54 protein-coding genes, 1 other RNA gene and 1 pseudogene (2 of these 56 cut by a window edge) are annotated in these 55452 nt (G+C 69.5%); 21 read left to right on the plus strand and 35 right to left on the minus strand.

Translation table 11 applies throughout. From position 1 onward, the window contains the following. From RAMLITH_RS03655 to dnaX, 5 genes are all read right to left on the minus strand, one after another. Nucleotides 1-801, minus strand: partial view of an ABC transporter substrate-binding protein gene (locus RAMLITH_RS03655; RefSeq protein ID WP_168105947.1) — the 5' portion only. Its footprint begins 246 nt before the window's first position; only the first 801 of its 1047 coding nucleotides appear in the window; it begins with the start codon at nucleotides 799-801; the stop codon falls past the left edge of the window. 122 nt (nucleotides 802-923) lie between these two features. Beyond that, a complete protein-coding gene (locus tag RAMLITH_RS03660; RefSeq protein ID WP_168106445.1) occupies nucleotides 924-1337 on the minus strand; it encodes an MAPEG family protein in 414 nt (137 codons plus the stop codon). Nucleotides 1338-1369: 32 nt separating this feature from the next. Beyond that, complete coding sequence (gene recR / locus RAMLITH_RS03665; protein WP_181017741.1) at nucleotides 1370-1957, minus strand: recombination mediator RecR; 588 nt, start codon at nucleotides 1955-1957, stop codon at nucleotides 1370-1372. Continuing rightward, nucleotides 1954-2286 (minus strand): YbaB/EbfC family nucleoid-associated protein, encoded by a 333-nt coding sequence (locus RAMLITH_RS03670; protein ID WP_168105948.1) that lies wholly within the window; start codon nucleotides 2284-2286, stop codon nucleotides 1954-1956. The genes recR and RAMLITH_RS03670 overlap by 4 nt, the downstream gene beginning before the upstream one ends. Nucleotides 2287-2332: 46 nt before the next feature. Continuing rightward, a complete protein-coding gene (gene dnaX / locus RAMLITH_RS03675; RefSeq protein WP_168105949.1) occupies nucleotides 2333-4126 on the minus strand; it encodes a DNA polymerase III subunit gamma/tau in 1794 nt (597 codons plus the stop codon). Between the two features lie 75 nt (nucleotides 4127-4201). Between dnaX and ffs the strand changes: the two genes are divergently transcribed. The 3 genes from ffs to RAMLITH_RS03690 all read left to right on the plus strand — a co-directional run bounded on the left by ffs (nucleotide 4202) and on the right by RAMLITH_RS03690 (nucleotide 6180). Continuing rightward, nucleotides 4202-4298: signal recognition particle sRNA small type (gene ffs, locus RAMLITH_RS03680), an RNA gene on the plus strand. A 326-nt stretch (nucleotides 4299-4624) separates the two neighbouring features. Further along, entirely contained in the window at nucleotides 4625-5059 is a 435-nt protein-coding gene (locus RAMLITH_RS03685; RefSeq protein WP_168105950.1) for a hypothetical protein, read from the plus strand. 497 nt (nucleotides 5060-5556) lie between these two features. Continuing rightward, a complete protein-coding gene (locus RAMLITH_RS03690) occupies nucleotides 5557-6180 on the plus strand; it encodes a hypothetical protein (RefSeq protein ID WP_168105951.1) in 624 nt (207 codons plus the stop codon). Here the strand turns inward: RAMLITH_RS03690 and RAMLITH_RS03695 are convergent. Beyond that, entirely contained in the window at nucleotides 6162-7388 is a 1227-nt protein-coding gene (locus RAMLITH_RS03695) for a TIGR03862 family flavoprotein (RefSeq protein ID WP_238343989.1), read from the minus strand. The genes RAMLITH_RS03690 and RAMLITH_RS03695 overlap by 19 nt on opposite strands. 169 nt (nucleotides 7389-7557) lie before the next feature. Between RAMLITH_RS03695 and trxA the strand changes: the two genes are divergently transcribed. The 10 genes and pseudogenes from trxA (at nucleotide 7558) to RAMLITH_RS03745 (ending at nucleotide 17708) form a co-directional block, all read left to right on the plus strand. After that, entirely contained in the window at nucleotides 7558-7890 is a 333-nt protein-coding gene (gene trxA, locus RAMLITH_RS03700) for a thioredoxin TrxA (protein WP_168105953.1), read from the plus strand. 187 nt (nucleotides 7891-8077) lie between these two features. Continuing rightward, a complete protein-coding gene (gene rho, locus RAMLITH_RS03705; protein WP_168105954.1) occupies nucleotides 8078-9343 on the plus strand; it encodes a transcription termination factor Rho in 1266 nt (421 codons plus the stop codon). 93 nt (nucleotides 9344-9436) lie between these two features. Continuing rightward, a complete protein-coding gene (locus RAMLITH_RS03710) occupies nucleotides 9437-9697 on the plus strand; it encodes a type B 50S ribosomal protein L31 (protein ID WP_168105955.1) in 261 nt (86 codons plus the stop codon). 147 nt (nucleotides 9698-9844) lie between these two features. Then, nucleotides 9845-10768, plus strand: a complete 924-nt coding sequence (locus RAMLITH_RS03715; RefSeq protein WP_168105956.1) for a ketopantoate reductase family protein — start codon at nucleotides 9845-9847, stop codon at nucleotides 10766-10768. Between the two features lie 161 nt (nucleotides 10769-10929). Next, nucleotides 10930-12609: a hypothetical protein gene (locus RAMLITH_RS03720; RefSeq protein ID WP_168105957.1), complete on the plus strand. Its 1680-nt coding sequence runs from the start codon at nucleotides 10930-10932 to the stop codon at nucleotides 12607-12609. Then, nucleotides 12606-13952, plus strand: coding sequence for an MATE family efflux transporter (locus tag RAMLITH_RS03725; protein WP_168105958.1), 1347 nt, complete (start codon nucleotides 12606-12608; stop codon nucleotides 13950-13952). The genes RAMLITH_RS03720 and RAMLITH_RS03725 overlap by 4 nt, the downstream gene beginning before the upstream one ends. Before the next feature lie 45 nt (nucleotides 13953-13997). After that, nucleotides 13998-14168, plus strand: a pseudogene (locus RAMLITH_RS25655) (exopolyphosphatase); the annotation flags it as partial. Between the two features lie 83 nt (nucleotides 14169-14251). Beyond that, nucleotides 14252-14611: a hypothetical protein gene (locus RAMLITH_RS03735; RefSeq protein WP_168105304.1), complete on the plus strand. Its 360-nt coding sequence runs from the start codon at nucleotides 14252-14254 to the stop codon at nucleotides 14609-14611. A gap of 98 nt (nucleotides 14612-14709) precedes the next feature. Next, a complete protein-coding gene (gene pap, locus RAMLITH_RS03740; protein ID WP_168105959.1) occupies nucleotides 14710-16212 on the plus strand; it encodes a polyphosphate:AMP phosphotransferase in 1503 nt (500 codons plus the stop codon). Further along, nucleotides 16209-17708 carry a cyclic nucleotide-binding domain-containing protein gene (locus RAMLITH_RS03745; RefSeq protein ID WP_168105960.1) on the plus strand — a complete coding sequence of 500 codons (1500 nt, stop codon included), beginning with the start codon at nucleotides 16209-16211 and terminating at the stop codon, nucleotides 17706-17708. The genes pap and RAMLITH_RS03745 overlap by 4 nt, the downstream gene beginning before the upstream one ends. 10 nt (nucleotides 17709-17718) lie before the next feature. Here RAMLITH_RS03745 and RAMLITH_RS03750 read toward each other — a convergent pair whose 3' ends face one another. Then, on the minus strand, nucleotides 17719-19224 hold the full coding sequence (locus RAMLITH_RS03750; protein ID WP_168105961.1) for a CYTH and CHAD domain-containing protein: 1506 nt from the start codon (nucleotides 19222-19224) through the stop codon (nucleotides 17719-17721). 119 nt (nucleotides 19225-19343) lie between these two features. Between RAMLITH_RS03750 and RAMLITH_RS03755 the strand changes: the two genes are divergently transcribed. After that, nucleotides 19344-19697 (plus strand): hypothetical protein, encoded by a 354-nt coding sequence (locus tag RAMLITH_RS03755; RefSeq protein ID WP_168105962.1) that lies wholly within the window; start codon nucleotides 19344-19346, stop codon nucleotides 19695-19697. 43 nt (nucleotides 19698-19740) lie between these two features. Here RAMLITH_RS03755 and RAMLITH_RS03760 read toward each other — a convergent pair whose 3' ends face one another. Further along, nucleotides 19741-20202: a SixA phosphatase family protein gene (locus RAMLITH_RS03760; RefSeq protein WP_168106447.1), complete on the minus strand. Its 462-nt coding sequence runs from the start codon at nucleotides 20200-20202 to the stop codon at nucleotides 19741-19743. A 145-nt stretch (nucleotides 20203-20347) separates the two neighbouring features. On the opposite strand from RAMLITH_RS03760, the gene RAMLITH_RS03765 reads away from it, so the two are divergent. Next, a complete protein-coding gene (locus tag RAMLITH_RS03765) occupies nucleotides 20348-20686 on the plus strand; it encodes an ArsR/SmtB family transcription factor (protein WP_168105963.1) in 339 nt (112 codons plus the stop codon). A 10-nt stretch (nucleotides 20687-20696) separates the two neighbouring features. Continuing rightward, nucleotides 20697-22049, plus strand: a complete 1353-nt coding sequence (locus tag RAMLITH_RS03770) for a hypothetical protein (protein WP_202883230.1) — start codon at nucleotides 20697-20699, stop codon at nucleotides 22047-22049. A gap of 7 nt (nucleotides 22050-22056) precedes the next feature. On the opposite strand, the gene RAMLITH_RS03775 is transcribed toward RAMLITH_RS03770, so the two are convergent. The 5 genes from RAMLITH_RS03775 to RAMLITH_RS03795 form a co-directional block, all read right to left on the minus strand. Further along, entirely contained in the window at nucleotides 22057-22602 is a 546-nt protein-coding gene (locus RAMLITH_RS03775; RefSeq protein WP_181017742.1) for an MOSC domain-containing protein, read from the minus strand. Between the two features lie 2 nt (nucleotides 22603-22604). Then, complete coding sequence (gene glmM, locus RAMLITH_RS03780) at nucleotides 22605-23942, minus strand: phosphoglucosamine mutase (protein ID WP_168105964.1); 1338 nt, start codon at nucleotides 23940-23942, stop codon at nucleotides 22605-22607. Then, nucleotides 23939-24793: a dihydropteroate synthase gene (folP, locus tag RAMLITH_RS03785; RefSeq protein ID WP_168105965.1), complete on the minus strand. Its 855-nt coding sequence runs from the start codon at nucleotides 24791-24793 to the stop codon at nucleotides 23939-23941. Before folP ends, glmM begins: the two co-directional genes overlap by 4 nt. Nucleotides 24794-24864: 71 nt before the next feature. Continuing rightward, a complete protein-coding gene (gene ftsH / locus RAMLITH_RS03790) occupies nucleotides 24865-26775 on the minus strand; it encodes an ATP-dependent zinc metalloprotease FtsH (protein WP_168105966.1) in 1911 nt (636 codons plus the stop codon). Between the two features lie 112 nt (nucleotides 26776-26887). Further along, nucleotides 26888-27559, minus strand: coding sequence for an RlmE family RNA methyltransferase (locus tag RAMLITH_RS03795; RefSeq protein WP_168105967.1), 672 nt, complete (start codon nucleotides 27557-27559; stop codon nucleotides 26888-26890). Nucleotides 27560-27642: 83 nt separating this feature from the next. On the opposite strand from RAMLITH_RS03795, the gene RAMLITH_RS03800 reads away from it, so the two are divergent. Continuing rightward, a complete protein-coding gene (locus tag RAMLITH_RS03800) occupies nucleotides 27643-28116 on the plus strand; it encodes a YhbY family RNA-binding protein (protein WP_168105968.1) in 474 nt (157 codons plus the stop codon). Between the two features lie 19 nt (nucleotides 28117-28135). Here RAMLITH_RS03800 and RAMLITH_RS03805 read toward each other — a convergent pair whose 3' ends face one another. The 21 genes from RAMLITH_RS03805 to rpsB all read right to left on the minus strand — a co-directional run bounded on the left by RAMLITH_RS03805 (nucleotide 28136) and on the right by rpsB (nucleotide 49295). Next, nucleotides 28136-28588, minus strand: a complete 453-nt coding sequence (locus tag RAMLITH_RS03805; protein WP_168105969.1) for a DUF4149 domain-containing protein — start codon at nucleotides 28586-28588, stop codon at nucleotides 28136-28138. Nucleotides 28589-28595: 7 nt separating this feature from the next. Continuing rightward, complete coding sequence (gene greA, locus RAMLITH_RS03810) at nucleotides 28596-29072, minus strand: transcription elongation factor GreA (protein ID WP_168105970.1); 477 nt, start codon at nucleotides 29070-29072, stop codon at nucleotides 28596-28598. Nucleotides 29073-29197: 125 nt separating this feature from the next. After that, nucleotides 29198-32452: a carbamoyl-phosphate synthase large subunit gene (gene carB, locus RAMLITH_RS03815; RefSeq protein ID WP_168105971.1), complete on the minus strand. Its 3255-nt coding sequence runs from the start codon at nucleotides 32450-32452 to the stop codon at nucleotides 29198-29200. 34 nt (nucleotides 32453-32486) lie between these two features. Further along, complete coding sequence (locus tag RAMLITH_RS03820; RefSeq protein ID WP_202883231.1) at nucleotides 32487-32858, minus strand: four helix bundle protein; 372 nt, start codon at nucleotides 32856-32858, stop codon at nucleotides 32487-32489. A 22-nt stretch (nucleotides 32859-32880) separates the two neighbouring features. After that, nucleotides 32881-34053 carry a glutamine-hydrolyzing carbamoyl-phosphate synthase small subunit gene (gene carA / locus RAMLITH_RS03825; RefSeq protein WP_168105972.1) on the minus strand — a complete coding sequence of 391 codons (1173 nt, stop codon included), beginning with the start codon at nucleotides 34051-34053 and terminating at the stop codon, nucleotides 32881-32883. Nucleotides 34054-34239: 186 nt separating this feature from the next. Further along, nucleotides 34240-35019, minus strand: coding sequence for a TrmH family RNA methyltransferase (locus RAMLITH_RS03830; RefSeq protein ID WP_168105973.1), 780 nt, complete (start codon nucleotides 35017-35019; stop codon nucleotides 34240-34242). Continuing rightward, a complete protein-coding gene (gene rnhB, locus RAMLITH_RS03835; RefSeq protein WP_168105974.1) occupies nucleotides 35016-35711 on the minus strand; it encodes a ribonuclease HII in 696 nt (231 codons plus the stop codon). Before rnhB ends, RAMLITH_RS03830 begins: the two co-directional genes overlap by 4 nt. Beyond that, nucleotides 35683-36801, minus strand: coding sequence for a lipid-A-disaccharide synthase (lpxB, locus tag RAMLITH_RS03840; RefSeq protein ID WP_168106450.1), 1119 nt, complete (start codon nucleotides 36799-36801; stop codon nucleotides 35683-35685). Before lpxB ends, rnhB begins: the two co-directional genes overlap by 29 nt. A 25-nt stretch (nucleotides 36802-36826) precedes the next feature. Continuing rightward, nucleotides 36827-37621: an acyl-ACP--UDP-N-acetylglucosamine O-acyltransferase gene (lpxA, locus tag RAMLITH_RS03845; RefSeq protein ID WP_168106451.1), complete on the minus strand. Its 795-nt coding sequence runs from the start codon at nucleotides 37619-37621 to the stop codon at nucleotides 36827-36829. Between the two features lie 13 nt (nucleotides 37622-37634). Continuing rightward, nucleotides 37635-38075, minus strand: a complete 441-nt coding sequence (gene fabZ, locus RAMLITH_RS03850; protein ID WP_168105975.1) for a 3-hydroxyacyl-ACP dehydratase FabZ — start codon at nucleotides 38073-38075, stop codon at nucleotides 37635-37637. Next, nucleotides 38072-39046, minus strand: a complete 975-nt coding sequence (gene lpxD / locus RAMLITH_RS03855; RefSeq protein WP_168106452.1) for a UDP-3-O-(3-hydroxymyristoyl)glucosamine N-acyltransferase — start codon at nucleotides 39044-39046, stop codon at nucleotides 38072-38074. Before lpxD ends, fabZ begins: the two co-directional genes overlap by 4 nt. Before the next feature lie 2 nt (nucleotides 39047-39048). Then, on the minus strand, nucleotides 39049-39552 hold the full coding sequence (locus RAMLITH_RS03860) for an OmpH/Skp family outer membrane protein (protein WP_168105976.1): 504 nt from the start codon (nucleotides 39550-39552) through the stop codon (nucleotides 39049-39051). Continuing rightward, a complete protein-coding gene (gene bamA, locus RAMLITH_RS03865; RefSeq protein ID WP_168105977.1) occupies nucleotides 39552-41846 on the minus strand; it encodes an outer membrane protein assembly factor BamA in 2295 nt (764 codons plus the stop codon). The genes RAMLITH_RS03860 and bamA overlap by 1 nt, the downstream gene beginning before the upstream one ends. Before the next feature lie 54 nt (nucleotides 41847-41900). Beyond that, entirely contained in the window at nucleotides 41901-43274 is a 1374-nt protein-coding gene (rseP, locus tag RAMLITH_RS03870; RefSeq protein WP_168105978.1) for an RIP metalloprotease RseP, read from the minus strand. Nucleotides 43275-43286: 12 nt separating this feature from the next. Beyond that, a complete protein-coding gene (ispC, locus tag RAMLITH_RS03875; RefSeq protein WP_168105979.1) occupies nucleotides 43287-44477 on the minus strand; it encodes a 1-deoxy-D-xylulose-5-phosphate reductoisomerase in 1191 nt (396 codons plus the stop codon). Then, nucleotides 44474-45325 (minus strand): phosphatidate cytidylyltransferase, encoded by an 852-nt coding sequence (locus RAMLITH_RS03880; RefSeq protein ID WP_168105980.1) that lies wholly within the window; start codon nucleotides 45323-45325, stop codon nucleotides 44474-44476. Before RAMLITH_RS03880 ends, ispC begins: the two co-directional genes overlap by 4 nt. Nucleotides 45326-45338: 13 nt before the next feature. Next, on the minus strand, nucleotides 45339-46058 hold the full coding sequence (gene uppS / locus RAMLITH_RS03885) for a polyprenyl diphosphate synthase (RefSeq protein ID WP_168105981.1): 720 nt from the start codon (nucleotides 46056-46058) through the stop codon (nucleotides 45339-45341). Nucleotides 46059-46117: 59 nt separating this feature from the next. Continuing rightward, nucleotides 46118-46681 (minus strand): ribosome recycling factor, encoded by a 564-nt coding sequence (gene frr / locus RAMLITH_RS03890; RefSeq protein ID WP_168105982.1) that lies wholly within the window; start codon nucleotides 46679-46681, stop codon nucleotides 46118-46120. 23 nt (nucleotides 46682-46704) lie between these two features. Continuing rightward, nucleotides 46705-47427 carry a UMP kinase gene (pyrH, locus tag RAMLITH_RS03895; RefSeq protein ID WP_168105983.1) on the minus strand — a complete coding sequence of 241 codons (723 nt, stop codon included), beginning with the start codon at nucleotides 47425-47427 and terminating at the stop codon, nucleotides 46705-46707. A 109-nt stretch (nucleotides 47428-47536) separates the two neighbouring features. Further along, nucleotides 47537-48460, minus strand: coding sequence for a translation elongation factor Ts (gene tsf, locus RAMLITH_RS03900; RefSeq protein ID WP_168105984.1), 924 nt, complete (start codon nucleotides 48458-48460; stop codon nucleotides 47537-47539). An 82-nt stretch (nucleotides 48461-48542) separates the two neighbouring features. Beyond that, entirely contained in the window at nucleotides 48543-49295 is a 753-nt protein-coding gene (gene rpsB, locus RAMLITH_RS03905; RefSeq protein ID WP_168105985.1) for a 30S ribosomal protein S2, read from the minus strand. 173 nt (nucleotides 49296-49468) lie between these two features. Here rpsB and RAMLITH_RS03910 point away from each other — a divergent pair, with 173 nt between their 5' ends. Genes RAMLITH_RS03910 through RAMLITH_RS03920 form a run of 3 tightly spaced genes read left to right on the plus strand, consistent with a single transcriptional unit; the run spans nucleotide 49469 to nucleotide 53631 of the window. Beyond that, nucleotides 49469-50836: an amidase gene (locus tag RAMLITH_RS03910; RefSeq protein ID WP_168105986.1), complete on the plus strand. Its 1368-nt coding sequence runs from the start codon at nucleotides 49469-49471 to the stop codon at nucleotides 50834-50836. A gap of 28 nt (nucleotides 50837-50864) precedes the next feature. After that, nucleotides 50865-52139 carry a D-amino acid dehydrogenase gene (locus RAMLITH_RS03915; RefSeq protein WP_168105987.1) on the plus strand — a complete coding sequence of 425 codons (1275 nt, stop codon included), beginning with the start codon at nucleotides 50865-50867 and terminating at the stop codon, nucleotides 52137-52139. Between the two features lie 31 nt (nucleotides 52140-52170). Then, nucleotides 52171-53631 (plus strand): NAD(P)H-hydrate dehydratase, encoded by a 1461-nt coding sequence (locus tag RAMLITH_RS03920; protein ID WP_168105988.1) that lies wholly within the window; start codon nucleotides 52171-52173, stop codon nucleotides 53629-53631. Between the two features lie 7 nt (nucleotides 53632-53638). Here the strand turns inward: RAMLITH_RS03920 and RAMLITH_RS03925 are convergent, their stop codons facing one another. Beyond that, nucleotides 53639-54403, minus strand: coding sequence for an SDR family oxidoreductase (locus RAMLITH_RS03925; protein ID WP_168105989.1), 765 nt, complete (start codon nucleotides 54401-54403; stop codon nucleotides 53639-53641). Between the two features lie 376 nt (nucleotides 54404-54779). Between RAMLITH_RS03925 and RAMLITH_RS03930 the strand changes: the two genes are divergently transcribed. Further along, nucleotides 54780-55452, plus strand: partial view of a hypothetical protein gene (locus RAMLITH_RS03930; RefSeq protein WP_168105990.1) — the 5' portion only. It continues 116 nt past the right edge of the window; the window shows 673 of its 789 coding nt (coding positions 1-673); its start codon is at nucleotides 54780-54782; its stop codon lies off the right edge, out of view.

Genomic DNA, 55452 nt, shown 5'->3' on the forward strand with positions numbered 1-55452 from the left:
GCCGGCCGTCTGCAGCCACTTCAGGCTGTGGACGATGGCATTGGCCAGGGCCTGGCAGGTGTTGGGGTTCTTCTGGACGAAATCAACGTGGGTGTAGAAGCACGCGGCCGGCATCGGGCCGCCGAAGACGTCCTGCGTCCCCTTGAGCGTGCGCGTGTCGCTGACGATCTTCACCTCGCCCTTCTGCTCGAGCATCGTCATCACGGGATCGGTGTTGCTCATCGCATCGATCTGGCCCGAGCGCAGCGCCGACAGGGCGCCGGCCGACGTGCCGACCCCGACGTAGCTCACCTCGTTGGCCTTGACGCCGGCGCGCGAAAGCAGCAGGTTCGCGACCATGTTGGTCGACGATCCGGGGGCGGACACGCCGATCTTCTTGCCGCGCAGGTCGGCCAGGGTCTTGTAGTTGGGCACGGTCTTGGTCGACACGCCCACCGAGATCTGCGGCGCCCGGCCCATCAGCACGATCGACTGGATGAACTGGTTCTTCGACTGCATGTTGATCGTGTGCTCGTAAGCACCGCTCACGACGTCGGCCGAGCCCCCGATGAGTGCCTGCAGCGCCTTCGCGCCGCCGGCGAAGTCGGAGATCTCCACGTCCAGGCCTTCGGCCTTGAAGTAGCCCAGCTGTTCCGCGATCGTCAGCGGCAGGTAGTAGAAAGCCGCCTTGCCGCCAACGGCGATGGCGACCTTGCTCTTTTCCGGCTTGCCCTGCGCGAGCACGCTCGGCGCGGCGACACCGGCCACCGCCAGCGCGGCGGCAGAGGCGAATGTTCTGCGGTTCAGGACGATGCGATTCATGATGTGGTGAGGCCCCGTTTTGGGATCGAGGGTACGGGGACGCCCCCGGCCACGCATCGGGAACATCCCCTGAGGGTTTTCACGTAAGGTGAAAGTGCAGGCCGCGCGGCCAGGCTCGCACGTCAGCGATAGCCGAGAAAAAGGATGGCGACGTTGGCGACCAGCGCGGCCGTCCAGACCGCGGAGCGCATCGCTGGCAGGCCCGCGACGTACATCGCGATGTAGATGATGCGCAGCGTGACGAACAGCACGGCGAGGATGTCCAGCGCGGTCTGGGGCGCGCCGAGCTGGTGCGCGATGATGACGGCGCCGATGAAGAACGGCAGCGCCTCGAAGCTGTTGGCCTGCGCCGCGTTGGCGCGGGCGTGCCAGTCGGTCTGGCGCGCGAGCCAGCCCCGAGGGTCGTTGTTGTCGTAACCGCCCTGGGAGCGCGGCTTGCCGAACCCGCCCGACTTCGCGAGCGTCGCGCAAACGTAAGGCAGCACTGCCGCCAGCAGCACGCACCAGTAGGCGATCGTGAAGCGAGCCATCTGCATCGTCATGTCCGGTCTTCCTTTCTGCGCCGCCTTCAGCGGCGATCCACCAGGGCGTGCGCGATGGTGCCGAGGTCGACGTACTCGAGCTCGCTGCCGGCGGGCACGCCGCGCGCCAGGCGCGTGACCTTGAGTCCGCGCGCCTTCAGCGCCTCGGCGATCACGTGCGCCGTGGCTTCGCCTTCGGCCGTGAAGTTGGTGGCGAGGATCACCTCCTGCACCACGCCGTCGGTGGCCCGGTCGAACAACTTGGAAAGCCCGATGTCCTTCGGCCCGATGCCGTCGAGCGGGCTGAGCTTGCCCATCAGCACGAAGTAGAGGCCCTTGAACGCGGCGGTGCGCTCGACCGCGGCCTGGTCGGCCGGAGTCTCCACCACGCACAGCTTGGAGCGGTCACGCTGCGGGTCGCGGCAGGTCGCGCAGACCTCGTCCTCCGTGAACGTGTGGCACAGGCTGCAATGCCGCACCTGGGTGGCGGCCTGCTGCAGCGCCTGCGCCAGCAACTGCGCGCCCTGGCGGTCGTGCTGGAGCAGGTGGAACGCCATGCGCGACGCCGACTTCACGCCCACGCCGGGCAGCCGGCGCAGCGCCTCGATCAGTGCGTTGAGTGCGTTGGCGTTCAAAAGGGGAATTTCATCCCGCCGGGCAGCCCCGGCATGCCGGCGGTGAGCTTGCCCAGCTTTTCCTGGGACGTTTCCTCCGCCTTGCGCACGGCGGCGTTGAAGGCGGCGGCCACGAGGTCCTCCAGCATGTCCTTGTCGTCCGCCAGCAGGCTGGGGTCGATCGCGACCCGCTTGACGTCGTGCTTGCAGGTCATGGTGACCTTCACCAGGCCGGCGCCGGACTCGCCCGTCACTTCGATGTGCGCCAGCTCCTCCTGCGCCTTCTTCAGGTTGTCCTGCATGGCCTGGGCCTGCTTCATCAGGCCGGCGAGTTGTCCCTTGTTGAACATGATCGATCCTTGTGTTTGCGGCCGCGCCTGCGGCGCGACCCTGGGTTTAGTGTGAGACCGGCTTGATGCTGCCCGGCACGATTCTCGCGCCGAAGTCGCGCATCATCGCCTGCACGAACGGGTCGTTGCAGATGACTTCCTCCGCGGCGCGCTGCCTGAGCGCCTGCGCCGCCGCGGTCCGCCGGGCCGGGCTGTCCGTCACCGGCCCCACCTCGACGCTGATGTTCACCGCATGGCCGGCACCGTGCAGCGCCTGCCGCAGCCGCTCGCGGCTGCCGGGCTGGTTCAGGGACTCGCGCTCGACCCGCAGCATCCAGTGGCCCTCGTCCCGCGCGACCAGCTGCGACTGCAGCGCCAGTTCGCGCACGAGGGCCGTCACCGCCTCGCGCGCCACCAGGTCGGCGACGGTGGCCTGCCAGAAGTCGCCGTCCTCCGTGGGCACCACGTGCGACACCGCGACCGCCGCGTCGCGCGGCGACTCGGGCGCCACGTGCACGGGAACACCGACCACTTCGCCGGCCGGCTGGGCGTCCGCAGGCGGTGCTGCCGCCGGCCGCGGCGGCAGCCGCTCGGCGCGCGACTCGACCACCGGCAGCACGCGCCCGGGGGGCGCCGTGCCGCGAATCGATTCGGGGGCGCGGGTGGACGCCGCCGCGGGCTGCTCGCGCACAGGCGGCGCCGCCACGGCCGCCACGTCATTCAGAGTTTTTTTTTCCGCCGCGCCCGCCACGGCGCCGGTGCGCGGCGCCTGGAACGCGAGCAGGCGCAGCAGCACCATCGTCAGGGCGGAGTATTCGTCGGGGGCCAGACCCAGTTCGGCACGCCCGTGCAGGCACAGGCCGTACAGCAGCTGCGTCTCGTCGGCGGGCATGAGGCTCGCCAGCCGCGCGATCGCGGCCGCATCGGAATCGCCGGCGGCGGCCGCCTCCGGCACCGCCTGGATCACCGCCATCCGCTGCAGCACCGAGCACATTTCCTCGAGGGTGGCCGCCGCATTCAGGGCGTGCGTGCGCAAGGTGTCGGCGATCTCGACCACCCCGCGGCCGTCGCCGCGCGCCAGCGCCTCGATCAGGCGCAGGACATGCCCGAGGTCGGCGCTGCCCAGCATCTGGCGGACGGCGGATTCCTCCAGCGCGCCGTCGCCGAATGCGATCGCCTGGTCGGTCAGCGACAGCGCGTCGCGCATCGAGCCGCGCGCGGCACGCGCGAGCAGGCGCAGCGCCGGCTCGCTCGCCGGCACGCCCTCGGCGCGCAGCACCTGCACCAGGTGTTCCTGCACCGTCTCCGGCGCCATCGGCCGCAGGTTGAACTGCAGGCACCGGGACAGCACCGTGACCGGCACCTTCTGGGGGTCGGTCGTGGCCAGCACGAACTTGAGGTATTCCGGGGGCTCCTCCAGCGTCTTGAGCATCGCGTTGAACGCATGCCCGGTGAGCATGTGCACCTCGTCGATCATGAACACCTTGAAGCGGCCCTGTACCGGCTTGTACACCGCCTGCTCCAGCAGCGCCTGCACCTCGTCGACGCCGCGATTGGAAGCGGCGTCGAGTTCCACGTAGTCGACGAAGCGGCCCGAGTCGATGTCGCGGCACGCCTCGCACACGCCGCACGGCGTGGCCGTGATGCCGCCCTGCCCGTCCGGTCCCTGGCAATTGAGGGATTTCGCCAGGATGCGCGAGACGGTCGTCTTGCCGACGCCGCGGGTGCCGGTGAACAGGTACGCGTGGTGCAGCCGCTGCTGCGTCAGCGCGTTGCCGAGCGCGCGCACCACGTGCTCCTGGCCGACCATTTCAGCGAAGGTCTTCGGCCGGTACTTGCGGGCGAGCACGAGGTAGGACATCCGCGCGATTCTACGAGGTGGGGCTTTTTCACCCGCGCCCGACGACGGCGCTCGCGCCCCACTACAATGGCGTCTGGCGGGCCTCCCCGCATGGTGAAGCAGCCAACCGGGTCAGGTGGGGAACCAAGCAGCCCTAACTGTGGAGCCAGTGCCGGGGGTAAGGCTCGTCAACCCTCTTCGATGGATCCGTTCGGAGTAGAGGACTTGGCGCAAGCGCCCTCGATTCCAACGCGATTCGTGTCACCTGCCCTGTCACCTCGGGTGCGCATCGGGGTAACCGATGGCATCCGTACCGGGTCTTTTCCGCCGCGTCGCCACCTGCTACCTGAAGGTGGTCCTGCCGATCGATCACCCCGCCCGGAAGTCCCTGTTCGTGGCAGCCGCGTCGCCCGCGGGTTTACCCTGCGGGGCAATTCCCCGAAGTCTGATTGACGTCAATTCGTCGCCCCCGCACGGACCTCGGCCCGTACTACTGTCTCGCTCGTCAGCCGTTGCCGCATGGCTGACCGCGAAGAGAAACGGGCTTGTGGGCATGGCAAGCCCGATCCCGCCAGCGGCTTGAGGCGGGCCATGAAAGGCTCACACCAGGAGATTGCGATGAAGAAACGATTTCTCGTAACGGGCCCGGGGCTGAAAATGAGCTGCACGACGCTGGTCGCGCTGACGGTCTTCGCAGGACTGGTTGGATGCACTGCACCCCCAACCAGCCCTCTTTCAACCAGCCCGGTCGCCGGACCCGATGGTGCTTTCACGATAACGCGCAAGGGCGAAAGCTACTACGCCCAGCCATCCCAGTTGACGGCAATGGCAACTCAGGACGCCCAGGCTCATTGCCTGAAGATGGGGAAGAAATTCAAGGAAATCCGGTCCAGGGAACTTCCTACGAGAGCGGGTTACGTGCCCCAGAGCGAACTCCTCTATCGGTGCGACTGACGGGTACAGGCGTCATGACAAGACTTCACGTGATTGGAACAGCGCTCGCGACGGCAGTCTGGGTTGCGGGTTGTGCCACCTCCGGACCAATGTCGGCTGAACCCGTTGCCAGAGCTGACGGGACGTTCACATTGACGCGTCAAGGTCACACGCAAATGACGCACGTGACGGCAACGGCGGCGAAGGATGCCGAAGCTCATTGCCTCAAGATGGGCAAGAAGTTCAGGGCGCTTCGTACCAAGGAAGACATCACGAGGGGCAGTCCCACAAGCGAAGTACTCTTCGCTTGCGACTGAAGGCAGAGCAGACCGCTGCTCAGGTTGCGCACCGCACCGCCGCAGCACTGTCCCGGCGAGTTCGTCCGCGCTCCGCGCGGCATCGAAACGAGCAGCCCGCCGCGCAATGTCGCGCCCGCTGACCTCCAGGCTCGGCCGCGTCCGACAAACTTCCCCAAGCTGTGCGCTGAAACTTGGTTTCATCGCGTCGGGAGGTGTGCCATGGAGGTACTTGCTGGGTGCAGAGTGCAGTCGCCGGACCTCGCGGCGCCGTGGCCGGCCTTGGGGGCGGCGCTGCTCGGACTGTGGATCGCCACCGGTGCGTCGGCGCAGGAGGTGCCGGCGGTGCCGACCGACCTTGTCGACGCCGCACCGGCCGGCGCGCGCGGCCGCATCGAAATGGCCGCCACGTCCCTGCCCCTCTTCGAGAACCTGGACGGTGCATCGCACTCGTCGCGCCTGGACATGATCTGGCTGCCGCCGCGGCGGCCCAACCTGGGCCTGGCGCTCGGGCTCACCAGCAAGGAGGGCGCCGGCCTGCGGCTTCCCGGCAGCGGCGCCGCGCCGGCCGTCGATCTCGGCCTGCACTGGCGCTACACGCTCGACACCCAGTACCGCATCGACGTCACGGCATGGCGGCGGATGACGCCGCCGGATGCGGCGATGCTCGCTCATGAGCGGCAGGCAGCCTACGGTGCGCGATTCGAGATGCAGATCAAGTCATTGCCCAGCCGGCGGCTGGTCGCCGACCGCGGCTTCCTCGGCCTGCAGCTGGAAAGCGGCGCCCGCATCACGGTGAAGCGCCGCCACGGCGGCCCGATGTTCTACTACCGCGCCAAGTTCTGACTCGGGCGCAGGAACTCGAGCGCGCCGAGCCCCGCCACGCGGCCGCTGGCCAGGCACGCCGTCAGCAGGTAGCCGCCGGTCGGCGCTTCCCAGTCCAGCATTTCGCCAGCGCAGAAGACGCCCGGCAGCGCGCGCAGCATCAGCCGCCCGTCGAGCGACTCCAGCCGCACGCCACCGGCCGTGCTGATCGCCTCGTCGATGGGACGCGCGGCGGCGACGACCAGCGGCACCGCCTTGATGGCCAACGCCAGCCGAACCGGATCGTGCAGCGCGTCGCGCGGCAGCACCTCGTGCAGCAACGCAAGCTTGATGCCCTCCAGCCCAAGCCGGCTCTTGAGATGGCTCGCGAGCGACCGCGAGCCGCGCGGATGCGCCACCTCGCGCAGGACGTGCTCGCGGCTGCGGCCGGGCAGCAGGTCGATCTCGAACCGCGCGCTGCCGCGCAGGCGGATCTCGTCGCGCAGGATGGCCGATGCCGCATAGATCAGGCTGCCTTCCACGCCGGTCGCGGTCGCGACGAATTCGCCCAGGCGATGGAAGTCGCCGGCGGTGATCGCCACCGACTTGAAGGGCTGGCCGGCAAAGCGCGAGCAGAAATAGGCGGACCAGCCGCCACGCACGTCGAAGCCGCAGTTGGCCGGCAGCAGTTCGGCGATCGCCACGCCGCGCTGCGCCAGCAGCGGTACCCAGGCGCCGTCCGATCCGAGGCGGCTCCAGCTCGCCCCGCCGAGTGCCAGCACGACCGCGCCGGCCGATGCGACCTGCTCGCCGGCCGGCGTGTGCAGGCGCAATCCGCCCGCCTCCGTCCAGCCGGCGAAGCGATGCCGCATGTGGAACTGCACGCCCTGCGCCCGCAGCCGGTGCAGCCAGGCCCGCAGCAGCGGCGCGGCCTTCATCTCCTGCGGAAAGACGCGCCCGGACGTGCCGACGAAGGTGGCTATGCCGAGCCCTTGCGCCCATTCGCGCACGGCCTGCGGCCCGAAGGCCTGCAGCCAGCGCGCCACGGCCTCGCGGCGCTCGCCGTAGCGCGAGACGAACGACTCGAAGTCCTCCGAGTGCGTGAGGTTCAGCCCGCCCCGCCCGGCCAGCAGGAACTTGCGCCCGGCGGAAGGCATGCCGTCGTAGACATGCACGGTCTGGCCCGCCGCGGACAGCACTTCGGCCGCCATCAGGCCGGCGGGGCCCGCGCCGATGATTGCGAAGGTCATGCGGGCACCTTTCGAACGCGGGGCAGGAGACGGCTCTGTCGATAACGCAGGGGAAGCGGGCATGGGAGGCTGGATTGTCCCCGTTCCAGCGCGCGGCCTCCGCGTTTCTGTCACAATTTTCGGCAACACCGCCGCGCGGTGCCGCCAACAGCAGACCAAAGGAACACACATGGCCAGCGACCTGATCAAGCACGTTACCGACGCGAGCTTCGAAGCCGACGTCATCAAATCCGGCAAGCCGGTGCTGGTGGACTACTGGGCCGAATGGTGCGGCCCGTGCAAGATGATCGCGCCGATCCTGGACGAAGTCTCGGCCGCGTACCAGGACAAGCTGCAGATCGCCAAGATGAACGTCGACGAGAACCAGCAGGTCCCGGCGAAGTACGGCATCCGCGGCATCCCGACGCTGATGCTGTTCAAGGACGGACAGCTCGCCGCGACCAAGGTCGGCGCCATGAGCAAGGCGCAGCTCACGGCCTTCATCGACCAGCAACTGGGCTGATGCCGTCGGCCCGCGCCGCCGGGCCACAGCGCGGCTTTTTCCTGTCATAATCCCTTCGTTCGCTGATCCGCCGGCTCCCGGCGGCACAGTCCGAAATTCCCGGTGCGGGGCACTCGTCCCGCAGCAAACCTCCCCCAGTCCGACCACAAGAGCTCCGCAAGGGGTCTACCTCCGCAGGGTTTCAGCCATGCATCTCAACGAACTCAAGGCACTCCACGTGTCGGAAGTCCTCAGGCAAGCCGAGGAGCTTGAAATCGAGAACACCGGCCGGATGCGCAAGCAGGAGCTGATGTTCGCGATCATCAAGAAGCGCGCCCGCGCCGGCGAGCAGGTCTTCGCGGACGGCGTGCTGGAGATCCTGCCCGACGGCTTCGGCTTCCTGCGCAGCCCCGACACGAGCTACACGGCCAGCACCGACGACATCTACATCTCGCCCAGCCAGGTGCGCCGCTTCAACCTGCACACCGGCGACATGATCGAAGGCGAAGTGCGCACGCCCAAGGACGGCGAGCGCTACTTCGCGCTGACGAAGCTGGACAAGGTGAACGGGGGGCCGCCGGAGCAGAACAAGCACAAGGTGATGTTCGAGAACCTCACCCCGCTGTTCCCGAAGGAGCAGATGAAGCTCGAACGCGACGGCTTCAAGGGCGAGGAGAACATCACCGGCCGCATCATCGACATCATCGCGCCGATCGGCAAGGGCCAGCGCGCGCTGCTGGTCGCCCCGCCCAAGAGCGGCAAGACCGTGATGATGCAGCACATGGCCCACGCCATCGCTGCCAACTACCCCGACAGCTACATGATGGTGCTGCTGGTGGACGAGCGGCCCGAGGAAGTGACCGAGATGCAGCGCTCGGTCAAGGGCGAGGTGATCGCCTCCACCTTCGATGAGCCCGCGGCCCGCCACGTGCACGTGGCCGAGATGGTGATCGAGCGCGCCAAGCGCCTCGTGGAGCTGAAGAAGGACGTGGTGATCCTGCTGGATTCGATCACCCGCCTGGCCCGCGCCTACAACAACGTCGTTCCCTCTTCCGGCAAGGTGCTCACGGGCGGCGTCGACGCCAACGCCCTGCAGCGTCCCAAGCGCTTCCTGGGCGCCGCGCGCAACGTCGAGGAAGGCGGTTCGCTGACCATCATCGCCACGGCGCTGATCGACACCGGCAGCCGGATGGACGAAGTGATCTTCGAGGAATTCAAGGGCACCGGCAACAGTGAAATCCACCTGGACCGGCGCCTGTACGAGAAGCGCGTGTTCCCGTCGATCCAGCTCAATCGGTCCGGCACGCGCCGCGAGGAACTGCTGCTGGCCCCCGAGATCCTGCAGAAGACCCGCATCCTGCGCCAGTTCATGTACAACATGGACGAGATCGAGGCGATGGAGATGGTCCTGAAGTCGATGAAGGCCACGAAGACCAACGTGGAGTTCTTCGACATGATGCGCCGGGGCGGTTGACTGGGAGCTGCCGCCGGCTTCCGGATATAATTGAGGGCTCTCCGGAAAGTACGCCAGATGTCCTGGCGCGGCTGCCGCACCTGAAGGAACACCATGAAAGAAGGCATCCACCCCAACTACCGCGAAGTGCTCTTCGTGGACCTGTCCAACGGCTTCAAGTTCGTCACGCGTTCCTGCGTGCAGACGCGCGAAACCGGCAAGACCGACGACGGCCGGGAACTGCCGCTCTACAAGCTCGACACCTCGAGCGAATCGCACCCGTTCTACACGGGCACCCAGAAGTCCGTCACGGACATGGGCGGCCGGGTGGACAAGTTCCTGAAGAAGTTCGGCAACAAGGCCGCGGCCAAGTAAGCCTGCCGATCCCGGGACTCCAGACGCGCCTTTCGGGGCGCGTTTTGTTTTTTCGGCGCCATCCCCGCCGGCTTTCGCTCGCGCGCAGTGCCGGGCCCGGCCGCCTGTGCCAAACTCCCGCCCTCCAGGACAAGGGAGACGGGCACGATGCGCATCGCGATCATGGGTTCCGGCGGGCTGGGCGGCTTCTTCGGCGCCAGGCTGGTCCGGGGGGGCGCGGCCGACGTCCACTTCATCGCGCGCGGGCAGCACCTCGAGGCGATGCGCCGGAACGGCCTGCGCATCGAGGGACCCGAGCCGCTGCACGTCACCGGGCTCAACGTCACTGCCGATCCGCGCGAGATCGACGGCGCCGACGTCGTGATGCTGTGCGTCAAGCTGTGGGACACCGAAGCGGCGATCGACCAGATCCGGCCGCTGGTCGGTCCGCAGACCACCGTGATCTCGTTCCAGAACGGCGTCCTGAAGGACCAGTACCTGCGATCCGCGTTTCCGGCGCAGCAGTTGATGGGTGGCGTCGGCTATGTCGCGACGACCATCGCCGCCCCGGGCGTGATCGCCCAGACCGGCCCCATGCAACGGCTGCTGTTCGGCGAGTTCGACGGCTCGCGCTCTGCGCGCGGCGAGGCCCTGCTGGCCGCATGCCTTGCCGGCGGGATCAAGGCCGAACTGTCCACCGCGATCCTGCGCGAGATCTGGCAGAAGTACGTATTCCTGGTCGGCCTGTCCGGCACGACCACCACCATCCGCAAACCCATCGGGCCGATCCGCTCCGATCCGCAGACCCGCGCCTTCCTGCTCGACGTGATGCGCGAAGTGGTGGCCGTCGGACGCGCCCATGGCGTGGCCCTGCCCGAGGACTATGCGCAGGTACGGCTGCAGCTGGCGGACGACGTCTCGCCCGACATGACCTCGTCGATGCATCACGACCTGCAGCGCGGCAACCGGCTCGAGGTGCGCTGGCTCGCAGGCGGCGTGGTGGAACTCGGCGCGGCCAAGGGCGTTCCGACGCCGCTCAACCGGGCGATCGCCGACATCCTGGCCCTGCACGCGGAGGGAGGCACGCCATGATGCAGCGCTCGTCCGCCGTCGACGGCGGCTGGCCGATCCCTGATCGTCCGGCGACGGGCCTCGGGGGGGATTCCGCGGCGGTGGAGAAGTACCGCATCCGGTGAACCCGCGCGCCCACGCCTCGACCGGTCGCGCCGCGGCTTTGTGACAAACTCATCCGCTTGAACCAGCCGATCCCTGCCATCGTTGCCCAGGACGCCGTGCGCCGGCTGCCACGCGCCGCCCTCCTGCTCTTCTGCGTCGCCTATGTGGTGCCGGGCTTCATCGGGCGCGACCCGTGGAAGAACGCCGACATTGCCGCGTTCGGCCACATGCTCGAGCTCGCCCGCGGTGGCGCGTCCTGGCTGGCGCCGACGCTCGCCGGCCAGGCGCCCGAGTTCGACGCGCTGCTGCCGTACTGGCTGGGCGCCTGGGCCATTCGATTCGCACCCGCCTGGATCGCGCCCGACTTCGCCGTCCGGCTGCCGTTTGCCTTGCTGCTGGCCCTCGCCCTCGCCGCCACCTGGTACGGCGTGTACTGGCTCGCGCGCAGTCCGCAAGCGCAGCCGGTGCCATTCGCCTTCGGCGGCGAGGCGAGTCCGCCGGACTACGCCCGGGCGCTCGCCGACGGCGGGCTGCTGGCCCTGATCGCATCGCTGGGGCTTGCGCAGCTGTCGCACGAAACCACACCCGCGCTGGCCCAACTGGCGTTCACCGCCCTGTCATTCCTCGGCATGGCTGCACTGCCCTGGCGGCGATGGGTAGCGGCGGTGTGCCTGTTCGTCGGCCTCGCCGGCCTGGCCCTCAGCGGCGCCGCCGGCATGGCCGTCCTGTTCGCGGCGGGCGGGCTGGGTCTGGTGGCGCTGGAGCGCGACCGCGATCGCGATCGGGGCGTGGGACGCCTGCCGCAGGCGGTGCTGCTCGCTGCCGCCCTGGCGCTGGCGGCCGCGCTCGCCACCGGGCTGGACCTGTGGCGGTGGCGGATCGGCGCAGGACGCGACTGGCAGTCGCTCGCGCGGCTGCTGGTGTGGTTCACGTGGCCGGCCTGGCCGCTCGCGCTGTGGACGCTGTGGCGCTGGCGGCGCCAGTTGGCGAGCCGGCACGTCGCCCTGCCGCTGTGGTTTGCCGCGGTCGCGCTGGCTGCCACGCTGCTGACGCCGTCCTCCGACCGCTCGCTGCTGCTCGCGCTGCCGGCACTGGCCGCCCTGGGAGCCTTCGCGCTCCCGACCTTCAGCCGCAGCGCCAGCGCGCTGATCGACTGGTTCACGCTGCTCTTCTTCAGCGGGTGTGCGCTCGTGATCTGGGTGGTGTGGGTCGCCATGCAGACCGGTGTTCCGGCCAAGCCGGCCGCCAACGTGGCCAAGCTCGCTCCGGGGTTCGAGCCGAGCTTCGGCCTGCCGGCTTTCGCGGCGGCGCTCGCGGCGACCATCGCCTGGGCCTGGCTGGTGCGCTGGCGCACGCGGCGGCATCGCCTGGTGATCTGGAAGAGCGTGGTGCTGCCAGCCGGTGGCGCGGCGCTGTGCTGGCTGCTGCTGATGACGCTGTGGCTGCCGGTGCTCGATTACGCGCGCAGTTACCGCACGGTGGTTGCGGGGGTCATGCGGCACGTCGACCGGCCCGGCTGCGTTGCCGCGTTCGGCCTCAGCCGGGCGCAGGTCGCTGCGATGCGCTTCCACGGCGACCTGGAGGTCCGGCTCGCCAGTCCCGACGCCGCCTGTCCCTGGCTGCTCGTCGCGCTGCAGGCCGCGGCGGCCGCGCCGGTGGCGCTCGACATGCGCGGCTGGGAGTTGGCCGCCAGGGTGCGGCGGCCGGTGGATGCGGCCGAAGATCTGCTGCTGTACCGGAAGGCAGCCGGCCGGTGAGCGAACTCGGGACGATCGCCCGGCACGCGGGAACGCTGCTGGTGGGCCAGCTCGCGGTGATGGCGTTCGGGGTCGCCGATACCCTGGTTGCCGGACGCTACTCCGAGGAAGCCCTGGCCGCGCTGTCGGTCGGTTCGGCCGTGTACATCAGCGTGTTCGTCGCGATGATGGGCATGTTGCAGGCGTTGCTGCCGACCTGGGCGGAGCTGCACGGCGGCAGCCGGCACGCTGAGGTGGGGCGGTCGGTGCGGCAGGCCCTCTACCTCGCCGGCATGGGCATGGTGGCCGGCGGTACGGCGTTGCTGTTCCCTGGGCCGATCCTGCGGTGGACACAGGTGCCGCAGGCGCTGCAGCAGGACGTCGGCAACTACCTGGCCGTGCTCACGCTGGCCCTGCCGCCGGCCCTGCTGTTTCGCATGTTCAGTACGCTCAACCAGAGCCTGGGCAAGCCGCTGCTGGTCACGTGGCTGCAGGCGCTGTCGCTGGTCGTCAAGGTGCCGCTGACGATCTGGTTCGTCTTCGGCGGGCTCGGCCTGCCGGCGATGGGCGCCGTGGGCTGCGCCTGGGCGACGGTCGCCGTCAACTACCTCCTGCTGGCCAGCGCCATCTGGCTGCTGCGCATCAGTCCGATGTACCACCCGTACGCGATCTGGCGCCGGATCGAGCGGCCCGACTGGGCGGCGATCGGCCACTTCGCCCGGCTCGGCGTCCCCGGCGGCCTGGCGGTGCTGGTGGAGGTCACGTCGTTCACGCTGATGGCGCTGTTCATCGCCCGCCAGGGCGTGCTGGCCACGGCCGCCCACCAGGTGGCGGCGAACCTCGCCGCGGTCCTGTACATGACGCCCTTGTCGATCGCGATCGCCACCAGCGCTCGCGTGAGCTACTGGCTCGGCGCCGGGAACCCGAAACGCGCGCGCCTGGCGATCCGCACCGGCTTCAAGCTGGGCCTGGCCCTGGCGCTCGGCTCCAGCGCGGTCGTCGCGCTCGGCCGCTGGCAGATCGCCGGCCTCTACTCGGCCAACCCGGAAGTGGTGGCACTGGCGGCCGGGCTGCTCGCGTGGCTGGCCGCCTACCACCTCGGCGATGCCACCCAGGCACTGTGCGTGTTCGTGCTGCGCTGCTATCGGGTGGCCGTGGCGCCCCTGGTGGCCTATTGCGTGCTGCTGTGGGGCGTGGGCCTTGCGGGCGGCTATGTCCTCGCCTACCGTGGCGCCGGGCCGGTGGCGGCGCAACACGCCCCGTCGTCGTTCTGGGCCGCCAGTTCGCTGGCGCTGGCCCTCCTCGCCACGGTGCTGCCGCTGATCCTCTGGCGGGCGGTGCGCGGCTGGCGGCCTGCGCGCTGAAAGCGCGGCGGCAAACGGCGGCCCGTTTGCTATGCTGAAACGACGATGCAGGACGGCGTTCTCCTGGCGGCCGTGGACCTCGGCTCGAACAGCTTCCGCCTCGAAATCGGGCGGCACGAGCATGCGCAGCTCCACCGCACCGACTATCTCAAGGAAACCGTGCGGCAGGGCGGCGGCCTGGACGAGGCGCGCAACCTCACGCCGGAGGCGATGCAGCTCGCGGCCGCCGGGCGGCCGCCGGGGATGATCACGCGCGACGGGCCTTGCATGGCTGCGCCAGCGCCTGTGCGCCGCGCGCGATGCGCAGCGGGCGCGGCGGGAGGGGCCTCGAGAACGCCGACGTCCTGGGCTTTGGCCAGCCCGAGTTGCACCGGCTCGGGCTGCTGGTGCTGGGGCACCGGAGCAAGCTGCGCGCGCTCGAGCCGGAGCCGGCCGATGCCGCGCTCGCGCGCCAGCTGCTGTGCCTGCGGCTGGCCTTGATCCTGTGCCACGCGCGGCGCAACGCCGACCTGCGCGGCGTGCGCCTGCGCCGCTGCGACCGCGGTTTCGCGCTCGCGCTGCAGGCCGGGTGGCTGCGCAGCTACCCGCAGTCGGCCCACCTGCTGCGCGAGGAAGCGGCGGCCTGGCAGAAGACAGCCTCGCCGCTGGCGCTCGTGTGACGCTCGCGCGGGCGCCGGAGAGTTTGACGCGAGTCAAACATGGGCTCGGGAAGCGCGGCGCCTAATCGGAGCGGTCGGGTTGCCGCGAGGGGAAGGCCATGTTCGAATCCGCCGAGATCGGCCATCGCATCGACAGGAAGGACTACAAGCAGCGCGAGCCGGAACTGCGCGCGGCGCTGCTCGACGCGCAATACGCGCTGCTGGCGCAGGCGAAGCGGCCGCTGGTGATCCTCGTCAACGGCGTGGACGGCGCCGGCAAGGGCGAAACCGTCAACCTGTTCAACGAGTGGATGGACCCGCGCCACATCCGCACCGAAGCCTTCGGCCCCTGGAGCGAGGACGAGCGGCAGCGGCCCGAGATGTTCCGCTTCTGGCAGGTGCTGCCGGCGAAGGGCCGCATCGGCATCCTGTTCGGCTCCTGGTACACGGATCCGATCCTCGCCCACGTCATGGGCCAGGAGAAGAAGGCCCGCTTCGGCCAGCGGCTCGAGGAGATCCGCCAGTTCGAGCGGATGCTGGTGGCCGAAGGCACAGTGCTGGTGAAGTTCTGGTTCCACCTGTCCAAGCCGGCCGCGCGCGACCGCTTCAGGATGCTGGAGCGCGATCCGAAGAACGCCTGGCGCGTGACGAAGGACGACTGGGAGCGCTTCAAGCACTACGACGAGTTCATCACCGTGTGCGAGCACGCGCTGCGCAAGACCAGCACCGGCGAGGCGCCGTGGCTCGTGGTCGAAGGTGCCGATCCCGCCTATCGCTCGCTCACCGCGGGCCAGCACCTCCTGCATGCCCTGCAGGCAGCCGTCGGCGAGGCACCGAAGGCGGACGCGGCGGCGGTGGCCGTTCCGCCGGCGGCAATCGACGGCAAGACACTGCTGGCGTCCTTCGACTACACGCGGGCCCTGCCGCGCAAGAAGTACGAGAACGAGCTCGAGTCGCTGCAGGCCCGGCTCGCCAACCTGAGCCGCGATCCGCGGCTGGCGCGGCATTCCCTGGTGGTCGTGTTCGAGGGCATGGACGCCGGCGGCAAGGGCAGCACCATCCGCCGGGTGACGCAGGCGCTGGACGCGCGCCATTACCGGGTCGTGCCGGTCGCCGCACCGACCGACGAGGAACGGGCGCAGCCATACCTGTGGCGCTTCTGGCGCCACGTGCCGCGACTGGGCCACACCGCCATCTTCGACCGGTCCTGGTACGGCCGGGTGCTGGTCGAGCGGGTCGAGAAGTTCTGCAGCGAGGCCGACTGGATGCGCGGCTACGATGAGATCAATTCGTTCGAGGAGCAGCTGGCGCGGGCCGGCGCCATCGTCGTGAAGTTCTGGATGGCGATCACGCCCGACGAGCAGCTGCGCCGGTTCGAGGAGCGCAAGGCCACGCCGCACAAGCACTTCAAGATCACCGACGAGGACTGGCGCAACCGCAAGAAATGGCCGCTCTACGAACGGGCGGTCGGCGACATGGTGGACCGCACGTCGAGCGACGTGGCGCCCTGGCACATCGTCGGCTCCGACGACAAGCTGTTCTCGCGCATCGAGGTGCTGCGCCACCTGTGCGAGCGGATCGAGGTGACGATCGGCAACGGAGCGCACCAGGGCCGCAAGTGAACCCGTCGCAGCTTGCCGGCGGCCGTCACCAGGAACTGTTCTGGATGCTGCTGGCTGCGGCGGCGGCAACGCTCGCCTTCCGCCTGGCGCGGCCCGCCGAACACCGGTCCCTGCGCGTAGCCTGGGTGCTGCTGGCCCTGGCCTTCGGCGCGCACGCGCTGGTGGCATTGGCGCCGGACGCGGCGCTCGGGCAGGCCGCTCGAGGTGCCGCGCTGATGCTGGGTGGACTGGCGGCGATCCAGGTGGCCGGCATGCTGGTCTTCCGCGGCCTGCTGCCGGCGGTGCACCTCGCCCTGCCCCGCATCGCCCAGGACCTCACCGTGACCGGGCTGTCCGTCGCCTGGTGCCTGCTGTGGCTGCGCCTGTCCGGCGTCGATCCCTCGCAGCTGTTCACCACCTCCGCGATCATCACGGCGGTCGTCGCATTCTCGATGCAGGACACGCTGGGCAACGTGCTGGGTGGCGTAGCGCTCCAGCTGGACAGCTCGCTGCGCGTGGGCGACTGGGTGCGGCTGGACGACATGAGCGGCCGCGTCGTCGACGTGCGCTGGCGCTACACGGCCATCGAGACGCGCAGCCGGGAACTGGTCATCGTCCCCAACAGCTGGCTGATGAAGAACCGCTTCGCGGTGATCCGCGCGAACGGCAACGTCCCGCTGGCATGGCGGCGCGCCATCCACTTCAACATCGACCCCCAGGCCGAGCCCGGGATGGTCACCGCGGCCCTGGAACACGCCGTGCTGGACGCGGACATCCCGCACGTCCTGATGAACCCCCGGCCGTCCGCGATTCTCGCGGAAGTGGGATCCGGCTATTGCCGCTACACGCTGCGCTACTGGCTGGGCGATCCTCAGTTCGACGATCCCACCGACTCCGCGGTGCGCATCCACGCGCTGGCGGCGCTGGAGCGCGCCGGCGTTGCCCAGGGGCTGCCGACCGAGGAGCGCCTGACGATCAAGGACAACGAGAACTGGCGTGCCGCGGCAGCGAGGCGCGAGTTCGACCGGCGGGTCGCCGCCATCCGCGGCACCGAGCTGTTCGCCCGCCTGCCGGCCGCCGAGCAGGAGGCGCTCGCCTCGCACCTGGTGCACGCGCCCTTCGCCGCCGGCGACCTGATGACGCGCCAGGGCGCGGTGGCGCACTGGCTGTACCTGATCATCCGCGGCGAGGCGAAGGTGCAGGTCGACGGCCCAGGCGGCACGGTGCAGGTCACGACGCTGCGCGACGGCGACGTCTTCGGCGAGATGGGCATGCTCACCGGCGAGCCCCGCCGTGCCACGGTGGTGGCGCTGACGCCGGTCGACTGCTACCGCCTCGACAAGGACGGCTTCGGCCAGGTGCTCCAGCAGCGTCCTGAAATCGCCCGCGAAGTGTCCGCCATCGCGGAGGCGCGCAACGCCTCGACCGCGCAGCGCCTCACGCAGGCCGGCGCGCCGCCGCCACCGCACGGCGACCTGCTGGCGCGGATCCTCCGCTTCTTTTCGATCGCGGGCTGAGGGCCGCGCTTCAGTCCGCGGCGCGGCCGCTCCAGAAGCGCGGCGCCTGCGCAACGCCCGCGAGCGCTTCGCTGCAACGGGCGACCGCCTGCGCGCGCCGGGCGGCCAGCCAGCCGACGGCGAACCAGGCGCGCGGGTCCGCCGGCAGTTGCGCCTCGAACAGCGACTGCGCCACCAGCAGGTCCTGCCGCTCACCCAGGGCGTCCTGCGCCGGTCGCAGGGCGCCAAGGTACCGCGCCACGGCCGCGGCCGGGAACAGCGTGCAGCAGAACTCCACGCCATAGCGCAGGCGCTTGAGGCGCTTGCGGACGCGGTGCTGGCCAGCCTCGTCCAGGTCGGCATACCGCACCGCGTCGCTCGCCACCTGCCGGTGCAGCCGTTGCAGCGTCGCGCGCACCGACCGGCGCAGTTCGCGCGGCCCGCCGGGCGTGTCCGCGGCCGCTGCCTCGCCATGGATGTAGGCCAGCAGTTCGAGCCAGAACCCGTTCGCCTCGCGCTCGCGCAGCAGCGCGCCGGGATCCTCGGCGGCGCCCGGCGCCGCCGGCAGGTCGCGAAACGGCGCCCCGGCGGCCACCAGCGCCGGCAGCAGGTGCTCCTGCAATGCGTCACGATCGCGGGTGCCGCCGAGACGCCGGAACAAGGCACTGGCCTGTGCCTGCCAGGCCGCCGACGCGGCCGGGGCCGCCTGGCCCGCCAGGACAGCGAAGTCGCGCAGCGCACAGCGCAGCCGCCGCAGCCCGATGCGGCACTGATGCAGGTGCTCGGGCGTGCCGGAACCTGCCGCCAGTTCGCTGGCGTTGGCCAGCACCTGCTCGAGGCAGTTGCCGAGCATTGCGCGCAGTGCCTGCTCGCCGCTCATGGCCGGGTGCAGGAATGGCCGCGTGGCCTTGACGGCGGCCACGGCGTCCAGGGAGCGCGCCAGCCGGTCGCCGCGCTCGGCCTTGCTGCGCGTGTCCAGCCACAGGTGATGCCGCGTCACCCACCTTGCGGCCTGTGCGGCCAGCGCCGACGGCGCGCCGCGCAGCAACTCGAACTCCACTTCCAGCACCGGTGCAACGCGGCCCGCGCCCTGCACTTCGCCTTCGTCGAATGCGATCTCGACCAGCGCACCGCCGGCGGTCCGCACTTCGCGCCGGGTCCGGCGGATGTCGGTGGCGAAGACCGCTGCCAGGTCCGCCGCGGCGCCGCGTTGCAGCACTTCGCGCAAGGCGGACGCTACAGGCGTTCCGTCGTGGCGCGCCAGGTCCAGCGCCGGCGGTCCGTCGCCCGCCGGAACGGGCACCTCGTGCTCGGCGCGCCGCATCACCCCGTCGCCACGCCCCTTGACGGTCTGCACCCAGTGGCCGCGTTCCTGGCGCAGGCGCAGCGCCAGGCCCGCCGCCGCCAGGCGCCGGTCCGGCGTGTCGAAGTACTGCGCCCGCAGCCGCTGCGCTTGCGACGACGCCGTGTTCACGGCGCGCCTCACGCCCGCGGCCCGCTCGGGCGGAACCTGGAACTTCAGCTCGATCTCCTGCATGGGCGTGCCCGATCCTGGCGGCGGCATCAGCGCCGGCTGACGCGGCTGGGACGCGACCGCAGTTTGACGCTGCCGGATCGGCCTCTACACTGGAGCAGCAACCCTCCACGGAGCCTGACATGCCCGCAGCGAAGAAGCCCGCTCCCGCCACCTCCCCACGCACGGCGCCAGTGCGCCGGGGCCGAGCCCCCAAGACGGCGGCGGCCCCCGTCATGCCGGTGCGACCCCCCGAGCCGGCTGGCGACAAGCCGCGCAAGGCCAAGGTGATGCGCGACAGCTTCCGCATTCCGGCGTCCGAATATGCCGTGTTGCAGGCGCTGAAGGAGCGGGCGGCACAGGCGGGCCGTCCGGCCAGGAAGAGCGAGGTGCTGCGCGCGGGCGTCAAGGCGCTTGCGGCCATGGGGGACAGCGCGTTCGTGACGGCGCTCGCGGCCATCCCGGCGGCCAGGGCCGCCCGGGCCGCGAAGCGCTGAGCGCCGGCGACGCTGCGTCGAAGCCACGGGCCGGATCACGGCTTCAGACCGTGTCCGGCGACTGCACGGCCATCACGACCGTGTGCAATTGCCCGTCGCGCTCGCGCGTGCGCAGCCACCAGACCGACCCCTTGCGCACGGAGCACTCGCTGCCCTTGACCTGCAGCAGGCGGGCCACGCATTCCCCGAGGGTCGGCTGGTGGCCGACCGCCAGCACGGCCTGCCGTGCACGCGGCCAGCGCACCAGCGCCAGCACCTGTTGCGGGCTGGTGCCGGGAGCGAGCTCCGCCGCGAACTCGAATGGGCGTCCCAGCGGCCGGACCGTCTGCTCGCAGCGGCGCGCCGGACTGCACAGGATGCGGGTGCCGGTGGGCAGGTGCCGGCCCAGCCACTCCGCCATCCGCCGCGCATGCTGCTCGCCTTCCGGCGTCAGGCAGCGGGCGAGGTCGTCGCCGCCGAGGCCGGGATCCTCGGCCTGCGCATGCCGCCACAGGAACAGGTCCATGGTCATGTGAAAGCTCCCTGTGATCGACGCGGCCGCAGCGGTTTGCAGCCGGCCCCCCGTCGAGGATAGATCGCGCGCCCAGCGCCGTCCTGCCTTTCGCGGGCAGTTTGCTTGGCGTCAACCTTTCAATTATCATTGAAACGTCATGAACGAACCGGCCGACGAACCCCTCGCCCTGCGCGCGCTGGCCGCTCTGGCCCAGGCACAGCGCCTGCGCGCCTTTCGCTCGCTCGTGGCCGCCGGGCCGGGCGGCCTCACGCCCGGCCTGCTCGCAACGCGACTGGGGCTCGCGCCCAGCGCTCTGTCGTTCCATCTCAAGGAACTCGCCGGCTCCGGCCTCGTCACCTGCGAGCCGCGCGGGCGGCACCTGGTCTATCGCGCCGACTACGGGCGCATGAACCAGCTGCTCGCGTACCTGATGCAGCACTGCTGCCAGTCACCTGCCTGCGAGCCGGACCACCCCGGTTCGTGCCGCACCTGCTGAAGGAGACCGCATGATGAACATGGCCGAGACGCTGAACCTGGGATGCCTGTGCAGCACGCTGCAGCGCGACCTGCTGCAGGCGCGGATGGATGCTCGCCTGCGCTCGCAGGCGCAGCAACTGGCCGCGACCCACCCGCACCTGTTCTCCGCGACGCCGGTGTTCATCAGCGCCGAGGACGAGGTCCGCATGCAGGCCGCCGTCGCGGTGCTGCACCGGACGGCGGCACTGCCCGGGTACCGCGATGCCGCGCTTGCGCGCGCGCCCGACATCGCCCGGCACGAGTTCGGCCCGCTGGGCGTCTTCATGGGATACGACTTCCACCTCACGGCGGCCGGACCGCGCCTCATCGAGATCAACACCAATGCCGGCGGCGCGCTGATCCACGCCACGGCCGCCAGCGCGCATCGCGCCTGCTGCTCGCCCGCCGATGCCCGCTTCGGCGTCGATCCCGGCCTGCGCGAATTCGACCGGGCCGTGGTCGGCATGTTCCTCGCGGAATGGTCGGCGCAACGGGGCACGCGGCCGCTGCGCACGATCGCCATCGTCGACGATGCGCCGCAGGACCAGTACCTCGCCCCCGAATTCACCCTCGCGCGCCAGCTCTTCGTCAGCCACGGCATCGCCGCCGTCGTCGCCGATCCGCGCGAACTGGCCTGGCGCGACGGCGCCTTGTGGCATCCCGCCTTGCCGCCGGACACGCCGGTGGACCTGGTCTACAACCGGCTGACCGACTTCGATCTGTCCCAGCCCGGCCACGAGGCGCTGCGGGCCGCCTACGAAGCCGGCGCGGCGGTGGTGACGCCCCATCCGCGCGCCCACGCCTTGCACGCCGACAAGCGCAACCTGGTGGCGCTGAGCGACGATGAGTCGCTCACCGCCTGGGGCTGCCCGACGCAGGATCGCGAGGTGCTGCACGCCGTCGTCCCCCACACGCAGCTGGTGACACCCGCCAATGCCGAGCGCCTGTGGAGCGAGCGACGGCACCTCTTCTTCAAGCCGACGGCCGGTTACGGATCGCGCGGCGCGTACCGCGGCGACAAGTTGACCCGGCGTGTCTGGAACGAGATCGCCGCCGGCGGCTTCGTCGCCCAGGCACTGGTCCCGCCCAGCGAGCGAATCGTCGACGTCGAAGGACAGGCGAAGCGCCTGAAGCTGGACGTGCGCGCCTATGCCTATGCGGGCCAGGTGCAACTGCTCGCCGCGCGAACGTACGCGGGACAGACGACCAACTTCCGCACCGCCGGCGGCGGCTTCTCGCCCGTCGTCGTCCTGCCGGCCGGCCGCTGGGCCGCCGCAGACTGCAGCGCCAGCCCTGCCTGCGCGGCGGCCGATGCCGTGGACGCCAGGGCCACGACGCCCTAGGGCGAACCTACACCGGCTCGAGGGGCGCGTGCGGCTGCGCCGGAACTTCCACGCGAATGCCTTCCCCCGGCTTCACCTCGCCCCCGGCGATCACGATGGCCATCACGCCGGCTTTGCGCACCAGCCGGCCCTGCGCGTCGCGTGCCAGCGTGGCCGCCATCAGCCCTGGCTGGAAGCGATCGAGCAGCACGCACGGATTGCGCAGACCGGTCACCTCCACGATCGCGGAGGGCCCGAGGTGCAGCCGCGCCCCGGCCGGCAGCGCCAGCAGGTCGATGCCGCGGGTAGTGACGTTCTCGCCCAGGTCGCCGGGCCACACCGGATGATCCGCTGCCATCAGCTCGTCGAAGAGCTCCGCGTGCAACAGGTGCACCTGACGCAGGTTGGGCTGGGTCGGGTCGCGTGCCGCCCGCGACCGATGGCGCACCGTGGCACCGGCATGGGCATCGCCTTCGACGCCGAGGCCTGGCACCAGGCGGATCGCGTCCTCGGCGAACTTGCTGAAGCTGTGGCTGGCGCTGCGGTGGACGGCGACGACGTGCGGGTCCGCCACCCTCAGCCGGCCTTCACCGCTTCGGCCAGCCGTTCGGCGGTCGTGCGCGCCACCGCCTCGTCGCGCGCCTCGACCATTACCCGCAGCAGCGGCTCGGTGCCGCTGGCGCGGATCAGCACGCGGCCATGGCCGTCCAGTTCCCGCTGCGCGCGCTCGGTCTCCGCCGCCAGCGAACGGTTCTTCTTCCAGTCCTGCCCGGCCTCCAGCCGCACGTTGATCAGCGTCTGCGGGAACAGCTGCACGCCTTCGAGCAGCTGCGACAGGCTGCGACGGCTGCGCACGACCGCCATCAGCACCTGCAACGCGCTGATCAGCCCGTCGCCCGTCGTGTGCTTGTCCAGGGCCAGCAGATGGCCCGACCCTTCGCCGCCCAGCAACCAGCCGCGCTGCTCCAGTTCCTCCAGCACGTAGCGGTCACCGACCTTGGCGCGCACGAAGTCGACGCCGCGCTCGCGCAGCGCCAGCTCCACCGCCATGTTCGTCATCAGCGTGCCGACGACGCCAGGCACCTGCTCGCCGCGAGCGAGCCGGTCGCAGGTCATCAGGTACAGCAATTCGTCGCCGTTGTAGAGGCGGCCGGCGGCGTCGACCAGCTGCAGGCGGTCGGCATCGCCGTCCAGCGCGACGCCGAAATCCGCCTTGTTCGCCTTCACCGCCGCAATCAGGGCCTGCGGATGGGTGGCTCCGACCTCGTCGTTGATGTTCAGTCCGTCCGGAGAGCAGCCGATGCAGACCACCTCGGCGCCGAGTTCGTGGAACACCTTCGGTGCGATGTGGTAGGCGGCGCCGTGCGCCCCGTCGACGACGATCGTCAGCCCCTTGAGGGTGAGCGGGCTCGCGAACGTGCTCTTGCAGAACTCGATGTAGCGGCCGGCGGCGTCGTCCAGCCGCCGCGCCTTGCCGAGGCCGGCCGAGCCGGCCCAGGACGGCGGCTCCTCGAGCGCCGCCTCCACCGCCAGCTCCCACTCGTCCGGCAGCTTCGTGCCCTGGCCGCTGAAGAACTTGATGCCGTTGTCGGGGAACGGGTTGTGGCTGGCGCTGATCACGACGCCCAGGCTTGCGCGCTGGGCGCGCGTGAGGTAAGCCACGCCGGGGGTGGGCAATGGGCCGAGCAGCACGACGTCGGCGCCCGCCGAGTTGAAACCCGACTCGAGCGCGCTCTCCAGCATGTAGCCGGAAATGCGCGTGTCCTTGCCGATCAGCACCGTGGGCCGCTGCTCGGTCCGTTTGAGCACGCGCCCCACTGCATGCGCGAGCCGCAGCACGAAGTCGGGGGTGATCGGGGGCTGGCCCACCGTGCCTCGAATGCCGTCGGTGCCGAAATACTTCCTGCTGGTCAATTCGCGTCCCTGCCTTTGGTCGATTCGTTCGATTTCACCGCGGACCACACTCGCAGCGCAGCAGCGGTTTCCCTCACATCATGCACGCGCACGACGTGCGCGCCGCGTTCGACGGCCAGCAGCGCCGCGGCGACGCTGGGTACCATGCGCTCGCCCACGGGCAGGCCGCTGACCGTGCCCAGCGACGACTTGCGCGACCACCCGACCAGCAGCGCATGGCCGTCTCGCAGCAGTTCGTCCTGCCGCGCCAGCAACGCGAAGTTCTGGTCCACGGTCTTGCCGAACCCGATCCCCGGATCCCACGCGATGCGGTCCGCGGTGACGCCCAGGGCGAGCAGCGCCTGCGTCTCGCGCCGGAGAAAGGCGGCCACCTGGGGCACTGAATCGCCCGCCATCGGCTCGCGCTGCATGGATGCCGGCTCGCCGTGCATGTGCATCAGGCAGACGCCGCACTGCGGGTGCGCCGCGACGGCCTGCGCCGCACCCGGCTGCCGCAGCGCCCAGATGTCGTTGACGATGTCGGCGCCGAGGTCCAGCGCGGCGCGCATGACCTCGGGCTTGTACGTGTCCACCGAGACCGGCACGCCGAGCCGCACCGCCTCGCGCACGACGGGCAGCACGCGAGCGAGTTCCTCGTCCAGCGGCACGGCCTCGGTGCCGGGCCGGGTCGACTCGCCGCCGATGTCCAGGATGTCCGCGCCGTCGCGCAGCAGGCGTTCGCAATGCGCCAGCGCCGCGGCGCTGGTGGCGTGCCGGCCGCCGTCGGAAAACGAGTCCGGCGTGACGTTGACGATGCCCATCACGTGCGGGCGCGAGAGGTCGATCCGGTACCGCGTGGTCTGCCAATGCATGAGCCCGATTGTCCGCGATCGGCCCATGCAAAAGGGGCCCGAAGGCCCCTCTCGTGCATGGTCCGAACGGATCAGGCGGTCGTCGGCGACGGGTCGGTCGCGACCGGCGCGCCGCCGGAGCCGTTGCCGGAAGACGGCGTACGCGGGGTCCAGTCCTTGGGCGGACGCGGATCCTTGCCGGCCATGATGTCGTCGATCTGCTCGGCGTCGATGGTTTCCCACTCGAGCAGCGCCTTCGCCATCGCATCCATCTTGTCCTTGTTGTCCTCGATCAGCCGCCGCGCAAGGTTGTACTGCTCGTCGATGATGCGGCGCACTTCCTCGTCGACCTTCTGCATCGTCTGCTCGCTCATGTTGGTGGTCTTGGTCACCGAGCGGCCCAGGAACACCTCGCCTTCGTTCTCGGCGTAGACCATCGGACCCAGCGCATCGGTCATGCCGTAGCGCATCACCATGTCGCGCGCCAGCTGCGTCGCGCGCTCGAAGTCGTTCGAGGCGCCGGTGGTCATCTGGTTCATGAACACCTCTTCCGCGATCCGGCCGCCGAACAGCATGCTGATCTGGTTGAGCATGTATTCCCGGTCGTAGCTGTAGCGGTCCTTTTCCGGCAGGCTCATCGTCACGCCGAGGGCCCGGCCGCGCGGAATGATGGTGACCTTGTGCACGGGGTCGCACTTGGGCAGCAGCTTGCCGATCAGGGCGTGGCCGGCCTCGTGGTAGGCGGTGTTGCGGCGCTCTTCCTCGGGCATCACCATCGACTTGCGCTCCGGCCCCATGATGATCTTGTCCTTGGCCTTCTCGAAGTCCTGCATCTCCACCACGCGCGCGTTGCGGCGGGCGGCCATCAGGGCGGCCTCGTTGCACAGGTTGGCTAGGTCGGCGCCGGACATGCCCGGCGTGCCGCGCGCGATGACGGCCGGATTCACGTCCTGGCCGATCGGGATCTTGCGCATGTGCACGTTCAGGATCTGCTCGCGGCCGCGGATGTCGGGCAGCGTCACGTAGACCTGGCGGTCGAAGCGGCCGGGGCGCAGCAGGGCGGCGTCCAGGATGTCCGGCCGGTTCGTCGCGGCTACCACGATCACGCCGAGGTTGGTCTCGAAGCCGTCCATCTCGACCAGCATCTGGTTCAAGGTCTGCTCGCGCTCGTCGTTGCCGCCGCCCAGGCCGGCGCCACGCTGGCGGCCCACCGCGTCGATTTCATCGATGAAGATGATGCAGGGGGCGTTCTTCTTGGCGTTCTCGAACATGTCGCGGACGCGGGCCGCGCCGACGCCGACGAACATCTCGACGAAGTCGGAGCCGGAGATCGAGAAGAAGGGCACCTTGGCTTCGCCGGCGATGCCCTTGGCCAGCAAGGTCTTGCCGGTGCCGGGCGGGCCGACCAGCAACAGGCCGCGCGGGATGCGGCCGCCCAGCTTCTGGAATTTCTGCGGGTCCTTCAGGAAGTCGACGACCTCCTTGACCTCTTCCTTGGCCTCGTCGCAGCCGGCGACGTCGGCAAAGGTGATCTGGTTGTTGTTCTCGTCGAGCATGCGCGCCTTGCTCTTGCCGAAGCTGAAGGCGCCGCCCTTGCCGCCGCCCTGCATCTGGCGCATGAAGTAGATCCAGACCCCGATGAGCAACAGCATCGGCCCCCAGCTGACCAGCAAGGTCATCAGGAGCGAGCCTTCCTCGCGCGGCTTGACGTCGAACTTGACTTCGTTGCTGATGAGGTCGCCGACCAGTCCGCGGTCCAGGTAGGTCGCGGTGGTGCGGATCTTCCGGTCATCAGTGGTGATCGCGATGATCTCGGTGCCACCCTGCCCCTCCTGGATCACGGCGTTCTTGATGCGCTTGCTGCGCACCTCTTCCAGGAAGTCCGAGTAGCCCATCACGCTGGCACCGGCCGCGCCGCGCGTGTCGAACTGCTTGAACACCGTAAACAGCACGAGCGCGATGACCAGCCATACCGCGATCTTGGAAAACCACTGATTGTTCAACTGCTTCTCCGGGGAATAGTCCAAGCCTAGTTGACGTCCATTCTAGGCGTTTCAAGACGTGGAATGATGTATTTTGGCTACCGTTGCCATAGGCCGGCGGCGCGAAGGGTTGTCAGCGGGGGGCCGCCCCGGTCTTCAGCCCGATGCCGACGAGAAAGGTCTCCGAGGATTTGTCCCGCGACGCCTTGGGTTTCAGAGGCTTGACGACGCGGAAAGTTTCCTTGAAGTGCTTCACCAGCTGGCTGTAGCCGCTCCCATGGAACAGCTTCACGACCAGCGCGCCTTCGGGCTTCATGTGGCGGACGGCGAAGTCGACGGCCAGTTCGACCAGGTGCGCGATCCGGGCGGCGTCGGCCGATTCGATGCCCGAGAGATTCGGCGCCATGTCGGAGACCACCAGGTCGGCCTTCTGGCCGGCCATCGCCTCCTCCAGCCGCACGACGACCTCCGGTTCGCGGAAATCGCCCTGCAGGAACAGCACGCCCTCGATCGGCTCCATGGGCAGGATGTCCAGCCCGATGATGCGGCCCTGCAGCGCCCCCGGCGCGGCGCCGCCCGGCGCGAGCTTGCGGCGCAGGTACTGGCTCCACGCGCCCGGCGCCGAGCCCAGGTCGACGACCGTGAAGCCGGGCTTGACCAGCCCCAGCGTCTCGTCGATTTCCTTGAGCTTGTAGGCGGCACGCGCCCGGTAGCCCTCTTTCTGCGCGAGCTTGACCCACGGGTCGTTGACGTGGTCGTTCAACCACGCCTTGTTGACCTTCTTGCTTTTCGTCCTGGTTTTCATGAATTCATCCGCGCTGGCCCGTGACGCCCGCTCGCGCCCGGGGCGGGACGCCGCGCGGCGGCGCGCGGGAGATAATAGTCCCCATGCCTGCTCTCCAATTGACCATCGCCGAACGCAAGGAACACCGCGCCGAGGCCCACCACCTCGACCCCGTGGTCATGATCGGCAACGAGGGCCTCACGCCCGCCGTCAAGAAGGAAGTCGACGCCGCGCTCAAGGCGCATGGCCTGATCAAGATCCGCGTCCACGGCGACGATCGCGAACTGCGTGACTCCATGTTCCGGACGCTGGCCGAGGAACTCGGCGCCGCCCCGATCCAGCATATCGGCAAATTGCTGGTGCTCTGGCGTCCGAAACCCCCCAAGGAGCGCGCCGAGGACGAGGACCGCATGCCCGGCCCGCGCGACTTCAAGGTGCTCAAGTACAGCAAGCGCGGGGGCCAGCGGCCGGAAGTGAAGACGCTGCGCGTGCTGGGCAACCAGCGGCTGACGCCGGGCGGGCAGGTGAAGCGGGCGAAGCCAAAGCAGAAGTCGGTGAAAAAGGGTCGTCTGGGTTAGCCGGCGCGGCGATGCGCTGCTAGTCGTGTTGCCGCGGCGCGGTGACCTTCCACAGCACGGCAGCCGCGCACAGCCACTGCACGACGTACATCGCCGCGCCCAGGCCATGCCACAGCCTGAGGTTCCCCCGGGCCATGATGCGTGGCGCCACGGCGAATTCGGACAGCAGCGCCAGCAGCAGGCCGGCCAGCACGAACAGGACCGCGCCGCCGCGCCAATCCATGCCGGAGCGGCCGTCTTCCGGGCGCGACGCGAACAGCAGCAGCACGCCACACGCGACGGCGACCCAGCCCTGGGCGGAGAACAGCCGGGCGGCCACGCTGCCCGCCAAGGCAGGCGTCGGCAGGCTCGCGAAGAGCGTCGGGACGGCGAGAAAACCGGTGACGGACAGGCTGCCCCACCACAGCGCCGCGGCAAACACCGCCACCCTCGCCTTCCATGCGGCCGACGGCGGGCGGGCTGGGTCGTTCACGGCCGGATCAGACGTAATGGACGGCGACGATCTCGTAGCGCTTCAGGCCGCCGGGCGCCTGGACCTCGGCGGTGTCGCCCTGTTCCTTGCCGATCAGCGCGCGCGCGATGGGGCTCGAGATGTTGATCAGGCCGTGCTTGAGGTCGGCCTCGTCCTCGCCGACGATCTGGTAGCGCACCGCGTCCCCGCTTTCCTCTTCCTCGAGTTCGACGGTCGCGCCGAAGACCACCCGGCCGCCGGCGTTGAGCTGGGACGGATCGATGACCTGCGCCGCCGCGAGCTTGCCTTCGATCTCCTTGATCCGGCCTTCGATGAAGCCCTGGCGATCCTTGGCCGCGTCGTACTCCGCGTTTTCGGACAGGTCGCCGTGCGAGCGAGCCTCCGAGATCGCGTTGATCACGGCCGGCCGGTCGACGGTCTTGAGCTTGTGCAGTTCGGCCTTGAGCTTCTCGGCACCGCGCTTGGTGAGTGGAATGGTCGCCATGGGGAAAGTATCGGTATGCAAAAGGAATACCGCCGGCCGTTGCCGACCGGCGGTATCTGGTAGGGACATTATGCCAAGAAGCGGCTGGCGTTCACCCCGGTCTTACCCCGGGGAAGCCGGCCGCATCAGGCCGCCAGCTGCGCGTGCAGCTCCTGCAGCGAGTACACGTCCAGGTTGTCCAGGTACTTCATGCCTTCCACCGCCGCTTCCGCGCCGGCGATGGTGGTGATGGTGTTCACGCGGGCCAGCAGCGACGACGTGCGGATGCTGCGCGAGTCGGTGATCGCGTTGCGGCGCTCCTCGACGGTGTTGATCACCATCGCGATCTCGTTGTTCTTGATCATGTCGACCACGTGCGGGCGGCCCTCGGTCACCTTGTTCACCGCCTCGCAGGGGATGCCCGCCGCGTTGATGGCGGCGGCGGTGCCCTTGGTGGCGGCGATCAGGAAGCCCTGCGCCGCCAGCTGGCGGGCGACTTCGACCGCGCGCGGCTTGTCGCTGTTCTTCACGGTGAGGAACACCTTGCGCACCGGGTCCGTGGGACGCGGCAGCTTGGTGCCGGCGCCGATCTGGCTCTTGATGAAGGCCTCGCCGAAGCTCTTGCCCACGCCCATCACCTCGCCCGTGGACTTCATCTCCGGACCGAGGATGGTGTCGACGCCCGGGAATTTGACGAACGGGAACACGGCTTCCTTGACGCTGAAGTACGGCGGCGTCGCTTCCCTGGAGATCCCTTGCGACTGCAGCGACTGGCCGACCATGCAGCGCGCCGCCACCTTGGCCAGCGGGATACCGGTGGCCTTGCTGACGAAGGGCACCGTGCGCGAGGCGCGCGGGTTGACTTCCAGCACGTAGATCACGTCCTTGCCGTCGACCTCCTGGATCGCGAACTGCACGTTCATCAGGCCGACCACGTTCAGCGCCTTCGCCATGGCGGCGGTCTGCCGCTTGAGCTCGTCGACGGTCGCCTTCGACAGCGAATACGGCGGCAGCGAACACGCCGAGTCGCCGCTGTGCACGCCGGCCTGCTCGATGTGCTCCATCACGCCGCCGATGAAGGTCCGCTCGCCGTCCGAGAGGCAGTCGACGTCGCATTCGATCGCGTCGTTGAGGAACCGGTCCAGCAGCACCGGCGAATCGTGCGACACCTTGACAGCCTCGCGCATGTAGCGCTCGAGGTCACGCTGCTCGTGCACGATTTCCATGGCACGGCCGCCCAGCACGTAGCTGGGGCGCACCACCAGCGGGTAGCCCAGTTTCGCGGCCTTCTCGAGGGCTTCGGGCTCGGTGCGCGCGGTCGCGTTCGGCGGCTGCAGGAGCTTGAGCTCGTGCAGCAGCTTCTGGAAGCGCTCGCGGTCTTCGGCCGCGTCGATCATGTCGGGGCTGGTGCCGATGATCGGCACGCCTTCGGCCTCCAGCCCCAGCGCGAGTTTCAGCGGCGTCTGGCCGCCGTACTGCACGATCACGCCGGCCGGCTTTTCCTTGTCGACGATCTCCAGCACGTCTTCCAGCGTCAGCGGCTCGAAGTACAGCCGGTCGCTGGTGTCGTAGTCGGTCGACACGGTCTCCGGGTTGCAGTTGACCATGATGGTCTCGTACCCGTCCTCACGCAGCGCCAGCGCCGCGTGCACGCAGCAGTAGTCGAACTCGATGCCCTGGCCGATGCGGTTCGGCCCGCCGCCCAGCACGATGATCTTCCTGCGGTCGGTCGGCTCGGCCTCGCATTCGGCGACGCCGCCCAAGGTGGGCGACTCGTAGGTCGAGTACATGTACGCGGTGTTCGTCGCGAACTCCGCCGCGCACGTGTCGACCCGCTTGTAGACGGGCCGCACGCCCAGTTCGCGACGCTTGTCGCGGATCACCTTGTCGGTGGTCTTCAACTGGCGCGCCAGCCGGCGGTCCGAGAAACCCTTCTTCTTGAGCATCAGGAGCGTCGCGGCGTCGACCTGGTCGAGGCTGGTCTTCTCGAGTTCCAGCTCGATCTTCACGATCTCCTCGATCTGCACCAGGAACCACTTGTCGATCTTCGTCAGCTCGTAGACCTCGTCCACGGTCATGCCCTGGGCGAAGGCGTCTCCGACGTACCAGATGCGCTCGGGGCCCGGCTCGCCCAGCTCCTCCTCCAGCACCTCGCGGTCCTGGGTCTTCTCGTTCATGCCGTCCACGCCGACCTCCAGCCCGCGCAGCGCCTTCTGGAACGACTCCTGGAAGGTGCGGCCCATGGCCATCACCTCGCCGACGGACTTCATCTGCGTGGTCAGGTGCGAATCGGCCTGCGGGAATTTCTCGAAGGCGAAGCGCGGCACCTTGGTCACGACGTAGTCGATGCTCGGCTCGAAACTGGCCGGCGTGGCGCCGCCGGTGATCTCGTTGCGCAGTTCGTCGAGCGTGTAGCCCACGGCCAGCTTGGCGGCGATCTTCGCGATCGGAAAGCCGGTGGCCTTCGAGGCGAGCGCCGAGGACCGCGACACCCGCGGGTTCATCTCGATGACGACCATGCGGCCGTCCTTCGGGTTGATCGAGAACTGGACGTTGGAGCCGCCGGTGTCCACACCGATCTCACGCAGCACCGCCAGCGAGGCGTTGCGCATGATCTGGTACTCCTTGTCGGTGAGCGTCTGCGCCGGCGCGACGGTGATCGAGTCGCCGGTGTGCACGCCCATCGGGTCCAGGTTCTCGATCGAGCAGACGATGATGCAGTTGTCCGCCTTGTCGCGGACCACTTCCATCTCGAACTCCTTCCAGCCGACCAGCGACTCCTCGATCAGCAGTTCGCTGGTGGGCGAGGCCTCCAGGCCCCGCTTGCAGATCACCTCGAATTCCTCGGCGTTGTAGGCGATGCCGCCGCCGGTGCCGCCCAGCGTGAAGCTGGGGCGGATCACCACCGGGAAGCCGAGCGTCTTCTGCACGCCCCAGGCTTCCTCCATGGAATGCGCGATGCCCGAGCGCGCCGACCCCAGGCCGATCCTGGTCATCGCGTCCTTGAACTTCAGCCGGTCCTCGGCCTTGTCGATGGCCTCCGGGGTCGCCCCGATCAGTTCGACCTGGTACTTGTCGAGGACGCCGTTGCGCCACAGGTCCAGCGCGCAGTTCAGCGCCGTCTGGCCGCCCATGGTCGGCAGGATCGCGTCGGGGCGCTCCTTGGCGATGATCTTCTCGACCGTCTGCCAGGTGATCGGCTCGATGTAGGTGACGTCGGCCGTCGCCGGGTCGGTCATGATCGTCGCCGGGTTGGAGTTGATCAGGATGACCTTGTAGCCCTCCTCGCGCAGCGCCTTGCAGGCCTGCACGCCGGAGTAGTCGAACTCGCACGCCTGGCCGATGATGATCGGACCGGCGCCGATGATGAGAATGCTCTTGATGTCGTTGCGCTTTGGCATCTGTCGTGAGGGGCTAGAGGCTAGAGACTAGAGGCTAGGAGGACAAACGCTCTTCCAGCCGGGTCTGGATCGAGCGAAGCATCTTTCCGACCTCGTCCGCTTCCTCAAGGAGCCCTTGGGTGGAGCTGTCAATGGTTGGATACAAGCGGTTCGCGAGCTGAACCAAGGTTTCAAGCTCGGCAAGCGATCCGCTCGCGATGGATAGGAATCGAAGGTAATCCCTTGTGGACTTCCTCTGGTGACCTTCAGCAATGTTGGCAGGGACGGACACGGCGGCTCGGCGGGTCTGCGAGACGAGACCATAGCGTTCTTCCGATGGAAGGGCGGCGCAGAACTCATAGACCATGGCAGCCAGCCCCATGGCGCGCTGCCAGACGATGAGATCCTTGTAGCTCTTGACTTCCACCCTAGCCCCTAGCCTCTAGCCTCTAGCCCCTCGCTTCATCGGCCATCAGGCCGATGAAGCGGTCGAAGAGATAGCCGATGTCATGGGGACCGGGCGACGCTTCAGGGTGGCCCTGGAAGCAGAACGCCGGCCGGTCGGTGCGCGCCAGGCCCTGCAGCGTGCCGTCGAACAGGCTCACGTGGGTCGGCCGCAGGTTCGGCGGCAGCGTCTTCTCGTCCACCGCGAAGCCGTGGTTCTGGCTGGTGATGCTGACGCGGCCGGTATCGAGATCCTTCACCGGATGGTTCGCGCCGTGGTGGCCGAACTTCATCTTGAAGGTCTTCGCGCCCGACGCCAGCGCCATGATCTGGTGTCCCAGGCAGATGCCGAACGTGGGATAGCCGGCCTCGATCAGCTCGCGCGACGCGTTGATCGCGTAGTCGCAGGGCTGCGGATCGCCCGGCCCGTTGGCAAGGAAGACACCGTCCGGGTTCATCTTCCTCACCTCGGCGGCCGGCGTCTGCGCCGGCACGACGGTGATGCGGCAGCCACGCTCGGCCAGCATGCGCAGGATGTTCTTCTTGACGCCGTAGTCGAAGGCCACGACGTGGAACTTCGCACGCTGCTGGTCGCCGTACCCGGTGCCCAGCCGCCACTCGGTCTGGGTCCAGGTGTAGGTGTCCCTGGTGGAAACGACCTTCGCGAGATCCAGGCCGGCCATGCTGGGGGCCTGCCTCGCCGCCGCGACGGCCTTCTCGACCACGGCCGGCGTGACGGCCTCGCCGGCGGCCAGGCCCACGATGCAGCCGTTCTGCGCGCCGTTCGTGCGCAGCAGCCGGGTGAGCTTGCGCGTGTCGATCTCGGCGATGCCGACGGTGCGCTCGCGCTGCAGGTACTGCGTCAGCGTCTGGCTGGCGCGGAAGTTGGAGGCGATGAGCGGCAGATCGCGAATGATCAGGCCCGCGGCGTGGACCTTGCTGGCTTCGACGTCCTCGTCGTTGACGCCGTAGTTGCCGATGTGCGGATACGTGAGCGTCACGATCTGCTGGCAGTAGCTCGGGTCGGTGAGGATTTCCTGATACCCGGTCATGGCCGTGTTGAACACGACCTCGCCGGTGGTGGAGCCGGCGGCTCCGATCGAAATGCCAGGAAAGACCGTGCCGTCTGCAAGCGCCAGGATGGCTGGCGGGAAGGTTCCCTGTCGAGACAAAAGCACTGGGTTCTCCGGATGGTGTCGGTACGCCCAGGGATCAAGCGCCGCGTGCCGGTGCCGGCAGCTGCTGTTGTCAGGGAATTGGCTTCGATGCGCTAGGCGTACGGGTTAGCGGGAAAGCCCTTGATTATAACCGGCGCGCGGGTATTCCCCAGGGGGCAACGGGCATTGTGCCGGGCCGTATCCGGCTCAGCCGGCCCGTGCGGCGGCGCTCGCGTGCAGGCAGATGGCGGCCGCGGCGGCGACATTGAGCGACTCTTCCCCACCCGGCTGGACGATGCGCACCGCCACGCCGGCGCGGGACGCGATGTCGTCGCCCAGGCCCTGCCCTTCGTGCCCCAGCGCCCAGGCGCAGGGCCACGGCAGCACCGCCTGGTGGAGCCATTCGCCCGCATGCGAACTCGTGGCGACGATCGGCACGCGCAGCGCGTCCAGCGCCGCGGTTTCCAGCCCTTCGACCAGGTGCAGGCCGAAGTGCGCCCCCATGCCGGCACGCAGCACTTTCGGGCTCCAGAGCGCGGCGGTGCCCTTCATGGCCAGCACCTGGGGAAAGCCGAAGGCGGCGGCGCAGCGCAGGATGGCGCCGACGTTGCCGGCGTCCTGCAGCCGGTCCAGGATCAGCGAAGGCGCCTCCGGCTGGAGTTGCACGGTGCCGGGCAGGTCCAGGACGAACCCCATCCGGCCCGGCGATTCCAGGCCGCTGAGCGAGGCGAACAGGGCGTCGGCCATGACCACGGTCCGGGTGCCGAGGTCCGGCCACTGGTGCCCCGCTTCCTCCCACAGCGACTGGGAGAAGACGGCCAGAGCGGGCACCACCCGCCGCGCCAGAGCGGCGCGGCAGAGATGGTCGCCCTCGAGCCAGACGCGGCCCTGCTTGCGGTACGCGGTGCTGTCCTGCGCCAGCCGGCGCAGGTCCTTCAGCAGGGCGTTGCCGGCCGAGGTGATGAACTGGGGACCGGTGGCCGTCACGCGGCGCGCAGGCTGATCACTTCGCCCTCGACCGTCGCAAAGGTCGCGGCCACGGGGCTGAAGAACTTGCGGTGATGCCGGCAGGCGCCGTGCAGCCGCAGCGCCTCCAGGTGCTCCGGCGTGCCGTACCCCTTGTGCGAGGCGAAGCCGTACTGCGGGAACTCCTCGTCGAGCGTCCTGCACAGCCGGTCGCGGTGCACCTTGGCCAGGATCGACGCCGCCGAGATCGCCTTGACCGTCGCGTCGCCGCCGACCACCGCTTCGGCCAGTACGTCGATCGTCGGCAGGCGATTGCCGTCCACCAGCACCTTGACCGGCTTCAGCCGCAGGCCCTCCACGGCGCGCTTCATCGCCAGCATCGTGGCGTGCAGGATGTTGAGCTCGTCGATCTCCTCGACGCTGGCCTGCGCGATCGAGCAGCACAGCGCCTTCTCGCAGATCTGGTCGAACAGCCGGTCGCGCTGCAGCGGCGTCAGCACCTTCGAGTCGTTCAACCCGCGGATGCGGCGCGCGTCGTCCAGGATCACGGCGGCGGCGACCACCGGACCGGCCAGAGGCCCCCGCCCCGCTTCGTCCACGCCGGCCATGAGGCCCACCGGGTCCCAGTCGAGGCGCCGCTGCGTGGGGCTGCGCCGGGCGCGCCGCGCGCCGCCGGCCGCCGGCTCAGGATTCGAGGAGATTTTGGATGGCATCGGTCGCCAGGGAAGCCGTATCGCGTTGCAGCAGGTGGTGCAGCGCGGTGAATCGCTGCTGCACGGCCGCCATTCTGTCAGGAGCCCGCAGCCATTCCAAGAGCGCCGCGGCCAGCGTGTCGGGATTCGCACGGTCCTGTACCAATTCGGGCACGACGAAGTCGCCGCACAGGATGTTGGGCAGGCCGATCCAGGGCTGCAGCTGCTGGCGGCGCATGATCTGGAACGTGAGCCAGTTCATGCGATAGGCAATGACCATCGGCCGCTTGTACAGCGCGGCTTCGAGCGTGGCCGTGCCGCTGGCGATCAAGGTCAGGTCGCACGCGGCGAGCACCTCGTGCGAGCGGCCCGTGACGATGGTGAGCCCTTCGCCGAGGCCGGCGGCGCGCGCGGCCTCCTCGATCGCCGGCCGCAGCGCCGGCATGGCGGGGACGATGCACCGGATGCCGGGCCGCGCCTGGCGCACGCGCGCGGCGGCCTCGAAGAACACGCGGGCGAGGTATCTCACCTCGGAGCCGCGGCTGCCCGGCAGGATGGCGAGCACCTCGCCCTCTTCGGGCAGACCCAGGGCACGGCGCGCCGCCCCGCGGTCGGGACTCATCGGGATCACGTTCGCCAGCGGATGGCCTACGTACGTCGCCGCGATCCCGTGTTGGGCCAGCAGCGCGGGCTCGAACGGGAACAGGCACAGCACGTGGTCCGCGCTGCGCCGGATGTGCTCGGTGCGGCCGGGCCGCCAGGCCCAGATGGACGGGCAGACGAAGTGGACCGTCTTGACGCCTTGCGCCTTCAGCCCGGCTTCGAGGTCGAGGTTGAAGTCGGGCGCGTCGACGCCGATGAAGACCTCCGGGCGCTCGCGCAGCAGGCGCTGCTGCAGCTGCTTCCGGATGCCGACGATCTCGCGGTAATGGCGCAGCACCTCGACGTACCCGCGCACCGCCAGCTTGTCGTGGGGCCACCAGGCCTCGAAGCCGCGGCGCGCCATGTCCGGGCCGCCGATGCCGCCGGCCCGCAGGTCCGGCCAGCGAGCCCGCATGCCGTCGAGCAGCAGCCCGGCCAGCAGGTCGCCGGACGCCTCGCCGGCGACCATCGCAAAACGAGGTGCCCCCACGGCTTCAGCGGACGATGCCGCGCTTGGGGTCGACGCCGCCAAGGAACGACAGCATCAGCGCCACGTCGGGCGCGGCCGCCGGCGCCTGCGCCGCGAGTTCGGCGATGCGCGCCTTCGCCTGCTCCAGCGTGAGCTGGTCGCGGTACAGCGCCTTGTGCATCGCCTTCACGGCGGCGATCCGCCCGGGGTCGAAGCCGCGCCGCCTCAGGCCCTCGAAATTCATGGAGCGCGCCTGCGCCGGCTGGCCCTGGCTCATGACGAACGGCGGCTGGTCGGCGAAGAGCAGCGAACACATCGCGGTCATGCCGTGGGCGCCGATCCGCACGAACTGATGCACGACGGTGAAGCCGCCGAGGATCACCCAGTCGCCCACCTCCACGTGCCCCGCCAGCTGCGAGTTGTTGGCGAAGATCGTGTTGTTGCCGACGATGCAGTCATGCGCCAGGTGTACGTAGGCCATCAGCCAGTTGTCGTTGCCCACGCGGGTGACGCCGCCGCCGCCGGGGGAGCCGATGTTGTACGTGGAGAACTCGCGGATCGTGTTGCGGTCGCCGATCACCAGTTCGCACGGCTCGCCGGCGTATTTCTTGTCCTGCGGCACGGCCCCGAGCGACGCGAACTGGAAGATGCGGTTGTCGCGGCCGATCGTCGTGTGGCCCTCGATCACGCAGTGCGGACCCACCGTGGTGCCGGCGGCGATCCGCACGTGCGGGCCGACGACCGTATAAGCCCCGATGGCCACGGAGCTGTCGATCTGCGCCTTCGGGTCGACGACCGCCGTCGGATGGATCAGCGCCACTGCCGCCAACCCCTCACGCGATGGTGCGCATCGTGCACATCAGCTCGGCCTCGCAGGCGAGTTCCTCGCCGACGCGGGCCTCGCCCTTGAACTTGAAGATGCCGGCCTTCATGCGCAGCAGCGACACGTCCATCACGAGCTGGTCGCCGGGCTCCACCGGACGCTTGAAGCGCGCGCCGTCGATGCCCGCGAAGTAGTACACCGACTTGTCGTCCGGCGTCACGCCCGCCGTCGCGAACGAGAGCAGCGCCGCGCTCTGCGCCATCGCTTCCAGCATCAGCACGCCGGGCATCACCGGCCGGTGCGGGAAATGGCCGGTGAAGAAGGGTTCGTTGATGGTCACGTTCTTGAGCGCGCGGATGCTCTTGCCGGGCTCGATCGCCAGCACCCGGTCGACCAGCAGGATCGGATACCGGTGCGGCAGTTGCTTGAGGATTGCGTGGATGTCCATCATGAATCGGTCTTCTTCTCCAGGGCCCTGACCCGCTCGCGCAACTGGTGCAACTGCTTGAGCGTCGCGGCGTTCTTCTCCCAGGTGGCATTGTCGTCGATGGGGAAGATGCCGCTGTAATGTCCCGGCTTCAGGATCGAACGGGCGACGAACGATCCGGCCGAGATGTGCACGCCGTCCGCGAGCTTCAGGTGGCCCAGGATCATCGCCGCGCCGCCGATGGTGCACTGCGCGCCGATGGTGGCGCTGCCGGCGATGCCGGCGCATCCGGCGATGGCCGTGTTGCGGCCGATGCGGCAGTTGTGCCCGACCTGGATCAGGTTGTCGAGCTTGGCGCCCTGCTCGATCACGGTGTCCTGCAGCGCGCCCCGATCGATGCAGGTGTTGGCGCCGATCTCCACGTCGTCCTCGATGCGCACCGCGCCGAGCTGCTCGATCTTCTCCCAGCGGCCGCCATCGGGGGCGAAGCCGAAGCCGTCGGCCCCGATCACGGCGCCCGGATGAACGATGCAGCGCGCGCCGATGACGCAGTCCTCGCCGACGGTGACGCGCGCCTTGAGCACCGTCCCCGCGCCGATGCGCGCGCCCCGCTCGACGACGCACAGTGCACCGATGCGTGCCGTCGGATCGATCACGGCGTCGGGATCGACCACGGCGCTCGGATGCACCGCCGGCTGCGGCCGGCCGCCGGCGCCGCGCTTCCACAACTGGGTGACGCGGGCGAAATACAGGTACGGCTGGTCGGCGACGATCGCGTCGCCGCGGGCCAGCGCCGCTTCGCGCAGATCGGGGCCGACGATCACGCACCCGGCGCGCGAGACGGCCAGCTGGGCGCGGTATCTCGCGCCGGTCGCGAAGGTCAGTTGAGTCGGTGTGGCCGATTCGAGCGGCGCGAGTCCGTCGATCACGCGCTCGCCGTCGCCGTGCAGATCGCCGCCCAGCGCTTCGACGATGGCGCGCAGGCTCAGTTGCACGCTCACTTCAAGGCGTTGAGCGCCTTGATCACCTTGTCGGTGATGTCGTGCTTCGGATTGATGTACACCGCTTCCTGCAGCACCACGTCGTACTTCTCCGACTCGGCCACCTGCCGCACGACGCGGTTGGCACGGTCGAGGACCTGCTGCAGCTCCTCGTTCTTGCGGGCGTTGAGATCTTCCTGGAACTCGCGGCGCTTGCGCTGGAAGTCGCGGTCCTGGTCGATCAGCTGCTTCTGCCGCTGCTGGCGCTGGCTCTCCGAGAGCGTCGGCGCTTCGCGCTCGAACTTGTCGGAGGCGCTCTTCAGCGAGGTGCCCAGGTCGTTGAGTTCCTTCTCGCGGCGGGCGAACTCCTGTTCCAGCTTGGCCTGGGCCGCCTTGGCCGTATTCGCCTCGCGGAAGATGCGGTCCGTGTTGACGAAACCCACCTTGAAATCCTGCGCCTGCGCACCGAACGCGGCGAGGCCCAGGAGCAGCACCATGCAGTGACGGGACAGGTACTTCATCAGAACGAGGTTCCAATCTGGAATTGCAATTTCTGGATTCTATCCCCCGCGAACTTGCGCACCGGGTAGGCGGCGGCCAGGCGCAGGGGACCGATCGGGGAGATCCAGGACAGGCCGAGGCCGGCCGAGGCGCGCAGGTCGCTGGGCCGGAACTTCTCGTTCTCGCCGAACACGTTGCCCACGTCCACGAACCCGAACAGCCGCAGCGACCGGTCGTTGCCCGCCCCCGGGAACGGCGTGATCACCTCCGCGTTCAGCGTCACCTTCTTCGGCCCGCCGATCGAGGCGCCGGTCACGTCGCGCGGGCCCAGCGTGCCCTGGTCGAAGCCGCGGACCGAGCCGAGGCCGCCCGAATAGAAATGCTTGAAGACCGGGAACGGCCGGCCGCCGAAGCCCTTGCCCCAGCCGATCTCGCCGTTGAAGGCGAGCGTGAACTTGTTGTTCAGCGGCAGGAACTGCTGGTACTGGTAGTTGCCGCGGGCATAGCGCGCGTCGCCGGCGACGCCGAGTTCACCCGCCACGCGCTGGTAGCGGCCGACCGTCGGCGCGATCGCGCTGTCGCGGCTGTCGCGTGCCCAGCCGATCGTCAGCGGGATGGCGGAACTGGTGTACCCGAAGCGCTCGGCGTACTGCAGGTAGTACGCCGGAATGTTGGTGCCCGGCTTGATCTGGGTCCGCTCGACGCTGCCGCCGAAGAACACCGTGTCGAGCTCGCTGAACGGCACCCCGAAGCGCAGGCCGGCCCCGGTCGTGACCAGCTGGTAGTTGCCGCCCATGTCCTCGTACGGCCGCGACGAGCGGTGGTACAGGTCGATCGTGCGCGAGATGCCGTCGGCGGTGAAGTACGGGTCCATCGAGTTGAACACGATGGTGCGGTTGTACTTGCTGGTATTGACCTCGATGCCGAGGTAGTGGCCCGAGCCGAACGCGTTCTCCTGGCGCAGCGAGAACGACAGGGCCAGCTTCTCGGCGCTGGAGAATCCGGCTCCCAGCTGCAGGCTGCCGGTCGGCTTTTCCACCACCGTGAGGTTCAGGTCCACCTGGTCGGGAGCGCCCGGCACCTCGCTGGTCTCGACGTTGACCTCCTTGAAGAACCCGAGCCGGTCGACCCGGTCGCGCGACAGCTTGATCTTGTCGGCGTCGTACCAGGACGACTCGAACTGGCGGAACTCGCGGCGGATCACTTCGTCGCGGGTGCGGTTGTTGCCCGCGATGTTGACGCGGCGCACGTAGGCGCGTCGGGACGGCTCGGCCAGCAGCGTGAACTCCACGCGGTTGTTGGTGCGGTCGATCTCCGGGCGGGCCTCGACGTTGGCGAACGCGTAGCCGAACTTGCCGAAGTAGTCGCCGAACGCCTTCGTGGTCTGCGCGACCTGGTCGGCGTTGTACGGCTCGCCGGGCTTGATCGTCACCAGCGACTTGAACTCCTCCTCCTTGCCGAGGTAGTTGCCTTCCAGCTTGACGCCGGAGACGACGTAGCGCTCGCCCTCGGTCACGTTCACCGTGATCGTGATGTCCTGCTTGTTGGGCGAGATCGCGACCTGGGTCGAGTCGATGCGGAACTCGAGGAAGCCGCGGCTGAGGTAGTACGAGCGCAGCGCCTCCAGGTCGGCATTGAGCTTGGTGCGCGAATAGCGGTCGGACTTCGTGTACCAGCTCAGGAACCCGCCGGTGTCGAGGTCGAACAGCCCCTTCAGCGTGGATTCGGGAAAGGCCTTGTTGCCGACGACGCGGATTTCCTTGATCTTCGCCGGCTCGCCTTCGGTCACCGTGAAGGTGAGGTTGACGCGGTTGCGCTCGATCGGCGTCACCGTGGTCACCACCTCGGCGCCGTAGAGGCTCTTGTTGATGTACTGGCGCTTGAGTTCCTGCTCGGCCCGGTCGGCCAGGCTCTGGTCGTACGGACGGCCCTCGGTGAGGCCGATCTCGCGCAGCGCCTTCTTCAGGGCGTCCTTGTCGAATTCCCTGGTGCCCGCGAAGTCGACGTCCGCCACCGTGGGACGCTCCTCCACGATGACGACGAGCACGTCGCCGTTGACCTCCACGCGCACGTCCTTGAACAGCCCGAGACCGAACAGCGCACGGATCGCCGCCGAGCCCTTCTCGTCGCTGTACTCGTCGCCGATGCGAAACGGCAGCGACGCGAAGACGGTGCCCGGCTCCACGCGCTGCAGGCCTTCGATGCGGATGTCGCGGACCGTGAACGGATCGACCGCCCAGGCGTTCGCCGCGAACGCGACGGCGACCAGGGCCGAGATCGACCGCACGCGAAAGCGCTTGATGTGTTTCTTCATTGAATCAGTCGGGCCGCCCGCCTGCAGGCCCGGCGAGGTCGGCCACCAAAGTGGTTAACCAAAGAGTCGGCTGACGTCGTTGAACAGCGCGATCGACATCATGACCAGCAGCACCGCGATTCCGCCTCGCTGCAGGCGTTCCATCCAGGCGTCTGAGACGCTCTTGCCCGTCACTGCCTCCCAAAGATAATACATCAGGTGCCCGCCATCCAGGACCGGCAGCGGCAGCAGATTCAGCACCCCCAGGCTCACGCTGATCAGGGCGAGGAACACGAGGTAGTGCGTGAGCCCGAGGCTCGCGGACTTGCCCGCGTAGTCGGCGATGGTGAGCGGACCGCTGAGGTTCTTCAGCGACGCCTGGCCGATCACCATGCGGCCCATCATCCGCAGCGACAGCACCGACACCTCCCACGTGCGCACGGCGCCCTTGACCAGGCCGTCGACCGGCCCGTGCCGCACCGTCACCAGCTGCGGCGGCGCGCCGACGTAGGCGCCGATGCGGCCGATCGCCTTGTCGCCGTCGCGCGCGGCGTCGGGCTGCACCGGCACATCCACGGTGCGGCCGTCGCGCTGCACGCGCCAGCCTTCGCGCGCGGGCTGGCCGGCCGCCGCGCTCGCACGAATCAGCTCGCGCAGTTGCTGGCCGTCGACGACGGTCGTGGCGCCGATCGCGAGCACCCGGTCGCCCTGCTGCAGGCCTGCGCGCGCCGCGGCGCCGCCGGGCATCACCTCGCCGATGACCGGCGCGGTCCACGGACCGAGGATGCCGATGCGGCGAAAGAGCTGGGCGTCGGCCTCGCGCGACGGCAGCGCGCCCATTGCCAGCACCGCCTCGCGCGCCCCGCGCTCCTCGGGACGCGTGAACTGCAGCCTGACGTCGCGCCCGTCGAGCGCGCCGCGGGTGAGCAGCCAGCGCAGTTCCTCGAACGAGCGCAGCGGGCGCAGCGGCTCGCCGTCGAAGCCGGCACGCTGCACCTGCTCGCCGCCACGCAAGCCGGCCTCCTGGGCCACCGAGCCGGCCACGGGGCTCGCCAGGACGGCCGTCGGCTCCTGCACGCCGTACCAGTTGACCGCGGCATACAGCAGCACGGCCAGCAGCAGGTTGGCCGCGGGGCCGGCCGCCACGATCGCGGCGCGAGAGCGCAGCGGCTGGGTGTTGAACGCGAGGTGGCGCTCGGCCGGATCGACCGGCGCCTCGCGCTCGTCCAGCATCTTGACGTAGCCGCCGAGCGGGAACGCGCCGATCACGAACTCCGTGTCCTGGCCCGGCCGCTGGCGCCGCGGTTTCCAGCGATACAGCACGTGGCCGAAGCCGACCGAAAACCGCAGCACCTTGACCCCGCGCGCCACCGCGACGCGATAGTGGCCGTACTCGTGCACGGCGATGAGCAGGCCGAGAGCCACGATGAACGCAACGATGGTGAGCATCTTCCGATTCCCTCAGGGCTGCAGCCGGCCCGCCGCCTGGCCGGCGGCGTGCCGCGCCATGCGGTCGAGCTCCAGCAGCTCGTCCAGCGACTGGGGGTTGGACGGCGTCACCGCCGACAAAGTTGCAAGGTTCACCGCATGGATCTGGTCGAACCGGATCTGCCCCTCCAGGAACGCGGCCACGGCGACCTCGTTGGCAGCATTGAGGACGGCCGTGGTGCCAGGCGCGGCCCGCAGGCTCTCCCATGCGAGGCGCAGCCCCGGAAAGCGCTCGCGATGGCCGCGGCTGTCCAGCGCCTCGAAGGTCATGTCCGCCAGCGTGTGGAAGTCGAGCGCGGCGGCCCCGGATTCGACCCGGTCCGGCCACGCGAGCCCGTAGGCGATCGGAACGCGCATGTCGGGGGTGCCCAGTTGCGCCACGACCGACGCGTCGCGGTATTGCACCATCGAATGGATCACGCTCTGCGGATGGATCACCACCTCGAGCCGCTCGGGTGCCAGCCCGAACAGGTAGCGGGCCTCGATCACCTCCAGCGCCTTGTTCATCATGGTCGCCGAGTCGACCGAGATCTTGCGGCCCATCACCCAGTTCGGATGGGCGCAGGCCTCTTGCGGCGTCACGTGGCGCAAGGTGGCCGGTTCGCGCGTGCGGAACGGCCCGCCCGAGGCGGTGAGGATGATCTTCTCGACCCGCGCATCCCAGGTGCGCGGGTCCTCCGGCAGCGACTGGAAGATCGCCGAATGCTCGCTGTCGATCGGCAGCAGCGTGGCGCCGCCTTCGTGCACGGCACGCATGAACAGGTCGCCGCCGACCACCAGCGCCTCCTTGTTGGCCAGCAGCAGCCGCTTGCCGGCGCGCGCGGCAGCCAGGCACGACGACAGGCCGGCGGCGCCGACGATCGCCGCCATGACGAGATCGACCCGCTCGTGGGACGCCACTTCGTCGAGCGCCGCCTGGCCCCACAGCACCTGCGTGCGCAGCCCGGCGGTCCGCAACCGGCCGGCGAGGTCGAGCGCGGCGGACTCGCCCGCCATCACCGCGAACGCCGGGGTGAAGCGCAGGCACTGCTGCAGCAGTTCTTCGACGCGCGTGGCGGCGCTGAGCGCGAAAACCTCGAAGCGGCCGGGATGGCGCGCGATCACGTCGAGCGTGCTGGCCCCGATCGAACCCGTGGCTCCCAGGACGGCGACGCGGTGCTTCACGAGACGGAGGCCGCCAGCATCATGGCGAGCGGCAAGGTCGGCAGCAAGGCGTCGACCCGGTCGAGGACGCCGCCGTGGCCGGGGAGCAGGCCGCTGGAGTCCTTCATGCCGGCGCTGCGCTTGACGAGCGACTCGACCAGGTCTCCCACGACGCTCATGGCGGCCAGGAAGATCGCGCCGAGCGCGAGCAGCCACCAGCCATGCGACGCGAGCCGGCTGTAGAGGCTCGGCACCCGCGCCTGCAGCGCGCCGTCGGCGGCGGCCCAGGCGATCGCCAGCACCACCACGCCGGCCATGCCGCCCCAGACGCCTTCCCAGCTCTTGCCCGGACTGATGGAAGGCGCCAGCTTGCCCTTGGTGAACTTCAGGCCGAAGGCGCGCCCGGCGAAATACGCGAAGATGTCGGCCACCCACACCAGCACCAGCAGCGACAGCAGGAAGTTGACGCCGATCACCTTGGCCTGGGCCACCGCCAGCCACGCGATCCACAGCGCCAGCACGCCCAGGGCCAGCCGCACGGGCCGCGGAATGTGCGGCCAGCCGGCCACGCCCGCGCGCAACAGCCAGGCGCCTGCCAGGACCCACAAGCCGCCCGCGACCGCCCACAGGAGCGGCAGGCGCTGCGCCAGCAGCCCGAGTTGCCACGAACCGGCGCACAGCACCACGCACACCGCCGCCGCGGCGAGCGAGCCGCCCTGCCCCAGGCCGTTGAGGCGGCCCCATTCCCAGGCGCCGGCGGCGATGAGCACCAGCGTCACCAGGACGAACGGGGTGGGTTCCGGCCAGAACAGGGCCGGCAGCAGGATCGCCAGCAGGACCAGGGCGGTGATGACGCGCTGCTTCAACATGCGCGCGGACCCGTCATGCGGCTTTGCGCGCCGCGGGCGCCGCCACCTGCTCGGAGGTCTTGCCGAACCGGCGCTCGCGCCCGGCATAGTCGGCCAGGGCGGCGTCCAGCTCGTCCGCGCCGAAGTCGGGCCACAGCTTGTCCGTGAAATGGAACTCGGCGTAGGCCGCCTGCCAGAGCAGGAAGTTGCTCAGGCGGTGCTCGCCACCGGTGCGGATGATCAGGTCGGGGTCCGGCACGTGCGCCAGCGACAGCGCGCCCGCCAGGCTGGCCTCGGTGATGGGCTGGCCGGTGGCGGCCAACCTCGCGGCCGCGTCGACGATGTCCCAGCGGCCGCCATAGTTGAAGCAGATGTTGAACACGAGCCGCGTGTTCGCGGCCGTCGACGCCTCGGCCTGGACGAGTCCGGCCTGCACCTTTTCCGACAGGCCGGAGCGGTCGCCGACGAACTTCACCCGGACGCCCTCGGCCTTGAGTTGCGGCACCTCGCGCGCAAGCGCCAGGCCCAGCAGCTCCATCAGGCTCGAGACCTCGTCGGCGGGCCGGTTCCAGTTCTCCGACGAGAAGGCGAACACCGTCAGCACCTTGATGCCGCGGTCGCCGCAATGCCGCACGCAGGCACGCAGCGCGTCCATGCCCTTCTTGTGCCCGGCGATGCGCGGCAGGTAGCGGCGGGTGGCCCAGCGGCCATTGCCGTCCATGACGATCGCTACGTGGTGAGGCAGGTTGTTCATCGATTGCGGTGCGGTGCGGCGCGGCCGCGGGAGGGTGGCGGACAGGCGCGAGCCCGGGCTCAGACCGCCATGATCTCCTGCTCCTTGGCGTGCACCAGCTGGTCGATCTCCGCCACGTGGCGGTCGGTGATCTTCTGGATCTCGCCCTCGGAGCGCTTGAGGTCGTCCTCGGAGGCGTGCTTGTCCTTGACCAGCCGCTTCACGTGCTCGTTCGCGTCGCGGCGCAGGTTGCGGATCGCGATCTTCGCGGCTTCGCCTTCGTGGCGGACCACCTTGGTCATTTCCTTGCGCCGCTCCTCGCTCATCGGCGGCATCGGCACGCGGATCAGTTCGCCCATGGAAGCCGGATTGAGGCCCAGGTCGCTGTCGCGAATGGCTTTCTCGATCTTCGGCGCCATGCTCTTCTCCCACGCCTGCACGCTCAGCGTCCGGTTGTCGAGCACGGAGACGTTCGCCACCTGGCTGATCGGCACGCTCGAGCCGTAGTAGTCCACGTGGACGGTATCGAGCAGCCCGGGGCTCGGGCGGCCGGTACGGATCTTGACCATGGTCTGCTTGAACGCGGCGATGGACTGGTCCATCTTGCCTTGCATGGTCTTGGTGATTTCGGGGATCGTTGTCATTGCTCTCTCCTCACAGCGATTCGTCAGGCGTGGACGAGCGTGCCCTCGTCCTGGCCCATCACCACGCGGCGCAGCGCGCCGTGCTTGACGATGGAAAAGACCTTGATCGGCAGCTTCTGGTCACGGCACAGCGCGAAGGCGGTGGCATCCATGATGCCGAGGTTGCGGGCCATGGCCTCGTCGAACGAGATCTTGGCGTAGCGGGTGGCCGAAGGGTCCTTCTGCGGATCGGCCGAATAGACGCCATCCACCTTGGTGGCCTTGAGCACCAGCTCGGCGCCGATCTCCGCGCCGCGCAGCGCCGCCGCGGTGTCGGTGGTGAAGAACGGGTTGCCGGTGCCGGCCGCGAAGATCACGACCTTGCCTTCCTCCAGGTACTGCAGCGCCTTGGGCCGCACATAGGGTTCGACCACCTGCTCGATCGCGATCGCGGACATCACGCGCGGGATCAGTCCCTGCTTGTTCATCGCGTCGGCCAGCGCCAGCGAATTCATCACCGTGGCCAGCATGCCCATGTAGTCGGCCGTCGCGCGGTCCATGCCGACCGAGCCGCCGGCGACGCCGCGGAAGATGTTGCCGCCGCCGATGACGATCGCCACCTGCACGCCCATCTTCACGACCTCGGCCACCTCTTCCACCATCCGCACGATGGTGGCGCGGTTGATGCCGAATGCATCGTCGCCCATCAGGGCCTCGCCAGACAGCTTCAGCAGGATTCGCTTGTGGGCTGGCTGGGCAACGGACATGAGGCGGGCTCCTTGTAAAACGGGTTGAGTGTACCGGCGTTGCCGCCTGCGATGGCGGGTCGTGCAAAGGGCGGCCCCACGGACCGCCCTTGGCCTGGTGAACGAACGGTCAGGCGCCGGCCTTGGCCGCCGCGACCTGCGCGGCCACTTCCGCCGCGAAGTCGTCGACCTTCTTCTGGATGCCTTCGCCCACCACGTACAGCGTGAACGCCTTCACGGTGGTGCCGGTGGCCTTGAGCATCTGCTCGACAGTCTGCTTGTCGTTCTTCACGAAGGGCTGGTTGAAGAGCGAGACTTCCTTGAGGAACTTCTGCACGCCGCCTTCCACCCGCTTGGCGACGATCTCGGGCGACTGGGCCGGCTTGCCCGCCGCTTCGGCCGCCTTGCGGTCTTCCTCGGCCTTGCCCATCGCGACCGCGCGTTCCTTCTCGATGAGGTCGGCCGGCACGTCGGCCGAGGTCAGCGCCACCGGCTTCATCGCGGCCACGTGCATGGCGACGTCCTTGGCAGCCACGTCGTCGCCCTCGTACTCGACGACCACGCCGATGCGCGTTCCGTGCAGGTAGGACGCGAGCTTGCTGCCGCCGGAGAAGCGCTTGAAGCGGCGGAAGCTCATGTTCTCGCCGATCTTGCCGATCAGGCCCTTGCGCACGTCTTCCAGCGTCGGGCCGAAGCCGTCCTGCGAATACGGCAGCGCGCCGAGCGCGGCCACGTCGGCGGGATCGTGCTTCGCGACCAGCTCGGCGGCGGCCTTGGCCATGGCCAGGAAGCCGTCGTTCTTGGTGACGAAGTCGGTCTCGCAGTTGGTCTCGAGCATCGCGCCGGTGGCGCCGTCGATGAAGGCCGTCACCACGCCTTCGGCGGTGATGCGGGCGGCGGCCTTGCCTGCCTTGTTGCCCAGCTTGACGCGCAGCAGTTCCTCGGCCTTCTCCATGTTGCCGTCGGCCTCCATCAGGGCCTTCTTGCACTCCATCATCGGCGCGTCGGTCTTGGCGCGCAGTTCGCCAACCATGCTTGCGGTGATTGCAGCCATTTCTTACCTCGTATCGTTCAGTTCAGGTTTCGGTAGCAAAAAGGGGCCCGAGAGCCCCTTCCTGCGGACTCGTGGACCGGGCTCAGGCGCCGGCGCCCTCGGACACCTCGACGAATTCGTCGGTGCCCTCGGACACGGCCTTCTGCACGTCGCTGGCGGCGTTCTGGCGGCCTTCCAGGATCGCGTCGGCGATGCCGCGGGCGTACAGCGCCACGGCCTTGGCCGAGTCGTCGTTGCCGGGGATCACGTAATCGATGCCCACCGGCGAGTGGTTCGAGTCGACCACGCCCACCAGCGGAATGCCCAGCTTCTTGGCTTCGGACACCGCGATCTTGTGGAAGCCCACGTCGATCACGAAGATGGCGTCGGGCAGGGTGTTCATGTCCTGGATGCCGCCGATGTCCTTCTCGAGCTTTTCCATCTCGCGGGCGAACATCAGCTGTTCTTTCTTGGACATGGCCTCCAGGCCGCTTTCCTGCTGGGCCTTCATGTCCTTCAGGCGCTTGATCGAGGTCTTGACGGTCTTGAAGTTGGTCAGCATGCCGCCCAGCCAGCGCTGGTCGACGTACGGGACGCCGGCGCGGCGGGCTTCGGCCGCCACGGTGTCGCGCGCCTGGCGCTTGGTGCCCACCATCAGGATGGTGCCGCGGTTGGCGGACAGCTGGCGCACGAACTTGGTCGCCTCCTGGAACAGCGGCAGCGTCTTTTCCAGGTTGATGATGTGGATCTTGTTGCGGTGGCCGAAGATGTACGGGGCCATCTTGGGGTTCCAGAAGCGCGTCTGGTGTCCGAAATGGACACCGGCTTCCAGCATTTCACGCATGGTGACTGGCATGGGTCTTTTCCTGAAGGTTGGGTCTAAAATCCAGCCCGCAAATTGCCGCTGCACGCAGCGGCAACACCTTGTGGGGCTGGATTCGCGATTGGTTTTGCCGGCGGATCGGCGCGAAATGCGCGTCTCGCCTGGAAGCAAAACCGAAGAATTATAGCACCGACGGAACCCCCCCAATGCGCCCCGACCTCATCGCCACCCGCGAGCGGCTGCTTGCCCGCCAGACCCAGGCCACGGCCGAGATGGCCGAGTCGATCCGCATCGCCCGGTCGGCGGCCGGCGCGCACACCTGGCTGCGCACCAGCTTCGACGAGGCGCAGGCCGCGGCGGACGACCCGGCGCTGGCGGCGCGCCCGCTGGCCGGGCTCGCCGTGTCCGTGAAGGACCTGTTCGACATCGCCGGCCAGCCGACCCCGGCCGGATCGCGCGTGCTGGCCGAGGCGCCCGCCGCCGCCAGCGACAGTGCGGCCGTCGCCAGGCTCAAGGCGGCCGGCGGCGTGGTGATGGGCCGCACCAACATGTCGGAGTTCGCGTTCTCCGGCGTCGGCACGAATCCGCATTACGGAACCCCGGGCAACCCGGCCGATCCGGCCACGCCGCGCATCCCCGGCGGCTCGTCGTCGGGCGCCGCCGTTTCGGTGGCGACCGGCGCCGCCTTCATCGGGCTGGGCTCCGACACCGGCGGCTCGATCCGCATCCCGGCCGCCCTGTGCGGCATCGTCGGGTTCAAGAACACGGCGCGGCTCACGCCGGCCGAAGGCGCCCTGCCCTTGTCCACGACGCTGGATACCGTCTCCGCGATGACCCGGTCGGTGCGCGACGCGATCCTTGCGCACGAGATCCTCTCCGGCCGCACCGTGGCGCGCAGCGCGCTGCCGTTGTCGGGCTACCGGCTCGCGGTCGCCCGCACGACCATGCTCGACGGGCTCGACGTCACCGTCGCCGCCGCGTTCGAACGCGCACTCGCCACCCTGCGCAGGGCCGGCGCCGCAATCGAGGAGATCGGCCTGGAGACGATCCGCGACCTCGGCTCGCTGCAGACCCTGGGCGGCTTCACCGCCGCCGAAAGCTACGCCTGGCACCGCGAACTGCTGGAGCGCCACGGCGACGGCTACGACCCGCGCGTTCGCTTCCGGATCGAGCGCGGCGCGGCGATGAAGGCCTGGGAATACCTGGACCTCTTCCGCGCCCGCCGCGAGTGGATCGCGCGCGTGGAGCAAGCGCTGCAGGGCTTCGACGCGGTGCTGTCGCCGACGGTGCCCATCGTCGCACCGCCGATCGCCGACGTGGCGCCTGCCAACGGGGCCGGGGCCGCGCAGGACGAGGCCCGCGACAAGGAGTTCTTCCGCGTCAACGCCCTGCTGCTGCGCAACACCAGCGTCGTCAACATGCTGGACGGCTGTGCGCTGTCGATCCCATGCCACGCGCGCGGCGAGCTGCCGGTGGGCCTCATGATCTGGCACGGCCCGCTGCGCGATGACACCGTGCTCAACATCGGCCTGCGCGCGCAGGACGTGCTCGCCGGCCGGTCGGGCGCCGCATGAGCGCGCGCCGCCGCGGGGAGCGGACGTCATGAGAGTCGCCGTCATCGGCGCCGGCATCGTCGGCGTCACCACGGCCTTCGAGCTGGCCGTCGACGGCCACGAGGTCACCGTCTTCGAGCGGCGCGCCGCCGTCGCCGAGGAGGCGAGCTTCGCCAACGCCGGCGTCGTCGCGCCCGGCTACGTCACGCCGTGGGCCTCGCCCGGCATGCCGGGCAAGGTTGCCGGCTACCTGCTGCGGCAGCACGCGCCGGTGCGGGTCACGCTGCCGTTGTCGCGCGCGCACCTGGCGTGGATGTGGCGCTGGTTCCGCGCCTGCGACCCCGCGACCTACACGGCCAACCGCGCCCGCATGCAGCGGCTGGCGTTCTACAGCCGCACGCGCCTGGCCGAGATTCGCGAGCACTTCCAGTTCGAGTACGACCACAGCGCCGGGTACATGGTGCTGCTGCGCGGCGAGAAGGACCGCAAGCTGGTGCAGCCGAGCCTGCAGGTGCTGCGCGACGCGGGGGTGGCTTTCAGGGAACTGGGCGCCGACGAGGCGCGCCAGGTCGAGCCGGCGCTCAGCCCGGACGCAAAGTTCGTGGGCGCCGTCCACCTGCCGGCCGACGAGGTCGGCAACTGCCGCCAGTTCGCGCTGCTGCTGAAGAACGAAGCGCAGCGCGCCGGCGTGAAGTTCGAGTTCAACCAGGCCGTCGACGCGCTCGATGCGGCGCAACCCGCCGCGCTGCGGGTCTGGGCGCTGGGTGCGACCGCGCCGCAGCAGCGCGTGTTCGACTCGGTGGTCGTGTGCGGCGGCGTCGATTCGGCCGCCCTGCTGCGGCCGCTGGGGCTGCGGGTGCCGATCGTTCCGGTCTACGGCTATTCGATCAGCGCGCCGCTGCGCGAACCGCTCAACGCGCCGATCAGCGCCTTGATGGACGAGCGCTACAAGGTGGCCATCGTCCGCCTGGGCAACCGGGTGCGGGTGGCGGGGAGCGCCGAAATCGGGGGCGACCCGGACCGCAAGCGCCGCGCCTCGATCGAGACCTTGTACAAGGTGCTGCACGACTGGTTTCCCGGCGCCGCGCAGCTCGCCAACACCGGCGCGGGCGTGCAGGAGTGGAAAGGCGCGCGCCCGATGATGCCCGACGGGCCGCCGCTGCTCGGCGCCAGCGGCATCCCCGGGGTGTGGCTCAACCTGGGCCATGGCTCCAGCGGCTGGGCGCTGGCCTGCGGCAGCGCCCGCGCCGTGGCCGATCTCATGGCGGGGCGCCCGCCGCAGGTCGACGTGGAAGGCCTGGGCGTCGAGCGACTGCGCTTGTAGGCGTCGCCGGCCGGGTGCCAGAATCCGGCTCATGGACCGCATCCGCCCGCACCGCGCCTGGCCCTTGTTCGACACGGCCGCCAGCCGCGCGATCGAGCGGGCCAGCGCCGGCCACCTGCCGCCGCATGCGCTGATGCAGCGCGCCGGACTCGCCGTCGCACGGCTGGCGCTGGCGCTCGCGCCCCACGCCAGGACGATCTGGCTGGCCTGCGGGCCCGGCAACAACGGCGGCGACGGCTTCGAGGCGGCGATGCACCTGCGCTCCTGGGGCAAGAATGCGATCGTCACCTGGTCGGGCGACGAAGGCCGGCTGCCGCAGGATGCGCGTGCCTCGCTGCAGCGCGCCCGTGCGGCCGACGTGCGCGTCGCGCCGCACCCACCCGCCGAGTGGGACCTCGCCGTCGACGCGATGCTTGGCCTGGGGGCGGCGCGGCCGCTCGAAGCCACGCTGGCGCAATGGGCGACCCTGATGGCGGCGGACGCGCGGCCGGTGCTGGCCGTGGACCTGCCTTCCGGACTCGATGCCGACACCGGCGGCGGCCACCCCGCGCGTGCGAGCCATACGCTGGCGCTGCTCACGCTCAAGCCGGGGCTGTTCACCGCCGGCGGCCGGGACGCCGCGGGCGAGATCTGGTTCGACGACCTGGGCATCGCCGAACCCGCGGCACGGCCGACGGCCTGGCTGGCCGGTGCGCCGCCGGAGGTGGTGCGGCTGCATGCCTCCCACAAGGGCAGTTATGGCGATGTCGCCGTGGTCGGCGGCGCCGCGGGCATGGGCGGCGCGGCGCTGCTGGCGGCGACGGCGGCGCTGCACGGGGGCGCCGGCCGCGTGTTCGCCTGCCTGCTGGATCCAGTTGCGGCCGGATTCGATTCCGCGGAGCCGGCGCTGATGCTGCGCCGCTGGGACTCCCTGGACCTGTCGGCCATGGCCGTCGCCTGCGGCTGCGGCGGCGGCGACGCCGTGCGCGCGGCGCTGCCGACGGTGCTGGCAACGGCTCGCGCGCTGGTGCTCGACGCCGACGCGCTCAACGCCATTGCCGCCGATACGCAGTTGGAGTCGCTGCTGAAGGCGAGAGCGCGGCGGGCGCGCCCGACCGTGCTCACCCCGCATCCGCTGGAAGCCGGCCGGCTGCTCGGATGCACGGCCGCCGAGGTGCAGGCGGACCGGCTGGGCGCCGGCCGCGAGCTGGTGCAGCGGCTCGGCTGCGTCGTGGTGCTGAAAGGTTCGGGGACGGTCATCGCCGGTCCCGGCCGGACACCGCTGCTCAATCCGACCGGCAACGCGCGCCTCGCCAGCGCCGGCACCGGCGACGTGCTGGCCGGGCTCGTGGCGTCGCATCTGGCGGCGATGCCGGACGGCTTCGACGCGGCCGCGGCCGCGGTCTACGAACACGGCCGGCTGGCCGACCACTGGCCGCGGCGTCAGGCCCTGACCGCTTCGGCGCTGGCACGGGCCGTGGCGCCGGAGCGCGGGTGGCCCGCCCCGCTCTGAAGCGATGTCAGCCGCGCCCGACGAAGGGCATCTTGGTCGCCATCACCGTGTGGAACAGCACGTTGGCCTGCAGCGGGAGGTTGGCCATGTACAGCACCGACTGGCCGACGATGTCCACGTCCATCAGCGGCTCGGGCGCGATCTCGCCGTTCGCCTGCGGCACGCCCCTGGCCATGCGGTTGGCCATGTCGGTGCCCGCGTTGCCGATGTCGATCTGGCCCACGGCGATGTCGTACTTGCGGCCATCGAGTGCGGCGGACTTGGTGAGGCCCGTCACCGCATGCTTGGTCGCGGTGTAGGCGATCGAGAACGGCCGCGGCGCATGCGCCGAGATCGAACCGTTGTTGATGATGCGGCCGCCCATCGGCGTCTGCGCCTTCATCGCCTTGAACGCCTGCTGGATGCAATAGAACATCCCGTTGAGGTTGGTGTCGACCACCTGCCGCCAATTGTCCAGCGGCAGTTCGTCGAGCGGCACCGCCGGCGCGCCGATGCCGGCGTTGTTGAACAGCAGGTCGACGCGGCCCCAGGCCTTGAGCGTCGCGGCGAACAGCGCCTCGACGGAGGCCGCGTCGGTGACATCCGTGGGCACCGCCAGCACGCGGTCGCCCGCATCCGCTTGCGCCACCACCTGCTCCAGCGCCTCGCGCCGCCGCCCCGCGATCGCCACCCGCCACCCGTCGCCCAGCAGCGCGAGCGCCGCGGCCTTGCCGATGCCCGCGTTGCCGCCGGTGACGACGGCGACGCGCGCCGCGGATTCCTTGCTTGCCATGAGAACTCCTTCCGAGTATTGCGGTGCGAATGCTACCCCGATGCGGGAACGCCACCCGGACTCCACTTCGCGAGCGCAAGCGCCGCCGCCGCGCCGCGGCGATGCTCGTTACATCCGTTCCCTGTGCTTACTGATCATTTTGCGCGCCGGCGCCGCCTCCGCGCGAACCCCTTCGGCGCCCTGTCCGCCACGTGGCGCAGCGCATGGGCACCGGACGGCACTCAATCGAACTAGGTAGTCAGCACGCGCGATTGCGGGGGGCGGGCCCGGACCCGAGACTGCCCTGGCAGCGTGGCCTGGCGCCAAGGGCACGCGGCAAGGCGGCTCGCCGCCGCTGCAGTCCCCGTCTTCAACCATCCGTCCGCAAGGAGTTCACATGATCACCCGTCACTTTCTGAAGACATTCGCCACGCTCCTGGTCGGCCTCGGCTGCGCCGCTTTCGGCGGCACCGCGGCGGCCCAGGGGACGCCTTCCGCCAAGGCGACCTTCGCCTACGGCATGCTCAAGACGCTGCCCGCGTGCTCCACCACCGATGCCGCGGGCTGCGGCGGGGTGGGCGACAGCGGCTGGCACTCGATCCTCAAGCAGCAGATCAAGCTGGCCAACCAGAAGGACCTGTTCATGAACGCGTCGCTGCAGTGCGGCATCGTCACCGACACGACCGTCAAGAGCCTGAACTCCACCTCCACGAGCTCCTACGACACCGCCGAAGCGCGCGGCACGGTGCGCGTGCGGGTGAAGATCACGACCCCGGACGGCTCGGTGGTGTATGCCCAGCCGAACAGCGGCGCCGAACTGGCGGCCGGTCCGGGCTCCGGTGAGGGCATCGTGTTCTGCGACCGCATCCAGCAGCTCAAGGCCAAGTTCTCGGGCCTGCAGTGCACGGCCAGCCTGACCACCGGCGTCGTCACCTGCACCACCCCGGAAGAGCTGCAGCTGATCCTGAAGACGCTCAACGCGGCGGCCTTCAACTACGTCGCTCCGAACCTGCAGTCCGGCGTCCACATCGTGGAGGTGCAAGCGCGCAACTCGGCCGCCACCGGGGCGA

Source organism: Ramlibacter lithotrophicus, from assembly GCF_012184415.1.
Taxonomy (GTDB): Bacteria; Pseudomonadota; Gammaproteobacteria; order Burkholderiales; family Burkholderiaceae_C; genus Ramlibacter; species Ramlibacter lithotrophicus.

Coding starts and splice junctions, on each gene's coding strand:
- RAMLITH_RS03660 (WP_168106445.1), bottom strand. CDS start 1,337: ATGCAGATGGCTCGCTTCACGATCGCCTACTGGTGCGTGCTGCTGGCG.
- RAMLITH_RS03670 (WP_168105948.1), bottom strand. CDS start 2,286: ATGTTCAACAAGGGACAACTCGCCGGCCTGATGAAGCAGGCCCAGGCC.
- dnaX (WP_168105949.1), bottom strand. CDS start 4,126: ATGTCCTACCTCGTGCTCGCCCGCAAGTACCGGCCGAAGACCTTCGCT.
- RAMLITH_RS03685 (WP_168105950.1), top strand. CDS start 4,625: ATGGCTGACCGCGAAGAGAAACGGGCTTGTGGGCATGGCAAGCCCGAT.
- RAMLITH_RS03690 (WP_168105951.1), top strand. CDS start 5,557: ATGGAGGTACTTGCTGGGTGCAGAGTGCAGTCGCCGGACCTCGCGGCG.
- RAMLITH_RS03695 (WP_238343989.1), bottom strand. CDS start 7,388: ATGACCTTCGCAATCATCGGCGCGGGCCCCGCCGGCCTGATGGCGGCC.
- trxA (WP_168105953.1), top strand. CDS start 7,558: ATGGCCAGCGACCTGATCAAGCACGTTACCGACGCGAGCTTCGAAGCC.
- rho (WP_168105954.1), top strand. CDS start 8,078: ATGCATCTCAACGAACTCAAGGCACTCCACGTGTCGGAAGTCCTCAGG.
- RAMLITH_RS03710 (WP_168105955.1), top strand. CDS start 9,437: ATGAAAGAAGGCATCCACCCCAACTACCGCGAAGTGCTCTTCGTGGAC.
- RAMLITH_RS03715 (WP_168105956.1), top strand. CDS start 9,845: ATGCGCATCGCGATCATGGGTTCCGGCGGGCTGGGCGGCTTCTTCGGC.
- RAMLITH_RS03735 (WP_168105304.1), top strand. CDS start 14,252: ATGCGCAGCGGGCGCGGCGGGAGGGGCCTCGAGAACGCCGACGTCCTG.
- pap (WP_168105959.1), top strand. CDS start 14,710: ATGTTCGAATCCGCCGAGATCGGCCATCGCATCGACAGGAAGGACTAC.
- RAMLITH_RS03750 (WP_168105961.1), bottom strand. CDS start 19,224: ATGCAGGAGATCGAGCTGAAGTTCCAGGTTCCGCCCGAGCGGGCCGCG.
- RAMLITH_RS03755 (WP_168105962.1), top strand. CDS start 19,344: ATGCCCGCAGCGAAGAAGCCCGCTCCCGCCACCTCCCCACGCACGGCG.
- RAMLITH_RS03760 (WP_168106447.1), bottom strand. CDS start 20,202: ATGGACCTGTTCCTGTGGCGGCATGCGCAGGCCGAGGATCCCGGCCTC.
- RAMLITH_RS03765 (WP_168105963.1), top strand. CDS start 20,348: ATGAACGAACCGGCCGACGAACCCCTCGCCCTGCGCGCGCTGGCCGCT.
- RAMLITH_RS03770 (WP_202883230.1), top strand. CDS start 20,697: ATGATGAACATGGCCGAGACGCTGAACCTGGGATGCCTGTGCAGCACG.
- folP (WP_168105965.1), bottom strand. CDS start 24,793: ATGCATTGGCAGACCACGCGGTACCGGATCGACCTCTCGCGCCCGCAC.
- RAMLITH_RS03795 (WP_168105967.1), bottom strand. CDS start 27,559: ATGAAAACCAGGACGAAAAGCAAGAAGGTCAACAAGGCGTGGTTGAAC.
- RAMLITH_RS03800 (WP_168105968.1), top strand. CDS start 27,643: ATGCCTGCTCTCCAATTGACCATCGCCGAACGCAAGGAACACCGCGCC.
- greA (WP_168105970.1), bottom strand. CDS start 29,072: ATGGCGACCATTCCACTCACCAAGCGCGGTGCCGAGAAGCTCAAGGCC.
- carB (WP_168105971.1), bottom strand. CDS start 32,452: ATGCCAAAGCGCAACGACATCAAGAGCATTCTCATCATCGGCGCCGGT.
- rnhB (WP_168105974.1), bottom strand. CDS start 35,711: ATGCCATCCAAAATCTCCTCGAATCCTGAGCCGGCGGCCGGCGGCGCG.
- lpxB (WP_168106450.1), bottom strand. CDS start 36,801: ATGGTCGCCGGCGAGGCGTCCGGCGACCTGCTGGCCGGGCTGCTGCTC.
- fabZ (WP_168105975.1), bottom strand. CDS start 38,075: ATGATGGACATCCACGCAATCCTCAAGCAACTGCCGCACCGGTATCCG.
- RAMLITH_RS03860 (WP_168105976.1), bottom strand. CDS start 39,552: ATGAAGTACCTGTCCCGTCACTGCATGGTGCTGCTCCTGGGCCTCGCC.
- bamA (WP_168105977.1), bottom strand. CDS start 41,846: ATGAAGAAACACATCAAGCGCTTTCGCGTGCGGTCGATCTCGGCCCTG.
- rseP (WP_168105978.1), bottom strand. CDS start 43,274: ATGCTCACCATCGTTGCGTTCATCGTGGCTCTCGGCCTGCTCATCGCC.
- RAMLITH_RS03880 (WP_168105980.1), bottom strand. CDS start 45,325: ATGTTGAAGCAGCGCGTCATCACCGCCCTGGTCCTGCTGGCGATCCTG.
- uppS (WP_168105981.1), bottom strand. CDS start 46,058: ATGAACAACCTGCCTCACCACGTAGCGATCGTCATGGACGGCAATGGC.
- frr (WP_168105982.1), bottom strand. CDS start 46,681: ATGACAACGATCCCCGAAATCACCAAGACCATGCAAGGCAAGATGGAC.
- pyrH (WP_168105983.1), bottom strand. CDS start 47,427: ATGTCCGTTGCCCAGCCAGCCCACAAGCGAATCCTGCTGAAGCTGTCT.
- tsf (WP_168105984.1), bottom strand. CDS start 48,460: ATGGCTGCAATCACCGCAAGCATGGTTGGCGAACTGCGCGCCAAGACC.
- rpsB (WP_168105985.1), bottom strand. CDS start 49,295: ATGCCAGTCACCATGCGTGAAATGCTGGAAGCCGGTGTCCATTTCGGA.
- RAMLITH_RS03910 (WP_168105986.1), top strand. CDS start 49,469: ATGCGCCCCGACCTCATCGCCACCCGCGAGCGGCTGCTTGCCCGCCAG.
- RAMLITH_RS03915 (WP_168105987.1), top strand. CDS start 50,865: ATGAGAGTCGCCGTCATCGGCGCCGGCATCGTCGGCGTCACCACGGCC.
- RAMLITH_RS03920 (WP_168105988.1), top strand. CDS start 52,171: ATGGACCGCATCCGCCCGCACCGCGCCTGGCCCTTGTTCGACACGGCC.
- RAMLITH_RS03925 (WP_168105989.1), bottom strand. CDS start 54,403: ATGGCAAGCAAGGAATCCGCGGCGCGCGTCGCCGTCGTCACCGGCGGC.